Below are 57,671 nucleotides of genomic sequence, written 5' to 3' on the forward strand. Positions count from 1 at the left end.
CGTCGGGTGGGGGTGTGCATCATGCCGCGACGATGCTGGCCGACCCCGGCATGGGTGGTCCCGGTGCGCCGCAGCCCCCCGGTCCTCCCGGTCCGCCCGGAATACCGCAGGGCGGCGGCCCCGTACCACCGAATCCGCACGGCCCGCCGCCCCCGGCGTACGGCTATCCGCAGGCGCCGAGCGGTCAGCCGACCGTCGGCCCCGGCTATCAGGCCGTGCTGCGCTACCGCGCGCCCGACGGCAGCGAGCAGCAGCTGATCCGCCGCTCGGCGCCCGGCACCCCGCATCCCGAGTGGCAGATGCTGCACGAGCTGCGGGCCATGAACGTGCCGCCGCAGCAGGTCATCGAGCTGCACACCGAGCTGGAGTCGTGCGAGCTTCCCGGTGGCTACTGCGCGCGGATGATCCGTGAGACCTGGCCGCAGGTGCGGATCACCAGCGTCGCCCCGTACGGCACCGATCACGCCAGCCGCCAGCAGGGCATGCAGCATCTGCTCACGCATCAGGGCGAGCTGCACCAGGTGGCGGACGGGCCGGCGCGCCCGGCGCCGGTGCGTGCGCCGCTGCCGCAGATGCCGGCCGCGCCGCAGGTGCCGCCGGAGGTCGTCGCGCAGGAACTGCTGCAGAGCTTCGGCCCGCAGGGCATCCTCCGCTTCGACCAGCGTGCGGTGTCCCGTCAGGGCGTGCCCGAGACCGTGGCGCGGAGCCTGGTGTGGGCGGGGCTGCCCGCCGACTTCGGGCCGTTCTTCTGGGCGCAGCCGGGGCAGCCGGTGGTGCCGACGCTGGCCGAGCTCGCCGCGCAGCGGCAGGTGCAGGCCGCCCCGGACGCCGGGTCGTACCTCGTCATGGGGACCGATTTCGGTCGGGCGATCTGTGTTCAGTACGGCACGGCGAACATCGTGGCCGTGCCGGTCGAGGCGGGTTCCCCCGCGGGCGGGCACGGCCAGTCGGCCGCGCCGCAGTTCGTGAACACCGGACTGCCGGAGTTCCAGCGCTCGATGGCGCTGCTCGGCCGGATGTGGCGGCTGCGCTTCGGGCTCAACCCGGAGCAGGCGGGTCGCTGGACGGTCGACTTCCAGGCCCAGCTGGTGGCGCTGGACGCGGCGGCGCTGGCGTCGCCGGAGAGCTGGTGGTCCGTACTCCTCGAGCAGATGTGGGACGGGCTGATCTGACCCGGCAGCCGTGCGGGGGCGGCCCGGATCCCGACCAGGGTCGGGGCACCCCCGCTCGGTCTGTGATGCCTGTCGCTTCCGTCCGGAACGCGGCTGATCGATTCCGACTTCTGTGCCAATTACCGCATCCTTGACGTATTGCTGATCGGAGAGTCGGAAAGAGGCTTCAAGGATGAGTTCTGCACCGGTGTCCCCGCACGGCTTCGTCGTGGTGCGAGGGCGCGGCTACCGCCCGGAGCAGGTGGACAACAAGGCCGCCGATCTGTCGGCGGAGCGGGACGAGGCGCGGGAGCAGGTGTCCCGGCTGACCGCGCTGGTCGACGAGCTGTCGGCCGAGTCGGCGCGGCTGGGCGAGGTCGTCGCCGCGCTCGCCCCGCAGAACTACGCATCGCTCGGTGAGCGCGCCCAGCGGATCCTGGGGCTCGCCGAGAGCGAGGCCGAGGACGTCCGGGGCGCCGCCCGTGAGGATGCGCAGGCGTTGCGGGACGCGGCACAGGAGGCGGGCCGCGGGCTCCGCGCGTCGGCGGGCGCGGACGCCGAGGCGATGCGGACGGCGGCCGGGAAGTACGCCGAGGAGACGCTGGCCACGGCCCGGGGCACCGCCGAGGAGAGCGTTGCCGAGGCCCGACGGGAGGCCGCGGAGGTGCGGGAGCAGGCGGATTCGGCGATGGCCGAGACGCGTCGTCGTACCGCGAGTGTTCTGGCGCACCAGGAGCAGGAGCACACCGAGCGGTGGAAGACGGCCGAAGGCGAGCTGGCCGAGGCCGAGGCCGCGCAGGCGGCCCGACACGACGAGCAGATCGAGCGGGCGGAGGCCGGTCTGGCCGAGGTGCGGCGGGCGCTGGCGGAGACCGAGGAGGCCGCACGGCACCGCCAGGAGGACGCCGACGCGCGGGGTGCGGAACTGTTCGCCGCGGCCCGGGTCCGCGAGGAGCGGGTGGTCCGGGAGACGGAGCGGATCCTGCGGGAGCACGAGGAGGGCCGCGAGGAGGCGCAGGCGCACATGACGCACGTGCGGAACTCGCTCGCGGCGCTCACCGGGCGGGTGGCCCCGGATCCGGCGGAGGACTGAGGAGCCGCGGGTACGCACCGGGGCCTTGTGGCCCGGGGTGGTTCAGGGCAGGGGTGCCGGTGGCACCCCTGCCAGGATGCGGGGCTCCTCCCTGTCGTAGCGGCGGCGGGCCTCGGCCGCCGTGTAGCGGGGGAGGACGGTTCCCAGCCAGCCCGCCAGGAATCCGGCCGGGATGGAGACGAGCCCGGTCGTGGTGAACGGGAACCAGTTGAAGTCGTGGTCGGGGAAGACCGAAGAGGGGGAGCCCGAGACCAGATTGGTGCCGGTGATCAGCACCATGACGGTGACGGTGCCGACGATCAGGGTGCAGAGCAGTCCGGTACGGGTGAAGCGTCGCCAGAACATGCTGTAGACGAGCGCCGGGGCGAGCGCCGACGCTCCGACGCAGAAGGAGAGGGTCGCCAGCGCCTGCACGTTCCAGTGCCTGGCCACGACGGCGAGCGTGATGGCGAGCAGCCCGACCGCGACCGCCGAGACCTGTGCCGTACGCATCTCGGACAGGCCGGCCACCGGCTGCCTGTTCCGGCGACGCACCCCGTGCAGTCCGTGGGCGAAGAGGTCGTGGGCGAGGGCGTTGGCGCAGGCCAGGATCATTCCGGCGACCGAGGCGAGCAGTGTCAGGAAGATTGCCGTCGTCATCGTCGTGACGATCAGCGCGCCCATCTGGCCGCCGCCCGCGACGGCTCCGCTGACCTGCAGGATCGAGCTGTTCCCGGATGCCCCGGCGGCGGTGATGCCGTCATGCCCGACGAGCGCGCCGGCACCGAAGCCGATCACGACGAGCAGCAGACAGATCCCGGCGACCACGGAGACCGCCCAGGACAGGGAGCGGCGGACGGCCTGGGTGGACGGGGCGTTCGTCATGCGCAGGGTGACGTGCGGCAGGCAGGCGGCGCCGAGCACCACGGTCAGTTCGGAGCTGACCATGTCGAGCCCGCTGCCCTCGAACTGGAGTCCCGAGCGCAGATAGGCGCTCCCCGCCCCGCTGCCCTGCTGGGCGGCCGAGAGCAGGGCGCCGGTGTCCCAGCCGAACCGGTTCATGATCAGTACGGCGATGGTGAGGGCGGCGACGAAGAGGACCACGGTCTTCACGACCTGGATCAGCGAGGTGCCCTTCATGCCGCCGATCGCCGCGTAGCCGATCATCAGCATGCCGAGGCCGATGATGGCGCCGGTGCGGAATCCCGAGCTGTCGAACCCCAGGATGAAGGCGAGGAGATCGCCGCTGCTCGCGAGCTGGACGACCATCATCGGCACGAGCGCGGCGAGCGCGGCCGCGCAGGCGGCGATGCGGACCGCGCGGCCGGAGGCGCGGCGTTCGAGCACGTCGCCCATGGTGAACCCGCCCGCGTTGCGCAGCGGTTCGGCCAGCAGGAACATCAGCAGCACGAGCGAGAGGGTGATGCTCAGGGCGAGGATCATCCCGTCGTAGCCGGTGAGGGCGATGATTCCGGTGGTGCCGAGGACCGTGGCGGCGGAGAGGTAGTCGCCCGCCAGGGCGAGGCCGCTGCGCAGGGGGGAGCGCGAGCGGGAGCCGGTGTAGAACTCGTCGAGGTCGTCGCGGTCCGGACCGGTCATCACGCAGAGCAGCAGCGCCACGGTGGCCACGGCGAGAAAGGCCACCAGAGACATGGTCTGCGCGGAGTTGTCGAATCCGTTCACCGGGCCGCTCCCGCCCTTCGGATCCGGGCGGCGAGGGGATCGACGGTCTGCCGGGCGGTCCGCTCGTACAGGACGACGGCGAGCAGCGTCACCGGGAGCTGGCAGAGGCCGAGCGCCAGGCCGAGGTCGAGACCGCCGAACAGGGGCCGGTCCATCAGGTCCTTGGCGAAGCCGGAGAGCAGCAGGAAGACGATGAAGTAGCCGAGTGCGGTCAGCGTCGTGATGCGCCGCAGCGCCCGGTACGCGGTGCGCAGTCGGCGCAGATCGCCATGACGAGCGGAGGACGCGGGTGCGGCGGGCGCGTCCGGCCCCTCCGCGGTCGGCGAGGGCTGCGAACTCTGCCAGGGGAGCAGGTAGTCGGGGTGGTACGGAGGCGGGGGCTGATTCCGCTGGGACGGCTTCGGCAGCCGTTCGGGCCGGGCGGGATACGGGGGCGGGGGCGGGTTTCCGTACGACATCTGGGTGCTGCTCCTTGCAAGGCTCGGGTCCTGGTCCGGACGGCAAGGCAGGAGTGCGGGTGTGCTGTAGGAAGCGCGAACATTACTCGTGGGTATGGCAGTTGAGGAGAGTATGGCTGGAACTACCCACGGTAATGGCTCAGTTGCGTGAACTTTCGACGAAATGGAGCTCCCCGAACTACGGCGCGGAGGTGTCGCCGCCGGGTTCCTCCGCGAGGACCGGGAAGCGGCGCGGGGCCAGCAGGACCAGCACCAGCAGGGCGAGCGCCGCGGCCGCGGCGGCACCCAGGTAGACATGGTCGACGGCGGCGTCGACGGCCCGCCGCAACTGGTCCGTCGCGGCGGCCGAGAGGCTGCCCGGGTCGTCCAGGGCGTGCGAGACCGCGTCCAGGTCGCCCGGCAGTCCGGGTACCGGGGCGGCGGCCAGCCGGGAGGTGAGGACCCCGTTGGCGACGGCGCCGAAGAGCGCGGCACCGACGCTCTGGCCGACCTGCCGGCAGAAGAGCACCGACGCGGTCGTCGTCCCCCGCTCGGCCCAGCCGACCGTCGACTGCACCCCGACGATCAGCGGCAACTGGAACAGCCCCAGCGCCGCGCCGAGCAGCAGCATGATCAGGGCGGGCTGCCAGGGCTCGCCCGGATACGGCAGCAGCGGGAAGGCGAGCAGTATCAGCAGCGCGCAGCCCATGCCGATGATCGCGGTGAGGCGGAAGCCGATGCGGTTGTAGACGCGGTTGGAGAATGCCGCGGAGACCGGCCAGCTCAGAGTCATCACGGACAGCACGAAACCGGCGGCGACGGGGCCGAGGCCGAGTACCGACTGGGCGTACGTCGGCAGGAAGACGGTGGGGGCGACCATCAGCAGTCCCATCGCGCCCAGCGCGAGATTGACCGAGGCGATGGTCCGTCGCCGCCAGACCCAGCCGGGAATGATCGGCTCGGCGGCCCTCCGTTCGATGACGACCGTCAGCGCGCCGAGCACGACGCTGCCGGCCAGCAGCCCGAGGGACGGGGCGGAGAGCCAGGGCCAGGCGACCCCGCCCTGGACGAGCGCCGTCAGCAGCAGGGTGCCGGTGGCGAAGACGGCGAGGGCGCCCGCCCAGTCGATGCGGGGGCGCGGCGCGCCGGCTGCCCGGCGGATGCGGGACGGCTCGTGCAGGTGGCGTACGACGAGCCAGAGCGCGACGGCCCCGACCGGCAGATTGATCAGAAAGATCCAGCGCCAGTCCGCGTACACCGCGATGAGTCCGCCGATCACCGGCCCCGCGACCGCTGATGTGGCCCATACGGTCGACAGCTTGGCCTGGATCTTCGGGCGTTCCCTGAGGGGGTAGAGGTCGGCGGCGATGGTCTGCACGGTGCCCTGGAGGGCGCCGCCGCCCAGGCCCTGGACGACCCGGAAGGCGATCAGCGCGGCCATGTTCCAGGCGGCGGCGCAGAGCACCGAACCGAACAGGAACAGGACGATGCCGGCGATCAGGACCGGCTTGCGGCCGAAGGTGTCGGAGAGCTTCCCGTACACCGGCAGAGTGACCGTCACGGCCAGCAGGTAGCCGGAGAACAGCCACGAGAAGACGGAGAAGCCGCCGAGATCGCCGACGATCTGCGGGACGGCGGTCGAGACGATGGTGCCGTCGATGGCCGCCAGGGCCATGCCGAGCATCAGGGCGGCGACCACCGGACCGCGTCCGCGCGGTGGTGCGGGGGACGGGGCCGGGTCCACCCCGGACCCGGACATCGCTTCGGTACTGCCGCCCGCGCCGCTCACCAAGATTCCTTCCCCCTGCACGTATTTTCTCGTGACACTGTCTCACCCGCGGCTCCCGGCGGGGAGGGTGCCGCCGGTCCGCCGGGGTCCGCAGGGCCCGGCGGACCCCGGCGCGTGCACCCATGGGTCCAGCCCCTGAGGACCGTCTCCACCCGGGGGCCGATACCCCTAAGGGGCGCTCCCCACTTTTGCCCAGGGGAGCTTCCTCCCGGCGGAGGACGTGACCGCACGGTTCCGCTCCTTACCGTGTTCCTACACCGTGAAAAACGGCTGATCACCGCCGCGAATGCGGCTGGCCACAGGGGGCGTGGTGGGGGAAACCCCACCCGAAGACTGCGCTGCGCACCAGAGCGCCGACCCCTCTCGGAACACCAGACTTCATCCATACACCGCGACATCCTGAACACTGACGGACATAGGAGAAAAACCGTGACAACGGCTGTAACCATTCCCAGGCACGGGGGCACTGGAGGGCGTACGGCCGTGGCTGCGCGGGCGCGGCAGGTCGTCAAGGCGTACGGCGCGGGGGAGACCCGTGTCGTCGCGCTCGACCATGTCGATGTGGACATCGCCCGCGGGCAGTTCACGGCGATCATGGGTCCGTCCGGCTCCGGCAAGTCGACGCTGATGCACTGCCTGGCCGGACTGGACACCGTGACCTCCGGTCAGATCTTCCTGGACGAGACCGAGATCACCGGGCTCAAGGACAAGAAGCTCACCCAGCTGCGCCGGGACCGGATCGGCTTCATCTTCCAGGCGTTCAACCTGCTGCCCACGCTCGACGCGCTGGAGAACATCACGCTGCCGATGGACATCGCGGGCCGCAGGCCCGACGCGGCCTGGCTGCGGCAGGTCGTGGAGACCGTCGGCCTCGCCGAGCGGCTGAAGCACCGCCCCACCGAGCTCTCCGGCGGCCAGCAGCAGCGCGTCGCGGTGGCCAGGGCGCTCGCCGCCCGGCCGGAGATCATCTTCGGTGACGAGCCCACCGGGAACCTGGACTCGCGGGCCGGCGCCGAGGTGCTGAGCTTCCTGCGCAGGTCGGTCGACGAGCTGGGCCAGACCATCGTCATGGTCACCCACGACCCGGTCGCCGCCTCCTACGCGGACCGGGTGCTCTACCTCGCCGACGGGCGCATCGTCGACGAGATGCACAACCCGACGGCCGACCAGGTCCTCGACCGCATGAAGGACTTCGACTCCCGCGGGCGGACCTCATGACCGTCTGGAAGACATCGAGGCGCAACTTCTTCGCGCACAAGGGACGCATGGCGCTCTCCGCCGTCGCGGTCCTGCTGTCGGTGGCGTTCGTGTGCGGCACGCTCGTCTTCACCGACACCATGAACACCACGTTCGACAAGCTCTTCGCCGCGACGGCGGCCGACGTCACCGTCCGGCCCAAGGGCCCCGACGAGAACGACCGGCTGCCGGAGAACGGCAAGCCCGTCACGGTGCCCGCCGCCACCGTCGAGAAGGTCGCCGCGGCCACCGGGGTGAAGGACGCGGAGGGCGCGGCCGTCAGCACGTCCGTCACCGTCGTCGACAGCCACGACAAGAACATCGGCCCGACGTCGGGCGGCCCGACGATCGCGCGCAACTGGACGAAGAACGACCTGCGTTCGATGGAGATCACCTCCGGTCGCCTGCCGCGCGGTCCGACCGAGGCGATGCTCGACGCCGACACCGCCGACAAGCACCACCTGGGGATCGGCGACTCGCTGCGCACCATCACCCCCAACGGCGACATCGACGCGAAGATCACCGGCATCGTCACGTTCAAGGTCACCAACCCCGGTGCGGCCGTCGTCTACTTCGACACCGCCACCGCGCAGACGAAGCTGCTCGGCGCGCGGGACGTGTTCAGCGTCGTCTTCGTGTCCGCCGAATCCGGTGTCTCCCACACCCAGTTGAAGAAGAACGTCGCCACCACGCTCGGCGACACCTCCGGGTACGAGCTCCAGACCCAGAAGGAGGCCGCGGACGCCAGCAAGGACTCGATGGGCTCCTTCCTCGACGTCATGAAGTACGCGATGCTCGGCTTCGCCGGGATCGCCTTCCTCGTCGGTATCTTCCTGATCGTCAACACCTTCTCGATGCTGGTCGCCCAGCGCACCCGCGAGATCGGCCTGATGCGGGCCATCGGCTCCAGTCGCAAGCAGGTCAACCGGTCCGTACTGATCGAGGCGCTGTTCCTCGGCATCGTCGGCTCCGTCCTCGGGGTCGGCGCCGGGATCGGCCTCGCCGTCGGCCTGATGAAGCTCATGGGCGCCATGGGCATGGAACTGTCCACCAAGGACCTCACGATCGCCTGGACGACCCCGGTCGTCGGCCTCGCGCTCGGCATCCTCGTCACCGTCGTCGCCGCGTACATCCCGGCCCGCCGCGCCGGGAAGATCTCCCCGATGGCCGCCCTGCGCGACGCCGGAACGCCGGCGGACGGCCGCGCGGGCCGGGTCCGGGCCGCGATCGGCCTGGTCCTCACCCTCGCGGGTGGCGCCGCGCTGCTCGCCGCGACGCGCGCCGACAAGTCGAGCGAGGGCTCGCTCCTCCTCGGTGTGGGCGTGGTCCTCACCCTGATCGGCTTCATCGTGATCGGCCCGCTGCTGGCCGGCTTCGTGGTCCGGGTGCTGAGCGCGGTCATGCTGCGGATGTTCGGCCCCGTCGGACGGCTCGCGGAGCGCAACGCCCTGCGCAACCCACGTCGCACCGGAGCGACCGGCGCCGCACTGATGATCGGCCTCGCCCTGGTGGCGTGCCTCTCGGTCGTCGGCTCCTCCATGGTCGCCTCGGCCACCGAGGAACTCGACAAGTCGGTCGGCGCGGACTTCATCGTCCAGCCGTCCGGCGGCAACCCGACGCTCCTCGTGGACCAGGCGGTGAAATCCCTGGAGTCCGTGCCGGACATCGAGCATTTCACCGGCTACAAGGTCGTCGGCGCCGCTCTCACGGCTCCCGACGGCACCACCGAGAACAAGGTCCTGGCCGCCGTCGATCCCACGTACCAGGAGGACGTCCGCCGCGAGACGGTCGCCGGGAAGCTGGCCGACGCGTACGGCAAGGACGCCATGTCCGTCGGAGAGACGTACGCCACCAAGCACCACCTCAAGGTCGGCGACCGGCTCACCGTCGCGTTCAGGGGCGGCGAGACCGCGAAGCTGAGGCTTGCCGCGATCACCTCGGACGACGTGAACATCGACAAGGGCGCGATGTACACGAACGTCACGACCGCCGCGCGGTACGTCCCCGCCGACAGCCTGCCGAAGAACATGATGATGTTCGCGAAGGCCGAGGACGGCAAGGAGAAGGAGGCGTACGCCGCCCTCAAGGACGCCCTCGCCAAGTACCCGCAGTACGAGGTGAAGAACCAGGCCGACTTCAAGGAGCAGCTGAAGAAGCAGATCGGCCAGCTGCTGAACATCGTCTACGGCCTGCTGGCCCTCGCGATCATCGTCGCGGTGCTCGGAGTGGTGAACACCCTGGCGCTGTCGGTGGTCGAGCGGACCCGCGAGATCGGACTGATGCGCGCCATCGGCCTCTCCCGCCGCCAGCTGCGCCGGATGATCCGTCTGGAGTCGGTGGTCATCGCGGTCTTCGGCGCCCTGCTCGGCCTGGGCCTGGGCATGGGCTGGGGCACGGCGGCCCAGAAGCTGCTGGCCCTGGAAGGGCTCGACGTCCTGGAGATCCCGTGGCCGACGATCCTCACGGTCTTCGTCGCCTCGGCCTTCGTCGGCCTGTTCGCGGCCCTGGTCCCGGCGTTCCGGGCGGGCAGGATGAACGTGCTGAACGCGATCGCCACGGACTAGCCGCGGCGACGGCCCACGTAGGATGACTGATCCGGCCCCGGGGTGTTCCTCCAAACCCTCCGGGGCCGGACGCGTGCGGCCCCGGTCCGAGGCGTTCCCGGGGGCCTCCCGCGCCCTGGGCCGCTTGCACGAAGCTGCCGTGGTCCGTGCAGCAAGCTGACACGTCCGGGCGCGCCCGTGCGCCCTCCTCGCTGGCATCGTCGTCCTGCCGGGAACCCCCGGCAGGACGCAACAGCCGAAGGGGAATCGTGTTCAGCTCTTCGCTCTCGCGCCGGCCGGCCGGCGCCGCACGTACTGCCGCCGTCACCGGTCTCGCCCTGGTCTCGCTCGCGCTCTCCGCCGGTGCCGCCTCCGCCGCGGGGACGGCCTCCTTCGGTCCCCCGGCCGGGCAACACGGCCCCGCACAGGCGGATCAGGCGGCCTGTACGCACCTGGAGACGGTACTGGACCGGCTCCTCCTGCCCGCCGCACCCGTTCAGGTGTGCAAGCTGGTCAACGGCTGGGACTAGGCCGTGCCCGACAGATCCCGCCCGGCGCGCGACGCCCGGCACGGACCCCCGTCGGGTCGTCGGATGCATCCGGGCAGGCCCGGTACGGGGGCGGCCCTCGGCCCCGTGGCGGCACGCACCGGACGCCGCGCGCCCCGCCCCCCGGGCGGACGGCGCTGTCCGTCGGACGCGGACTGACCGCCGTGATGCGGTTTCAGCTGCTAGGGCCGCTGACCCTCACGGACGGTCCCGAGGCCGTCGTGCTCCAGCCGTCGAAGCCGACGATCCTGCTGGCCGCGCTTCTCCTGCACGCCAACGCCGTGGTGTCCGCCGACTACCTCCAGCGGGCCGTGTGGGGGGAGGTACAGCCGGCCACCGCCAAGGCCGCCCTCCAGACCTGCGTACTGCGGCTGCGCCGGCTCTTCACCAAGCACGGGGTGACGGAGACCTCCATCGAGGCGGTGCCCGGCGGCTACCGGATCACCGCCGAGCCGCACTCGCTGGACCTGCTCGGCTTCCGGGACCAGGTGCGCCGTGCGGTGGCCATGTCCGAGGACCCGGAGGCCGAACTCTGCACGCTCAAGGACGCGCTGTCCCTCTGGCAGGGCTCACTGCTGGCCAATGTGCGCTCCGACGTGCTGCACCGGGACGAGGTGCCGCGGCTCGCGGAGGAGCGGCTGCGCAGTGTGGAACGGGTCTGCGACCTGCTGCTGGGCCTCGGGCGCTACGGGGAGGCCCTCGTCGAACTGTGGACGGCTACGCGCGTATACCCGGGCCATGAGCGGCTCCACGAGCAGTTGATCGAGGCGCTCTACCGGACCGGACGGCAGACCCAGGCCCTCGCGGAGTACCGGAGGGTCAAGGGGTTCCTGCTGGACGAACTGGGTGTCGACCCCTCTCCCGCACTCCAGCAGCTGGAACTCGCGATTCTGCGCGGCGAGGACCCGGCGGCCGAGGACAGCCGGCCCCTGCGGCCGCCCGGTGCCCTCGCGAGGGTCGTCGAGGGCGAGGTGGTCGTGGCCGACGGCTCCGCCCCGGCGTCGACGGGGCGGGCGACGGTGCCCTGGGCCCCGCCCGCGGCCGTGCCGGGGGCGGGCGCGCCACTCGTGGCGCCGGAGGTTCCCGCGGTTCCGAACTTCACCGGGCGGGACGCCGAGACCGCTGCCATGGTGGCCCGTCTCACCGCCCCCGCCGCAGCCGGCGAGGACGACCGGCACCCGCTCACCGTGCTGGTGTCGGGGGCACCGGGCATCGGCAAATCGGCACTCGCCCATCACGTCGCGCACCTGGTCCGGGACGGCTTCCCGGGCGGCCGGCTGCTCATCCGTACGACCCGGCCGGACGGCGAACCCCGCGGCACCGCCGAGGTCGCGGCGGAGGTCTCGGCGGCCCTGCGCCCCGGACAGGCGGACGGGCGGACCCTGTTCGTGCTCGACGACGTGCGCGACGCCGACCAGGTGCGCCCGCTGCTGCCCCTCGTCGCACAGGCGCGGGGAGCCGTGGTCGTCACCAGCCGGATGGGGCTCGCCGGGCTCGTCGCCACGCACGGCGGGTGGGTGCACCGGCTCTCCGCGTTCACCGGGGCGGAGTCGTACGCGCTGCTGCTGTCCGTGCTCGGCGCCGAACGGGTCGAGGCCGAGCCGGAGGCCGCGCACCGGCTCACGGCGCTGTGCGGCCACTTCCCGCTCGCGCTGCGCATCCTGACGGCCCGCCTGCTGACCCGCCCCGCACTGCGGCTCGGTGACGCCGTCGGCTGGCTGGGCCAGGACCCGCTCGCCCGGCTCACCCTCACCGACTCCCCGGGCCTGTCCGTGACGGCCCTCCTGGACGGCGCGCTGAACCGGCTCGACCCGCGGCTGTCCGAGGCGTTCCTGCGGGTCGGGGCAGCACCCGGGGCCTCCTTCACGGCCGAGGACGTCCCGGCCGTCACCGAGGCGGCCCTGGAACGGCTGGCCGACGCCGGACTGCTGGAGGACGGCCCGCCGGGCCCGTACCGCATCCACGAACTGCTCCGCGCCTACGTACGAAGAACCGACCAGGAACGCATCCGCCGCACAGAGAAGGTGTGACCCCATGGCCGAGAGTGCCGAGACTGCCGAGAGTGCCGAAACCGCAGTGACCGGGACGTTCGACGCGCTCGCCGCGACCCGGCCGCGCATCCGCCGGGACGTGCTGTTCACCGAGACCCCCGGCGGGGTGCTCTTCCACAACGCCGACGGCGGGTTCCACCTGGCCGGACGCACCGCCTACCGCTTCGCCTCCCTCGTCGTCCCGCACCTGGCCGGCCACCACCGGCTCGCCGACGTCTGCGCGGGCTTCGGGCCGGGACAGCGGGCGATGGCGGCAGAGCTGGTCAGGACGCTGTACGAGCGGGGGTTCGCCCGCGACGTGCCCGAGCCCGGCACCGGGGCCGGGCCGGTACCGGAGGAGGTGGCGCAGCGGTTCGCGGCCCAGATCGCCTATGTCGACCACTACGTCGACGGTGCGCCGGAACGCTTCGCCCGCTTCCGCGCCACCCGCGTCGCGGTGCTCGGCGACGACGAGATCGCCCGGTGGTGCGCGCTGAGCCTGCTGCGGAACGGGTGCGTGCGGATCGGCACGACCACGGAGTTCGGCGAGGTCACGGCCGAGGCGGCCGGGGGCGCCGCACGGGCGGACCGGATCGCCGCCGGTCCGCGGGCCGACTGGGCGGCCCTCGACGGCTACGACGTCGTCGTGGTGACCGGGGCCGGGGCCGGGGCGCGCACCCACCGGCTGCTCGCCGCCGGCGTGCCCGAGGGCCGGACCCTCATCCCCGCCTGGCTGTTCGGCGAGCGGCTCGTCGTCGGCCCGCTCTCCACCGCGACCGCCACCGGCTGCTGGTCCTGCGCCCTGCTGAGGCTGGGCGGCAATGTGTCGGCCGGGGAGGCCGCCGCGCTCTGGGGCGAGGCCGCGGGTGCCACCCCGGTGTCCCGGGACGAACTGTCCGGCCCGGTCGCCGCGATGGTGGGCAACCTCCTCGGCTACGAGATCTTCCGCCTCACCACCGGTGCGCTGCCCGCCGAGACCGCCGGCCAGGTCCTGGTCCAGGACCTGGCCTCGCTGGACGTGATGTCCGAGCCGGTGCGGCCGCACCCCCGCTGCGGTCGCTGCGCAGCCCTGGACGTCCGCGAACCGGCGCCCGCGCTGCCGGACGGCCTGGCACTGCCCGTCACCCCGACCGTGGAGACCGCCCGCGACGCGGAGGCCATGGTCGAGGAGCTGAACCGGATCAGCGGGGCGCTGGTGCGCCCGCACACCGGGATCTTCACCCGCTACGACGACGAGGGGCTGACGCAGACCCCGCTGAAGCTCAGCCGGGTCGAGGTGGCGCTCGGCACCGGGCCGCGGCGCAGGATCGCCGCCTTCGACGTGCACCATCTGGCGGGCGCGCGGATGCGGGCGCTGTACGCGGCGGCTGCGGCGTACGTGGAGCACGTGGTGCCCCTGGCCCCGGCCGCGGCGGAGCCGGCCGACCGGATCCTGGGCCCCGACGTGCTGACCACCGGCGGCGGGACCGGCGCGCTGCCGGACGCCTGGACCGTCGCGACCTCGCTGATCGGGAAGGAACCGGTCCGGGTGCCGGCCGCGGCCGTGCGCACCTTCGGGGCGGACAACCGGGACCGGCTCCATCTGGCCACGGCGGCGGGTGCGGGCGCGGGTGCGGACGCACGGGAGGCCGCGGGGGTCGGCCTGTTGTCGGCGCTGGCGCACGACGCACTGCTGCGGGCGGTCCGGGGTGCGGCGGTGGTGAGCCCGGTCTCCGCCGACGGCGACGACCCGGAACTGGTGTTCCTGCTGAAGTCCGCGGCCAACCTGGATCTCGCCGTGGAGCTGCTGGACCTGGGGGAGGAGGAGCGCACCTCGGCCCAGGTGGTACTGGCCCGGGAACCCGACGGGGAGCGGACGCCGGGGCGTTGGGCGGTCGGCGCGGGACTGTCGCGCCGGGCCGCGGCCTGCGCCGCGCTGCGGGATCTGCTCGGCCGGGCACAACTCGCCGCCGAGGACCCGGACGCGGAGGTCGACCTCGGCGACCCGCTGGTGAGCGACCTCGCCGCCGGGAGCATCGCGGTCACCGGCGCCCCCGTCACGGCGGCCGGGCCCACGGCCACGTTCACCGGAGTGCTCGACCGGCTCCGGCTCGCCGGACGCGACGCGCTGTACGTGCCCACCACCCCGGCCGATCTCGCCACCGGCGGCATCAGTACCGCCCGGGTGCTGCTCACGGTGGACGGCGAGGGCGGGCCCGATGCCCGTTGAGACCCCCGTCCGCGGCGATCGTCCCGTGGCGGCGGAGTCCGCGCGCACGCTCGCGGAGCTCCTGCACGAGGCGCTGGCCCTGACCCACCACGGCACCCCGCCGCCGCTGGACGTGGCGCCGCTCGGCGTGCGCGACGCCTTCGCGGGCGCGGCGGCGGTCACCGGCGCCCCGGTGGCGGAAGCAGCCGTGCCCGTCCGGTTCTACGGTTCGCACGTCGTCGTCGGCCCGTTCGCGCCGCCCGGACGCGCCGGCCGGCGGATCTGCGCCCACTGCCTCGAACGGCGCTGGCAGTCGGTCCGTTCCGTCGCGCTGCGCGAGGCGCTGGAGCTCGGCTCGGGCACCCGGGCGGCCGGGGAGTCCCCGTACCTCACACCGTTCGCCGCGCACGCGCTCGCGGGGGTCGTCGCCGCCCGGCTCGGCGGCACCGGACCGGAGACCGGCGCCCTGCCCGCCGTGCACTTGGTGGACCTGCGGACGCTGACGGTCCGCCACTACCCGCTCGTCCCCGACCCCGAGTGCCCGCGCTGCGGGGTGCGGGAGCCGGACACCGCCGGGGCGGCCACGCTCACCCTGCGCCCGGCGCCCAAGCACCGTCCGGGCGGCTTCCGGGTCCGGGACATCGAGGAGTACGCACTGCCCGTCGAGCCGTACGCCAACCCGGTGTGCGGTTCGCTCGGCCCGTCCGTCGTCCAGGACGTCTCCTCCACCTCCACCTCCGCCACCATCGGCTGCTTCTCGATGCGCTCGGGGGAGTATCTGCGCGAGACCTTCTGGGGCGGCCACGCCGACACCTTCGCCGAGAGCATGCGGATCGGTGTGCTCGAAGGACTCGAGCGGTACGCGGGCATGCGCTCCCGGTCCAGGGCGGTGCGGACCCGGGACTCCCTGAACGCCCTGCGCGCCCGTGGCGAGCACGCGCTCGACCCGCGGGTGTGCGGGCTGTACTCCGACGCCTTCCACCGGGCCAACCCGCGCGTGACCCCGTTCACCCCGGACCGCGCGATCCCCTGGGTCCACGGCTGGTCCCTGCGCGACCGGCGCACGGTCCTGGTGCCCGAGGTCCTCACGTACTACCACGCCCCCGGCCTGGAGAACCGCTTCGTCCAGGAGAGCTCCAACGGCTGTGCCTCGGGAGGCTGCCTCGAAGAGGCCGTCTACTTCGGGCTGATGGAGGTCGTCGAGCGCGACGCGTTCCTGCTCGCCTGGTACGGGAAGGCGTCCCTCCCGGAGATCGACCCGCGCACCAGCCGCCGCCCGGCCACCCGCCAGATGGTCGACCGGCTGGAGATGTACGGCTACGAGGCCCGCTTCTTCGACACCCGGATCTCCTTCCCGGTCCCGGTCGTCACGGGGGTCGCCGTGCGGCGGGACGGCGGCCCCGGTCTGATGTGCTTCGGCGCGGGCGCCGGGCTGGACCCGGAGGCAGCCCTGGCCGGAGCGCTCTGCGAGATCGCCACGGACGCGGTGAACCTCCGCCGGCGCACCGAACGCGACCAGGAACGGCTGCGCGCCATGGCGGAGGACTTCCACCGGGTCGAGGCACTGCACGACCACCCCCTGCTCTACGGCATCCCGGAGATGGGCCGCCACGCGCACTTCCTGATCGGCGAACCGGGAGCGCCGCGCCCGCCCCTGCGGTCCTTCGACCAGCTGTACGGGGACGGCTCGGCGCTGCCCGTCTCCGACGATGTGCGCACCGACCTGACCCGGTGCGTGGACGCCGTCACCGCCGCCGGATTCGATGTGGTCGTCGTCGACCAGACCATGCCGGAACAGCGTGAGCTGGGTCTGACCACGGTCGGCGTGATCGTGCCCGGACTGCTGCCGATCGACTTCGGCTGGACCCGGCAGCGCGCCCTCGGCATGGACCGGCTGCGTACCGCCCTGCGCGAGGCCGGGCTGCGCGGGAGCGATCTCACCGACGCCGACCTCAACCCCGCCCCGCACCCCTTCCCGTGACCGAGGAGCCCGCCATGGGGTACGCCCATGAATACGCCGCCGCGATCCTTCAGCGCGGCCGGGTCCCGATGGACCCCGCCGATTTCGTGCCGAACTGGTCGGACGGCCCGCGCAAGGCCAAGTTCTACCCCGGCGTCGACAGCCTTCCGCTGCCCGACTGCGACTACCCGGCCGACGCCGCGCTCGACCGGGGGATCGCCCAGGAGGCATGCGGGGAAGGGAAGTTCGATCTCACGCTGCTCGCCGGGATGCTCCGCGACTCCTACGGGCTGACGGGCCGCCGCCTGGGCATCCAGACCAACACCGACCTCGGTGCGCTGCCGCACTACCCGCTCGCCAACTGGTCGCGGGGCTCGGCGTCCGGCGGCGGGCTCTACCCGGTCAGCGTCTACTGGGTGTCCGGGCCGAGCGGTCCCGTACCGCCGGGGGTGCACTACTACTCCACGCGGCACCACGCGATGCAGCGGCTGCTGACCGGGGACGTCTCCGGCGAGGTGCGGGCCGCGCTCGGGGACGGGGCTCCGGGGCCGGACACCGATCAGTACCTGGTCCTCGGCATCAAGTACTGGCAGAACGCCTTCAAGTACAACAACTTCTCCTTCCACGCCGTGTCCATGGACCTCGGCGCGTGTGTGCAGACCTGGCGGATGTGGGCCGGCGCGCGGGGACTGTCCGTACAGCCCGCGCTCTGGTTCGACGAGGAACGGCTCGGCCGGCTGCTCGGTGTCGACACGGCGGCGGAGGGCGTCTTCGCCGTCGTACCGCTCGACTGGGCCGGGGCCGCCGCCCGTACCCCCCTGGCCGCCCCGGTCTCCGTGCGCCACCGGGACCGTGAGCGTTCGCGCACCGTCCTCACCTTCGACGCGCTCCGGCGGATGCAGGCCGTCACCGCCGCCGGCGCCACCGACCGCCCCGACCCGGCGGTGCTCGCCCCCGCGGCCGCGCACCCCGCCGATCCGGCCCGCCCGGAGGTGGCGCTGCCGCCGCCCCCGCCGCTCGGCACGGACGTACGCACCGCCCTGCGCGCCCGCCGCAGCAGCTTCGGCCGCTTCGACGCCCAGCGCCCGATCGGAGCCGAGCAGCTGGCCGGCTGCCTGGCGGCCTCCGTGGCCGGTTCGCGGATCGGCGGGGACACCGGAGGGCAGCGGCTGGCGAAGCTCTACGCGTTCGTCGGCCATGTCGAGGGGATCGAGCCCGGTGCGTACGAGTACGACCCCGACGCGCACGTTCTGCGGCTGGTGAAGGCGGGCAGGCCGGGGGAGTTCCTGCAGAAGAACTACTTCCTGTCGAACTACAACCTGGAGCAGGCGGGCGCGGTCCTGGTGCCCACCGTGCGCACCGAAGCCGTCCTGGACGCCGTCGGGGACCGTGGATACCGCCTGGTGAACGCCACTGTCGGGGCGATCGCGCAGACCGCCTACACCGCCGCGTCCGCCGTGGGCGTCGGCTGCGGGGTGGCGCTCGGCTTCGACAACATCTCGTACATCGAGGAACTCTCCCTCGCCGGGACGGGGGAGGCGCCGTTGCTGATCATGATGATCGGCAACGAGCGGCCCGCCCCGGCCGACTTCCGGTACGAGATCGCCTGAGCGCGGCCACCTTGGACGACCACCGGAACGAGAAGGGGAGACCACCCGCCATGACGCCGGACCACCCATCCACCGCCACCGTCACCCGCCCCCGCTTCATGCTGCGGGTCGCCGGGCTGCCGGTCGAGAGCGTAAAGGCGCTGCGCTGCCCGCAGAGCCGCCGTTGGGCCGACGAGGTCCTGGACGCCACCGAGCGGTCGCGCGCCGACGGCGAGCGGCTCGGCGACCTGCTCCACGGCCTCATCGGCGGCAGCGAGGACGAGGCGCTGCGCCGCACGTTGCTGCGCCTGCGCCGCGACGTCTTCAACAACCGGCTGCCGGGGACCGAGGCCGCCGACCGCGCGTCGGCGCTGGTGGGGGGACTCGACGCGGCCACCGGCACGGCGCTGGCGGCCTGGCTGACCGACCGGCGACGGCTGGACGAGCACCGGGCGGCGGGCCGCGCCCTGCTCGCCGACGAGACCGGGCGCGCCCGCGAGGCACTGCGCCGGCTGGCGGGGGAGGAGCGGCTGCGCAAGGGGCTGCCGCTGGCCTCCCCCGCGCTGGACGCACAGCTCGACGCGTACACGAGGAGCGACGCCGGGACGGTGCCGGACAAGAAGCGGCGCAAGATCGAGCGCTCACTGCTCTCGTACCTCTACCGGACGGCCTGCAAGACCAGCCCGTTCTCCACGTTCACCGGGGTCGCCCTCGGTACCTTCGACGACTCCGCCGAGGACCGGGGGCTCACGGTCCGGATCGACGAGGAATGGGCCGGGCTGCTGCGGCTCAATGTCGTCGCCGTCGGCAGGCTCGCCCAGGCCGTGATCGCCGACCCGGTGCGCCGCGCCGATCTGCCGGTCGCCCCGGCCTCCGGCTGGGGCCGCGACGACGACCGGGTCCGCTATGTGCGGCGCTGGACCACGCAGGGCGACGAGGACACCGCCGTCACCTTCGACGCGGTGAAGGACCGGCTGTTCTTCCTCCGCCGCAGCGGCACCCTGGAGCGCCTCCTCGGCCTGTTCGAGGAGCGCGGCACCCTTCGATACGGGGAACTGGCCGACTGGCTGGCCGAGGACCAGGACGCCGGGGAGGCCGAGTGCGCGCACTACCTCCAGGCGCTCCTCGACCTGGGGATGGTGCAGGTCCCCTGCCTGCGGACCGAGGTCCACGACACCGATCCGCTGCGCGCCTTCCAGAACTCGCTGCGCGGACTGGACCGCCCCTGGGCGGACCGGCTGGCCGCCCGGCTCGACGCCCCCGCCTCCCGTGTCGAACGGTTCGCGGACGCGGGCCCGGCCGAACGGCGTGCCCTGATGGCCGAGTTGCGCGTCGAGCTGAGCGCCGTCCAGGTGACGGAGCTCGGCATGGACCGGGCGAGGATCCCGCAGACCCTGCTGTACGAGGACGTGGCGGCCGGACGGCGCACCGAACTCTCCGCGGCCGCCTGGGAGGGGCTGGCGGCCGGGCCGCTCGGCGCGGTGGAGCGGGTGCTGCCCGCCTTCGACCTGACCCTGCCGCAGCGCGTCACGTTCAAGGGGTTCTTCCTCGCCCGGTACGGGCAGGGCGGACGCTGCGACGACCTGCTGAAGCTGGTGCACGACTTCCACGAGGACTTCTTCGACCAGTACATGTCGTTCACCGCGAAGCGCACCGCGTTCGACGCGGACGGGAACTACGTACCCGAGGAGAACTGGCTCTCCCTGCCGCAGCTCAAGGCCCTCGACACGGCCCGGCAGGCCTTCGTGGAACGGATGTGTGCCCTGTGGTCGGCCTGGGAGAAGACCGGCGACGGCGGCGAGATCCATGTCGACGCGGACGTCCTCGACGAGGTGGCCGGTGAACTGGCTTCCTTGGAGACGGAGTTCAGCCCGCTCGCGCACCATGTGCAGATCGTCGACCGGCCCGCCGACCCGCTGGTCGTCCTCAACCGTTCGTACGGGGGCGTCTCCTTCCCGTTCAGCAGGTTCACGCATCTCTTCGACGGCCTCGACGAACAACTGCTCTCCGCCACCGCCGGTCTCGTGCCCGAGGGCGCCGTCCTGGCCGAGGTCACCGGCGGGCCCGTCACCAGCAATCTCAATCTGCACGGCAGGCTCACCGAGTACGAGATCGTCTGCCCCGGCGAGCGCGGCACCCTGCCCGCGCCCAACCGCATCCACCTGGACGACCTGTACCTCGTCCACGACCGGGCCGCGGACCGGCTCGTCCTGCGCTCCACCCGGCTGGGCAAGGAGGTGGTGCCCGTCTATCTCGGCTACCTCGTCCCGCTGGCGCTGCCCGAACTGCCCCGCACCCTGCTCCTCCTCTCGCCCACCTCCATGTCCCCGCTCAACGTGTGGGGCGGCGTCCCCGAGGGTGCCCCGGACGGCGGAGTCACCCGCAGGCCGAGGGTCCGGCACGGCAGTGTGGTGCTCAGCCGGCGCAGCTGGAGCGCGCCCGCGACCGTGCTGCCGCTGCGCGGGCCGGGGGCCGGGGAGGACGCCTGGTTCCTGGGCTGGCACGCGTTCCGCCGCGCCCACGGCCTGCCGGACCGGGTCTTCGCCACCGTCGCCGACAGCGGCGCGCGCGGGGCGACCGGCGGCAAGCCGAGCTACGTCGACTTCGACAGCCCGCTCTCCCTGTCCGCGTTCGAGGCACTGATCAGGAGCGACGGGGCCCGGGTCGTGTTCCGGGAGATGCTGCCCGACGAGGACGGGCTGCACACCTTCTCCGGCCGGGGCCGCCATGTCGCCGAGCTCGCGGTGGAGACCGTCACCCCCGTCCGAAGGAGGGACCACTCATGAGTCCAGCCCCGCCCACCCCGGCCGCCACGCGGACCCGCCGGGCCGGAGCCTGGCAGGCCACCCACATCTTCTACGCCGCCAACCCCCGGCCCATGCTCACCCATTGCATCCGTCCGCTGGTGGCGGAGCTGGAGGCGGACGGTCTGCTCGCCGGCTACTTCTTCATCAACTACTGGTTGGAGGGGCCTCATGTGAGGCTGCGGATCCGTCCCTCGTCCCCGGACGCCGAGGCCGAGGTGCGACGCCGTACCGAGGCGGCCGTGGACGTGTTCCTGGCGGAACGGCCCGCGCTGTACGAGGTGGACTCCGGGTTCCTCAACGACTTCTACAACACCCTGTTCGACATCGAGTTCCCGGGTGCTGAACGCGGCCACTACATGGACGACCAGGGCCGGATGAACCTGCGCCCCAACAACTCGCGCAGCGAGGAGCGTTACGAGCCCGAGTACGGCAAGTACGGCGGTCCGGCCGGGATCGAGCTCGCCGAATGGCATTTCAGGCGCTCCAGCGACCTGGTCATCGACGCCTTTCGGACGAAGAACCTCCATCTGCGGACCGTGCTGCTCGGCACCTCCGCCCAGCTGATGATGGTGATGTCCGCGGCCTTTCTGCCGGACCGAGGGGAACTCGCCGACTACCTCGACAGCTACTACGAGTTCTGGCACCGGGCCTTCCCCGGCACGGGGTTCATCGGCAGCGACGAGTACGACCGCAACTACGCCTCGATGGCGGCCGGGCTGGCCGCCCGCTTCGCCGCGGTCCGGGCCGCCGTGGCGGACGAGGACGGTGCGGCGCGGCTGCCCGGATTCCTCGCCGGCTGGGCCGAGCACTGCGTCGAACTCCGTGACAGAGCCGTCGCACTGACCCTCGACGGCGATCTGACGTTCCGCTCCTGGGACGGCGAGCGCGACGAACAGGTCACCGATCCGGCGGCCTCCCTGCCGCTGCTCCTCTCCCCGTACATGCATATGACCAACAACCGGCTGCACGTGACGATCAGGGACGAGGCGTACCTCTCGCACGTGCTCGGCCGGGCCCTGCGGGAGCCGGGATGAGCGCCGCCGCCGACGCCCTCGCCGAGTACCGGCCCGCGCTGCGGCCCCGGGTCCTGCTCAGCGACGCTCTGCTGGACGGCGCCGCGACGGTGCACCTGATCAAGGACACCGACAGCGGAAGCTCCTTCCGGGTCGGTCCCAAGGAGCACTTCCTCATCGCCCGGATGGACGGCGAGCGGAGTCTGCGGGAGATCGGCGAGGAGTACGCCCGTGCGTACGGGCGCCGTCTGGACGGGGCCCGCTGGCAGCAGATCCTGCGGATGCTCGGGGCCCGTGGACTGCTGGCCGGGGCCGACGCCCGCACCCCTGCCGGACCCGCCGCACCCGAGGGGTCCGTCGCATCCGAGAGGTCCGTCGCCGCCACCGGGCCCGCCGAGCCCGCGCGCGGGGTGCTGCGCGGCAGTGTCCGGCTGGTCGCCGACGCCGACGCGGTCACCGCCCGGCTGCACCGGGCGGTCGGCTTCCTGCTGGCTCCGGGGTGGCTGCTGCCCCTGCTCGCGCTGGTGGTGGCGATGGAGGTGGTGGTCGCCCTGCGTATGGGTGAACTCCTCTTCTCCACAAGGGAGTTGTTCACCAATCCCGTGCTGCTGACGGGCGCCGCCACGTTGCTCTGGTTCAGCACCGCCCTGCATGAACTCGCCCACGGGGTCGTCGCCCGGCACCACGGAGGCACGGTGGCCGAAATCGGTCTGCGCTGGCGGCTGCCCGTGGTCATCATGTACTGCACGGTCGGCAACTACCTCTATCTGGGATCCCGTCGGCAACGCATCCACACCGCGCTGGCGGGTGCGGTGATGAACCTGCTGTTCCTGCTCCCGTTCTGCGCCCTGTGGATGTTCGCCCCGCTCGACACGGCCACGCATGACGCGCTCGGCGCCCTGCTGCTCCTCGGCAGCGCGCAGGCGATCGCCATGCTGGTCCCGTTCCCGCCGCTCGACGGCTACCGGATCGTGAGCCAGTTGTGCGGGGCCACCGGACTCGCCGCGTCGACCGGCACGTATCTGCGCCTGGTCGCCCGCCGCGACCCGGCGGCGGCCGACTACCCGCGCCGCGCCCGGACCGCGTACCTCGGCTACGGGCTGGGTTCGGTGCTCGTGCTCGCACTGATCCTCGCCGCCGTCGTGGCGGCCGCCCACCATCTGCTCACCGTCTGACCACCCACCGCGTGCCGATCCGCCGCCCCGAAGGTCCGAGCCGCCCCCGGCGGCGGACAAGGAGAAGTCCATGAGCCCCACCGCCCCGTCCACCTCCCCGGGCAACCAGGCCGGCCCGGACGACGGTCCCCTCCCGGCAGCCGTCGTCCTCGACGACGTGCACAAGCGGTACGGCGATACGCGGGCCGTCGACGGGGTGTCCCTCACCGTGCCGCGTGGCGAGTTCTTCGGGCTGCTCGGCCCGAACGGGGCGGGCAAGACCACCCTCGTGGAGATCATGGAGGGGCAGCGCAGGGCCGACTCCGGGACCGTGACCGTCCTCGGCACGGCCCCCTGGCCGCGCGACACGGCCCTGCTGCCCAGGCTCGGCGTACAGACCCAGACCTCGGCGTTCTTCGTCCGTCTCACCGCCCGCGAACATCTGCGCACCATGGCCGCGCTCTACCGGGTGGGCCGTGCGGCGGCCGAACGGGCACTGGCCTCCGTCGGCCTCACCGAGCAGGGAGACACCCGCGTGGACGACCTCTCCGGCGGCCAGCGCCAGCGGCTCGCCATCGCCTCCGCGCTCGTCCACGAACCCGAACTGATCTTCCTGGACGAGCCGACCGCGGCCCTCGACCCGCAGGCGCGGCGCGATCTGTGGCAGGTGCTGCGCGACCTCAAGGGCGCGGGCCGCACCATCATCTACACGACCCACCACCTCGACGAGGCCGAGGCGCTCTGCGACCGCGTCGCCATCATGGTCGACGGCTCCGTCGCCGCCCTCGACAGCCCCGCCCGTCTGATCGCGGCGGCCGGCCCCACCACCCGGCTGCTGGTCCCCGCGGGCCGCATGACCCTCGACCAGGCGCGGGCCATCGAAGGCGTCGACAGCGTCACCGAGGAGCCGGACGCGCTCGTCCTGGAGACCCTCGAATCGGGCAGGGTCCTGGCCGCGATCGACGCCCTGGCCGGTCTCCAGGGCGTCCGGACGCGCACCGCGAGTCTCGAAGACGTGTATCTGACGCTCACCGGAGCCCCCCGGTCGTGACGGGCCGGACCGCCGGCCGCCCCCAGGCCCCCACCACCCTCGCACCCAGCGATACGGAGACACCCCGATGAGCGCATACGCGGCGCTGAGCCAGGCCGGATACCGGGCCTACACACGCGACAGGACCACCCTGTTCTTCACCTTCGCCTTCCCGCTCATCTTCCTGGTGGTCTTCGGACTGATCTTCCACGGGCAGACGGTCGAGGAGAGCGGCAAGCCGTACATCAACTACATCGCCCCCGGCGTCCTGTCCTGGGGTGTCGGCAACGCGGCCGTGTTCGGCGTCGGCTTCGTCCTCATGCAGTGGCGGCGCGACGACATCCTGCGCCTCATCCGGATGACCCCGACGCCGGTGTCCGCCGTCCTCGCCTCCCGGTACGTCCTGGCGCTGGGCATCGGCGCGGTGCAGGCCGTGCTCTTCGTCTCCGTCGCCCTGCTGCCCTCGTTCGGGCTCCGGCTGGACGGCCGCTGGCCGCTCGCCCTGCCGGTGCTGGTCATCGGCATCACCGCGTTCCTCGCGATGGGAGTCGTCGTCGGCAGTTACGCGAAGACCCCCGAAGCCGTCGCCGCCGTCGCCAACTGCCTGATGATCCCCATGGCGTTCCTGTCCGGTTCGTTCTTCCCGCTGGACGCCATGCCGTCCTGGATGCAGAACCTCTCCCGCGTACTGCCGCTGCGCTACCTCAACGACGGGATCTCCGGAGCCCTGACCGGCGACGGGACCGCCTCGGACATCGGTCTGTCCTGCGCGGTGCTCGCCGGCTTCGCCCTCGTCCTGAGCGCGATCGCGCTCAGGACCTTCCGCTGGAGCGACAAGTCATGACGACGCCCACCGCCGCACCCGGGCGCACCGGGAGCCCGCTGGAAGCGGCCCGGGCCGCGCTCCAGGGCGAACTGACCACGCGGTACGCGCGGCTGCCCGCCCCGTCGGCGCTGCCGGCCCCCCTCGTCGTCCCGCTGGGCGCGGCCGACACCCTCGGCTTCGGCCGCCCCGACCCGTACGCGGACGCCCGTCCCGCCGCCGGTGTCCAGCTCACCTCACGCGCCGTGCTGATCGGGCCCTGGGGCGGCGAGCCGGGCACCACGGCCTGCGGACAGTGCCTGGCGATGCGCTGGCAGCGGCTGCGCAGCCGCTCGGAGCGCGAGGCGCTGGAGCTCGGCGGCGCACCGAACGGCGCCGTCCACTGGCCGGTCCTCACCGACTACGCGGTCGACGCCGTCTGGGCCGTCTACCGCGCCGTCCTGGGCGGCGGCCACGACATCCCCGACGCGACCCCCGCCGACCGCGCGCTGCCCCGGGTCACCCGGATCGATCTGGTGACCCTCGCCACCGCGACGTTCCCGCTCCTGCCCGAACCCCTCTGCCCCTCCTGCGTCCAGGAGGTCCCGGACACCGCCGCCTCGGCGCGCATGGTCCTGCGCCCCGCCCGCAAACCCGACCCGGACGGCTACCGGCTGCGCTCCCTCGCCTCCTACCCCCTGCCGACCGCGGCGCTCGCCAACCCGGTGTGCGGCACCCTCGGCTCCGACATCTGGATCAACCCGACGTCCACCACCACGGCACCGGTCGCGGGCACCCATTTCGTGCGCGGCTACGCCGGCCTCAACGACGTCACCTGGAGCGGCCAGGCCAACAGCTACGACACCAGCCGCACCCTCGCCCACCTGGAGGGCCTGGAACGGTACGCGGGCACCACACGCAGACGCGGCACCTCTCCCGTGGTCGACTCCTACAACCGGCTGTCCGACCGGGCCCTCGACCCCGCCGCCTGCGGCCTCTACGCCCCGGAGACCTACGCGAACGACCCCATGGTCTCCCCGTTCGACCCCGACCGGCCCATCCCCTGGGTGTGGGGGCACTCCCTGCGCGACGACCGCCCCGTCCTCGTCCCCGCCCGGCTCGCCCACTACAGCGCCGGGGTCGAGGCCGACAATTTCGTCTTCGAATGCTCCAACGGCTGTGCCACCGGCGGGAGTCTGGAGGAGGCGATCCTCTTCGGGCTCCTTGAGATCATCGAGCGGGACGCCTTCCTCCTGGCCTGGTACGGCCGGGCCCCCCTCACCGCGATCGACCTCGGTTCGTGCCGCTCCCCGGCCGTCCGCACGATGGCCGACCGCGCCGCGCTGCACGGCTACGAGGTCCATGCCTTCGACACCCGGATGGACCTGCCCGTCCCCGTCGTCACGGCTCTCGCGGTGCGCGGGGACGGCGGGTACGGGACGCTGTCGTTCGCCGCCGCCGCCGGATTCGATCCGGAGAGCACCATCGAGTCGGCCCTGTCCGAAGTCCTCACCTACATTCCGCACCTGCCCTACCAGGTCGCCGAGCGCCACGGCGAACTCACCGCCATGGCCCAGGACTTCACCCGTGTTCGGCAGCTGAAGGACCACGCCCAGCTCTACGGGCTGCCCGCGATGGCCGAGCACGCGAAGGAGTACCTGGACCCCGTCTCCGTACGCCCGTCGGCCGACGTCTTCGGCGACTGGGAGCCGCTGCGGCCGCGCACCGGGGACCTGCTGGACGATCTGAACCTGCTGCGCGACCGGATCGCCGCCGTCGGGCACGACGTCATCGTGGTCGACCAGACCACGCCCGAGCAGCGTCGGATGGGCCTGCACACCGTCGCCACCCTCGTGCCCGGCTTCCTGCCGCTGGACTTCGGCTGGACACGGCAGCGCGCCCTGCTGATGCCCAGGCTGCGGACCGCGCCGCGGGTGGCGGGACGGAGAGCCGACGACCTCCCGGAGTCCGCGGTCAAGCGCGTTCCGCACCCCTTCCCGTGACCGGGGCCGAGACGGCCGGCGCGGAGGTGACCGGTACTCGGACGACCGGCGGGAACGTGACCCGTGCGGACCTGACCGGCGCGGGCACGACGTCCGCGAGCCCCCTTCGCGTGTGCTCCGCGAAGAGGGCTTGTGGACGTGCGTGCCGTGCGACCGGGTCAGGCGCAGCAGGAGGTGGTGCTGGTGGTGCTGGAGCAGGTCGACGTCGAGGAGCAGGACGTCGAGCCGGCGAGCACGACCTCCGCGGCGTCCGAGTAGTCCGAGATCTCGAAGGTCTCCGACTCCAGCTCCAGGATCTCGTCGGCGAGGGTGGCGAGCTCGGTCTTCGGGGCCATGGTGTTCTCCCTTGGGTCACGGGGACCGGCCGGCGGGTCCGGCGCTGTTCCCCTGAGCTGATGCCATTGCAGCGGGGGCCGCTGTCAGATCGGCCGCGCTTTCGCTGTCAGATCGCTGGCACCCCATGACAGCGGAACGCCGAATTCCTGAAGCCGGGGCGGCGCAGGCTCACGGACGAGGACCCCACCCGCCCAGCGGAACGAGGTGAGATGACATGAAGGAGAACTCCGCCCCAGCCGAACCCCCGCCCCCGCATCCGGTCCCGTCCTCGGCCTCACCGCCGCCCTCGCCGCCGGTCGTGCCGCGGGAGGTGCTGCGCCCCGCGATCGAGCTCTGTCTCGACGTCCACGCCCATCCGGAGCTCTCCGGGGCGGAGCGGGGCACCGCCGACCGGCTCGCCGCGCGCCTGGAGGCGAGCGGCTGCGCGGTCACCCGGAAGATCGGCGGCGGCCACGGAATCGTGGGCGTCCTGCGCAACGGGCCCGGACCGACCGTCATGCTCCGCACCGAACTGGACGCCCTCCCGGTCACCGAGCGCACCGGCCTCGCCTACGCCAGCACCGTGCCCGGAGTGATGCACGCCTGCGGACACGACCTCCATCTCGCCGCGGTGGCCGGAGCGGTGGCCGAACTCTCCCGGACGCGCTCCGAATGGAGCGGCACCGTCCTGGTGGTGGGCCAGCCCGCCGAGGAGACCCTGACCGGGGCGCGCGAGATGCTCGCGGACGGGCTGTACGAACGGTTCGGCACCCCGGACGTGGTCCTCGCCCAGCACACCTCGCCCGCCCCCGCCGGCACCCTCGCGCACGCCGCGGACTTCCGGACCCCGCTGACGGCGGCCAGCGCGGCGGTGGACGTCACCCTGTACGGACGCGGCGGCCACGCCGGTACCCCGCACCTCACCATCGACCCGGTCCTCGCGGCGGCCGCCGTCGTCCTGCGGCTCCAGTCCGTCGTCTCGCGGGAGACCGCACCGGCCGAGCAGGCGGTCCTGAGCGTCGGCATGCTGCGGGCCGGGGAGCGGGGCAATGTCATCCCGGATACGGCCGAACTCGCGCTGTGCTTCCGGGCGTTGTCCGATCCGGTGCTCGACCGGATGATGGCTGCCGCGCGTCGGATCATCGCTGCCGAATGTGCGGCCTCCGGCTGCTGGAAGGAGCCGGACTTCACCGTCACCGCGCGTTCGCCCGCCCTGCTGACGGACGCCGCCGCCACCGCGTCCGTACGCGGCGTGCACGAGGCGCTGTTCGGGGCGTGGAGGGTGGCGGACTGCGGCCCCCTCACGGCCACCGAGGACTTCTCGTGGTTCGGCGCCCCCGGGGTGGCCACGGTGTACTGGCTGCTCGGCGTGACCGGGGTACGGCAGTGGCGCGCCGCCAGGGACGGCGGACCGCGCGTACCGCCCAACCATGCGCCGGAGTTCGCGCCGGACGTCCGCGCCGCCCTGCCGGCCGGGATCGTGGCGATGGCGTCGGCCGCCCGACATGTGCTGGCCACGGAAGGAGGCACGCCATGACCGGCGTCGACAGGGGAGTCGTCCACGCCCCGGGTCATGTGGACATGGTCACCGTCCGCCGGGACGCCGCTGCCCCGACCGGTGAGACCACCGTCGTACGTCTGCTGAGCCTGCTCCCCGCCCACTGGAGCTGCACGCCGAGGTCCGTGGGCCCGGACCGGATAGCCCTGCGCATCGCCCTGGCCCCCACCGTTGACCGGCAGACGGTTCGACGCGCCCTCTCCAGTGCCCTCGCCGACCGGGCACTGGAGGGCTGGTCGGAGGAGCGATGAGGGCACGGCGGCGCGGCCGCGGACACCTCACCCGGCTTCGGACCCGCGCGCGAGGCCCGGGACCGGCCCGGGACCCGCACCTTTCAGATCCAGCCGCGCTCCCGTGCCAGCAGCGCCGCCTGGGCGCGGCTCGCCGCGCCGAGCTTCTGCATCAGATCGGCGACATACCGCCGGTAGGTCCGCACCGAGACGCCGACCTCCCGGGCGCCCGCCTCGTCCTTGCCCACGGTGCACATCGACACCAGCACCCGCCGCTCGGTCTCCGACAGATCGGTGCCCGGCGCCCCGGCGTCCTCGCCGAGCGCCTGCGAGAGATCGTCGGCCTGGTCCCAGATCTTCTCGAACAGGGCGATGATGTTGGAGACCAGGCCGCTGCGATGGGCGAGCAGCGCGCCGCGCGAGGTGTCGCGCGGATCCAGCGGGACGAGCGCGGCCCTGCGGTCGTACACCAGCAGCCGTTCCGCGGTGTGCGCCGTCACCCGGATCGCCGCCCCGTGATCGGCCAGCTCCCGCAGATAGGCGGCAGTGGCCGGATCGTGCAGCGCGGCCCGTGCGACGACATTTCTGATCCGCACGCCGCGCCGCAGACATCGCAGGTCCAGCGGGCGCGAGCGGGCGATGTTCTCGGGCGACAGCTTGGTGTACGGCTCGACGGAGAGGATCTCGTCCCGGGCGAAGAAGGCGAGGTCGTCGATCCGGTCGCGGATCTGGGCGAGCCCCTCCAACTGCTCGATGCCCGGAGGAGGGGGTCTTCGTGCCCCCTGCTCCGCGCGTAGACCGTCGATGACGTGCCGGGACCGGGTGACGCGCTGCAGCTCCTGGTGAAGCGTGTGCAGACGTAAGTCGATCAGCCGGGCCAGCGCGACCTCCGGATCCGTCGGGAAGATACGCAGGTCGGGGCCCTCGGGATGGAGCAGCCCGAGTTCCTGGAGCCGGTCGACGCACGAGCGGGCGGTCCGCGGGTCGGCACGCAGCAGAAGGTGCAGGTCGTCGGTGGCGGTGCCGGGATTGCGCAGGAAGTGCCGGTAGACCTCTTCCTCGGCCTCCGAGACGCCGAATATGGACATCTCGTTCTCGCCCACGTGTGCCCCCGCTGCCTGGTCCATGCGTGGCCGCGCACTTCCGGGGATCGCCCGTGAGTGCCGGTCGACGGCTGCCGTACTCACTGCCCGTGCAACTGTTTGTGAAAGCTTCGGCCAAAGCGTAGACGCTGCGATCATTTCTGTGAGGAGCCCGGACACAACTGTGCAGGATGCGGAGATGAACGGTGCGTGGCCCGCGACGAGCGGTGCCGGACGCGCGACGGACGGCATCGAGCGGAAGGGGACCGGCGACTGCCCGGCGTCGGATTCCGGCGCCTTCGCGGTGTCCGGTTCCCGCCACCTGCCCGGCTGCGCCACCCCGCTTCGCCACCCGCTGCGATCAGGCCGCACACCCCCCGCCCCGGGAGAATTGCGCACGCGGCTGTCACGGGGGAGTCGTAGGCTTGAGACACCCCGGCCCGTGAGACGTGTCGGGTCCTTCGCGTTGCCCCCTGGCAGCAGCCGGCTGCCGGACCTCGCCCTCGTTACCCGGACGGAAGCCCTTCATGAGCCTGCACGGTCTGCTGGATGTCGTCGTACGTGACCCGGCACTCTCCGAAGCGGTGAAGGCCGCCGGCGACGGCCACCGGATGCATGTCGACCTCGTCGGCCCGCCCGCCGCCCGGCCGTTCGCCGTGGCCGCGCTGGCCCGGGAGACCGGGCGCACCGTGCTCGCCGTCACCGCGACCGGCCGGGAGGCGGAGGACCTGGCGGCGGCCCTGCGCACCCTGCTGCCACCGGACACGATCGCCGAGTTCCCGTCGTGGGAGACCCTGCCGCACGAGCGCCTCTCGCCCCGCTCCGACACCGTGGGCCGCCGCCTCGCCGTGCTGCGGCGCCTGGCGCACCCGAGGGAGGACGACCCGGAGACCGGCCCGGTCGAGGTCGTGGTCGCGCCGGTCCGTTCCGTGCTCCAGCCGCAGGTCAAGGGGCTCGGCGACCTGGAGCCCGTGGCGCTGCGGATCGGGCAGAGCGCCGACCTCGGCAAGACGGTCGACGCCCTCGCGGCAGCCGCGTACTCCCGGGTCGAACTGGTCGAGAAGCGCGGCGAATTCGCCGTGCGCGGCGGCATCCTGGACGTCTTCCCGCCGACCGAGGAGCACCCCCTTCGGGTGGAATTCTGGGGCGACGACGTCGAGGAGATCCGCTACTTCAAGATCGCCGACCAGCGGTCGCTGGAGATCGCCGAGCACGGGCTGTGGGCACCGCCCTGCCGTGAACTGCTGCTCACCGACGAGGTGCGCGAGCGGGCCGCCGCACTCGCCGAGGACCACCCGGAGCTGGGCGAACTGCTCGGCAAGATCGCCGAGGGGATCGCGGTGGAGGGCATGGAGTCCCTCGCCCCGGTCCTCGTCGACGACATGGAGCTGCTGCTCGACGTGCTGCCGAAGGGCTCGATGGCGGTGGTCTGCGACCCGGAGCGGGTCCGTACCAGGGCGGCCGACCTCGTCGCCACCAGCCAGGAGTTCCTCCAGGCGTCCTGGGCCGCGACCGCGGGCGGCGGCCAGGCGCCGATCGACGTCGGCGCGGCCTCCCTGTGGGGCATCGCGGACATCCGCGACCGGGCCCGCGAGCTGGGGATGATGTGGTGGTCGGTCTCCCCGTTCGCCGCGGACGACGCGCTCGACGAGGACACCCTCAAGCTGGCGATGCACGCCCCGGAGTCGTACCGCGGCGACACGGCCCGCGCGTTCGCCGACACCAAGGAGCGGCTCGCCGACGGGTGGCGCACGGTGTACGTCACCGAGGGCCAGGGGCTCGCCTCCCGCACGGTCGAGGTGCTCGGCGGCGAGGGCATCGCGGCCCGCCTGGACCCCGACCTGGCGGAGATCTCCCCGTCCCTGGTCCACGTCTCCTGCGGCGCGATCGACCAGGGCTTCGTCGACCCGGGGCTCAAGCTCGCCGTCCTGACCGAGACGGACCTCACGGGCCAGCGCACCGCCACCAAGGACCTGGGCCGGATGCCGGCCCGCCGGCGCAAGACGATCGACCCGCTGACGCTGGAGACCGGCGACTACATCGTCCATGAGCAGCACGGCGTGGGCCGCTACATCGAAATGGTGCAGCGCACGGTGCAGGGCGCCACCCGCGAGTACCTCCTCGTCGAGTACGCCCCCGCCAAGCGGGGCCAGCCCGGCGACCGCCTCTACATTCCGACCGACCAGCTGGAGCAGGTCACGAAGTACGTCGGCGGCGAGGCGCCCACCCTGCACCGGCTCGGCGGCGCCGACTGGACGAAGACGAAGGCGCGCGCCAAGAAGGCGGTCAAGGAGATCGCCGCCGACCTGATCAAGCTGTACTCGGCCCGGATGGCGGCGCCCGGCCATGTCTTCGGCCCCGACACGCCCTGGCAGCGCGAACTGGAGGACGCCTTCCCGTACGCGGAGACGCCCGACCAGCTCTCCACCATCGCCGAGGTCAAGGAGGACATGGAGAAGTCGGTCCCGATGGACCGGCTGATCTGCGGCGACGTCGGCTACGGCAAGACGGAGATCGCGGTACGGGCGGCGTTCAAGGCGGTCCAGGACGGCAAGCAGGTCGCCGTCCTCGTCCCCACGACCCTCCTGGTCCAGCAGCACTACGGCACGTTCACCGAGCGCTACTCCCAATTCCCGGTCAACGTGAGGGCGCTCAGCCGCTTCCAGTCGGAGTCGGAGTCCAAGTCGACCCTGGAGGGGCTCCGCGAGGGCTCCGTCGACCTGGTCATCGGCACCCACCGCCTCTTCTCCTCCGAGACGAGGTTCAAGGACCTGGGCCTGGTCATCGTCGACGAGGAACAGCGCTTCGGCGTCGAGCACAAGGAGCAGCTGAAGAAGCTCCGCGCCAATGTGGACGTCCTCACCATGTCCGCGACGCCGATCCCCCGTACGCTCGAAATGGCCGTGACGGGCATCCGTGAGATGTCGACGATCACCACGCCCCCCGAGGAGCGCCACCCGGTCCTCACCTTCGTCGGCCCGTACGAGGAGAAGCAGATCGGCGCGGCCATCCGTCGCGAACTGCTCCGCGAGGGCCAGGCGTTCTACATCCACAACCGCGTCGAGTCCATCGACCGGGCCGCCGCGCGGCTGCGCGAGATCGTCCCCGAGGCGAGGATCGCGACCGCCCACGGCCAGATGTCCGAACAGGCTCTGGAACAGGTGGTGGTGGACTTCTGGGAGAAGAAGTTCGACGTCCTGGTCTCCACCACGATCGTCGAGTCCGGCATCGACATCTCCAACGCCAACACCCTGATCGTGGAGCGCGGCGACAACTTCGGCCTCTCCCAGCTCCACCAGCTGCGCGGCCGGGTGGGCCGTGGCCGCGAGCGCGGTTACGCGTACTTCCTCTACCCCCCGGAGAAGCCGCTCACCGAGACGGCCCACGAGCGCCTGGCCACGATCGCCCAGCACACCGAGATGGGCGCGGGCATGTACGTGGCGATGAAGGACCTCGAAATCCGCGGCGCAGGAAACCTCCTGGGCGGCGAGCAGTCCGGGCACATCGCGGGCGTCGGCTTCGACCTGTACGTCCGCATGGTCGGCGAGGCGGTGGCCGACTACCGGGCCTCCCTCGAAGGCGGTGTGGAGGAGGAGCCGCCGCTGGAGGTCAAGATCGAGCTCCCGGTCGACGCGCACGTCCCGCACGACTACGCCCCGGGCGAGCGGCTGCGCCTCCAGGCGTACCGCGCCATCGCCTCCGCCAACACGGAGGACGACATCAGGGCGGTCCGCGAGGAACTCACCGACCGCTACGGCAAGCTGCCCGAGCCGGTCGAGAACCTGCTCCTGGTGGCGGGCCTGCGCATGCTGGCCCGCGCCTGCGGTGTCGGCGAGATCGTGCTCCAGGGGTCGAACATCCGGTTCGCCCCGGTCGAGCTGCGCGAATCGCAGGAGCTGCGTCTGAAGCGCCTCTACCCGAAGACGGTCATCAAGCCCGCCGCCCACCAGATCCTGGTCCCGCGCCCCACCACCGGCAGGATCGGCGGCAAGCCGGTCGTGGGCCGCGAACTGCTGGCCTGGACGGGGGAGTTCCTCACGACGATTCTGGGGTCGTGAGCAGGGCCGACGCGGGCGCGGTCTTGAACACCAGCCATACGGTTTTGCCGACGACGTGATCGTGGACCCCGAAGTCGTCGGCAAGCTCGCTCACGATGCGTAACCCGCGCCCTGAGCAGGCGTCGTCGTCGGGGTGCTGGACCATGGGCTGACCGGACCCGCTGTCACGGACCTCCAGCCGCACCAGCTGTTGGCTCCGGTGGAGGCCGACGCAGAACTCGCGACCGGGCGGTACGCCGTGCAGCAAGGCATTGGTGGCCAGTTCCGAGACGCACAGTTCTATGTCCGCGATCAGAGGGTGGAGCTCCCACTCGATGAGGACGCCGGTGACGAAGTCGCGTGAGGCACCAACAGAGGTGCGCCTGCGGGGAAAGCGTCGTTGCTGCGACAGGGACACGGTGGTTCACCGCCTTGCTCGCGGGCCGTAATGTGGCGATGACTGTACTGCTATTCGCGAAAAGCAGCAAGGTTTACTCTGTGGGGGTGCGCCCAGTCGCCTACCGTGTGGTGCGGCAGGCTGATACGGGGGTTGGCTGCGGAGGGAGTATCGACATGGGCGGCAGTGAATGGGTCAGCACCTCGGTGCCGTATCTCGCGGCATCTTCCGGAACCCGAGGTGACGTGTGGGCCGCGGAGGCCGCCGCAGAGGGGCACCGGGGCAGTCAGCGCATTGTGGCGGCGGGCGAAGTGGAGGCGCCGGGGCCGGTCGCGGAGCTGCTGGGCGCGCCCGCCGGGCAGAGCGTCGTTGCCAGGCGCAGGATCATGTATCTCGACGGCGAACCGTGCGAGTTGACGGACACGTACTACCCCACGGACATCGCGGGCGGCACCCGTCTTGCCGGCACGGCCAGGATTCCGGGCGGAGCGATCAGGCTTCTGGCGGACCTGGGCCATGTCGGCGTCCGCGTGTGCGAGGAGGTGACGGCGCGGCCGGCGACCGAGCACGAGCGGGAGCAATTGCGGCTGACGACAGGGGAACCCGTACTGCAACTGACCCGGCTCACGCTGGACGGCGCGGACCGACCCATTCAGGTCGACATCATGGCCATGCCGCCGCGGCGCCAGAAGTTGCGGTACGAGATCAGGATCGGATGACTGTGCCCAGACTCGAAGCGGATGCCGTCGACCGCCGCTCACTGCACGAGCGGATCGCGGCCGACCTCAGGGACCAGATCATGGGCGGGGACCTTGCGCCCGGCGCCCGTCTGCCCTCCACCGTGCATCTCAAAGAACGGTTCAACGCCTCCAACGCGACCGTGCAGAAGGCGCTGCAACTGCTCAAGGACGAGCAACTGGTGATCGGCAGGGCAGGTGCCGCGGTGACGGTCCGTGAACACCGGCAGCAAACCGTCCGCCCGGCCTCGTACATGGCGCCTGCGGGTTCGGGGGAACCGTACCGCTGGCTGACCGAGACCGCGAAGAACGGCTCCCGCGCACACAGCACACTCCTTGAGGTCATGGTGAGCGAGCCGCCCGCCGATGTCGCCGAGGCGCTCGGGCTCCCGGAGCGGGGCACCGCACTTCTGCGACGGCAACTCCTCATGGTCGACGAAGAACCCGCCGAGCTCGTCGCGTCGTACTACCCGCTGGAGATCGTCCGTGGCACGGCGATGACGGAACGCCGAAAGATCCCCGGCGGCACGCCGACCCTGCTCGCGGAACTGGGCTACCCGCCGCGGCTGAGCGTGGACCGGGTCTCCGCGCGAGTGCCTACGCAGGATCAGTACCAGGCGCTGAGGCTGCCCGGTGGGCTGCCGGTGCTTCGTACCCTGCGCGTCGTCTACAGCGACGACGAGCGGGCGATCGAGGCGACGGTCATGGTCAAGGCGGGCCATCTGTACGAGTTGCAGTACGAGTTCACGGCCGAGCGCGAGTGAGAGCGGTCACGGCTGGCGCATGTGCCCGAGGGGCCTGTGGGCCAAGAGGTGGCGTCGGAGTCGGCGCGTACCGCATCTCGGGGCCATGCACTTCAAAGTTGCATGTCGTCAGGTGAGGCGGCGGGTGGGCGCGATGCTCTCACCCCTCTTGCGTCCCTCGATGGCTGGTCCGGCGTGCAGGGCGGTCGGTCAGTTGCTGCCTGGCGGCGCCAGGCGGCCAGCAGATCCGCCGGGGTGAGTGTCAGGTCCGGGCGTACGCCGCCCTCGACCCCTGCCGGGCACACCGCCAGCAGGGGGGCCGCCGACGCGCCCGGTACGGCGAACCGGGCCTCGGCCAGGTGGGAGAGCTCACGGTCGCTGAAGCGCTTGGTCTCGCGCCACTTGACCGAGCCGAGGAGGGGCGCGCGCTTCCCCGAGGCGGCGGGGACGACGATGTCGTACTCCCGACTGTTGTCGCGGTTCCACCGGCTTCCCACCTGCCCGGCGTCCTCCAGCCCCCTGGACGAGTGGCTCGATGGCGCGGCCCCGCCGGCTCGACCAGCCCCGGTCGAAGGCGGCGCGGGCGATGCCCGAGGCGTCGGCGGAGAAGGCAGCCCCCGGCAGCGAACCTGCGGCGGCCCCGGCGGCCCCCGCGCGCAGTGTGATTCAGGCCGCATCCAGCCCGAACCGTAGCCATGTGCATGCCTCCCGTGGGGTGACCTCCTAGGATTCCCGAGATCAGCTTTCTCCCCGTCAGGACGGCTTCGAGTGATACCTCCCCGCGCGTACCGAGTGATGCTGCCCGCCCTCAGTGTGGCGGCGGTGCTGACCCTGTCCGGCTGCGACCCCGAGCAGTCGGCCTCCGGGACCGGGCAGGAGGGGGGCGGTTCACGGGGTGGCGGGCAGGCCGCCACCGGATTCGGGGCCAGCCCGCTCGACAACGCCGACGGTACGAAGCCGGGGCTCGCACCACTCACGTCCGAGGCGGACAGGGCGGCCGGGCGGAAGGTCATCGAGAAGGTGGCGACGAAGGGCCGGGGCCCGAAGACCGGGTACGCGCGCGACAGGTTCGGTTACGCCTGGAAGGACTCGATCGACGGGATACCGCTGGCCAGGAACGGCTGCGACACCCGTAACGACCTCCTCGCCAGGGACGGCAAGGACGTGAAGTTCCGGTCCGGTTCGGACTGTGTGGTCGTGTCGATGACCCTCAAGGACCCGTACACCGGCTCGACCATCGAGTGGCGCAAGCAGCAGGCCACCAAGGTCCAGATCGACCACGTCATGCCGCTCTCGTACGACTGGCAGATGGGCGCCGCGCACTGGAACGACACCAAGCGGCAGCAGATCGCCAACGACCCGCTCAACCTCATTCCGGTGGACGGCCCGGCCAACAACGCCAAGCGCGACTCGGGTCCGGCGTCCTGGCTGCCGCCCTACAAGCCGATCCGCTGCTCGTACGCGGTCCGGTTCGCGCAGGTCTCGCTGAAGTACGGGCTTCCCGTCACCACCGCGGACAAGCAGGCGATGCTGGAGCAGTGCGGGGGATGACGGTCGGTCGCCCCGCTCCGAGCTCTCCGTGTCGAAAGTCCGTGACGTGCGGAAAACGGTTTGGCACCGGGAACGCCGGTGCCTAGCGTGGGGCGCATGAACCTGACCGTCACCACCGTCGCCGCCCGCCCCGAACTCGCCGCGGCGGCGGGGCGGATGCCGGACAGCTGGCCGGGATTCGTCCTGGAGGACCTGGTGGGCTGGGCGAACTACCCCAGGATCGCCGTCGAGTTCCCGGAGTACGTGCTCGTCGCGACGGACGAGGACGGCGCCGTGGTCGCGCGGGCGTACAGCGTGCCGTTCGCGCTGCACGTCCCGGGGCGGGAGGAACTGCCCGAGGGCGGCTGGGACCAGGTACTGCTGTGGGCGTTCTCGGACCTGCGGCACGGACGTGCACCGGACACCGTCAGCGCGATCGAGATCGCGGTCGCCGACGGGCGTCAGGGCGAGGGCATTTCGGCACGGATGGTCGCCGCGATGCGGGAGAACGCCGGCAGGCTCGGGTTCGCCGACCTTGTCGCCCCGGTGCGGCCGAGCGCCAAACACCTGGACGCCTCGGCCCCGATGGAGGAGTACGCCCGCCGGACCCGGGCGGAAGACGGACTTCCGTACGATCCGTGGCTGCGCGTCCATGTGCGGGCCGGTGGGGTGATCGAGGCGGTGGCGCCGGTGTCGATGACGGTGTCCGGCTCCCTCGCGCGGTGGCGGTCCTGGACCGGCCTGCCGTTCGACGAGGACGGCCCGGTGGAGGTGCCGGGCGCTCTGGTACCGGTGCAGTGTTCGGTGGCTCACGGGTACGCGGTGTACGTGGAGCCCAACGTATGGGTGCGGCACCGCGTGTAGACACCCGTCGTGGCCCCGGGCACGGGCACCGGGAGGCAGCCGCCCGAGAGGCCGCGGCCCCCGGGCGTCCGGGCGTGCGTGTGGGGGTCAGCCGGCCATCTTGTCCGGGTCGACGATGTCCTTGGCGGCCGGCTCCTTCACCACGACGGGCTCGTCGAAGTCGGAGAGCCTCATCGTCATCGGCTCCTTGCCGCCCTTCGAGTCGACCTTGAGCACGTACGGGGCGCCTTCGGTGGCCACCAGCATCGTGTAGGTGCCCTCGCTGTCCTTCTCGGTGAGGCGCAGCGCCCGCCGGCCGTCGATGGTGGTCTCCCCGCTCTTGCGGGCCGCGTTGTCGTTCGTCTCGAAGTCCTTCAGCAGCGCGCCCAGGTCGCAGAATTCCAGCATGTCCTTGTTGTCGGCGTCCGAGGCCTTCGACTTCATCCAGTGGCCGGCGAGCAGGTCGACCGCGGCGTCGACGTCCGCGGCGGGCTCGCCCTTGGACTGCTCGCGCAGCATCGCCTCGTCGAACTTCGTGTAGAGCGTGTCTCCGGTCTTGCGGATCTCCATGCTGCCCGCCGGGCCCATGGACATCGTTCCGGTGCAGGCGCCGGAGGTGCTCATGGCGAAGTGGGCGGAGATCGGTCCGTCGGCCGTCTTCATGTCGACGGCGATCTTCATGGACTTCGCCTTCTTCGTGGTCTTGAGCGCCTTGTTGGCGACTTCGGGGCCCGACATGTCCGCGAAGGGGCCGGTCGCCTCGGCGGGCGAGGCATCGGTGCCGCAGGCGGCCAGGCCGAGGAGGGTGAGGGCGCAGAGGGTGTTGACGGTGGTACGGGCGAGAAGGCGCATGGCGGAGGTCTCCGTGAGGTGAGGAGGGTGGGGGAGGGGGACGGGCGGGGAAAGCGGTGGGCGGGCTTCGCGGGCGTGTCAGCGGAGGGCCGGCCGCGGATCGGCGGAGAGGTGCGGGGCGGTGGTGGGCGCCGGCGTGGTGTCGGCGGCGGCTTTGGTCACGAGCACCGCACCGATGCCCGAGAGCGCCAGCGCGATCACGCCGAGCACGGCTCCGAACGTGGTCGTCCCACGATGGGTGGCCTCGCCCCGGCTGGTGCGGCACCGGCCGGTCAGGCCGAGGGCGAGAGCGAGGAGACCGAGCGCCGCCGCGAGCCAGAAGAGCGCCCACACCAGGCCCACGACGCTGCTGGTGATGCCGAGGACGAGCGCCGTGGTGCCCAGCCCGTTGCGTGCCGGATGCTCGCCCGGTGCGCGAGTGGGCACGTACGCCCGCTGCCGCGGCGGCGGTTCGGGGTACCCGGACATGGCTGGGCCCTTCGGTGAATTTCGACAAGGGGGCGTGAACGGTCGCCTGAATCCCTGTGGGATGTGGCGACACGTCAATAACAACAGAGCTTGTGAACCGAGTCAACATGATTCACGCGTGATGTTCTTTGTCGTGCTGTGAACCGATGCGATCGGTCGGAGGTCGCTATGCTCACCCACACAGCGCCGACGGATCAGGGAGACAGTCAGTGCCGGAGAACTCGACCGAGGTGACCGCGGCCGGCATCGCCCGGCTCGCGGGCGTGGGACGCGCCGCCGTCAGCAACTGGCGCCGCCGGCACGCCGACTTCCCCAAACCCGTCGGCGGCACCGAGACGAGCCCGTCCTTCGCGCTGCGCGAGGTCGAGCAGTGGCTGCGCGACCAGGGCAAACTCGCGGAGATCCCGCTCCGTGAACGGGTCTGGCAGCAGCTCGCGGGCCACCCGGCCGGCCCGGTCCCCGCCCTGGTCCACACGGGCTGCGCCCTGCTGCTCCTGCGGGACAGCCCCACCGCCTGGCGGGAGATCGTCGCCGTGTCGGACGAGGCGATGGCCGGTGTGCTGTCCCTCGCCCTCGACGATCTGCTCGCCGCCCGCTTCGGACCGGCCGCCGAACCCGGACGGGCTGTTCACGCTCCCGGCCGCGCCGAGCTGCTCCCGTCCGTGCCGCTGCTCCGGGGCGCCGCGGAGCTCGCCGCGCACAACGGTGTCCGGGAGACCTTCGAGTTCCTGCTCGGCCGCCAACTGGACGCCAACCCGCGCCAGTACACACTCACCCCGCCCGGACTCGCCGCACTCATGGCCGCCCTGGCGGAGACCGGGAAGCAGCCGGCCCGCACGGTCCTCGATCCCGCGGCGGGCACCGGCGCCCTGCTGTGCGCCGTCGGCCGCCCGACCGCCCTGTACGCGCAGGAGACCGACCCCGACCTCGCCGCACTCACCGCGCTGCGGCTCGCCCTGCACACCGATTCCGCCAACGGCTGCGCCCTCGCGGTACGGACCGGTGACACCCTGCGCGCCGACGCCTTCCCGCAGCTCGCCGCCGACGCCGTGCTCTGCCACCCGCCGTTCAACGAACGCAACTGGGGCCACGACGAACTCGCCTACGACCCCCGCTGGGAGTACGGCTTCCCGGCCCGCACGGAGTCCGAACTGGCCTGGGTCCAGCACGCGCTGGCCCGTCTGCGCGAGGGCGGCACCGCTGTACTGCTGATGCCCCCGGCCGCCGCCTCACGCCGTTCCGGCCGCCGGATCCGCGCCGATCTGCTGCGCCGCGGGGCCCTGCGCGCCGTCGTCGCGCTCCCGGCCGGCGCCGCACCCCCGTACGGCATCCCGCTCCACCTCTGGGTGCTGCGCAAGCCGGTCGGCGGCCTGCGTCCCTCGCCCGAACTGCTGCTCGTGGACACGGCCGAACCCGCCGAATCCCCGGCTGCGGGCCCCGGCGTCACCGCCCCGTCCGGCGGACGCGACCGGCTCGACTGGCAGGCGGTGCACAGCGCCGTGCTCGCCGCCTGGCAGTCGTTCGAGGGCGAGGCCGAAAGCGAGGGCGAGAGCGCAGGCGCGGGAACGGGCGAGGACAGGTCCGGACGGGCGGCCGGGACCCGCCCGGGGGCCGGCCGCGCCGTCCCGGTCATCGAACTCCTCGACGACGACGTGGACCTGGCCCCCGCCCGCCATCTGCCACCCCCGGCCGCCGCGGGCGGGCCGGCCGAACTGATCCGGGTACGGGAACGGCTGACCGAGACCCTCGGCCTCACCGGCACCCTCACCCCGCCGGCCGTGACCCCTTCCGACCCGGCCCACTGGCCGCTCACCACCGTTGGCGAACTCGCCCGCGCCGGTGCACTCCAGCTCCGCACCGGCGGCTCCGGCACCGGTCCGGTCCCCGTCCTCACCGAACACGATGTCCTCGGCTCCACCGCCCCTTCGGGAAGCCTGCCCGCCGACGGGCCCCCCGAGGAGCCGGTCCTCGTCGAGACGGGCGATGTCGTCCTCCCCGTGCTCGGCGGCGGCGCCGTCGCCCGCGTCGTCGACGACGCCACCGCGGGGGCCGCGCTGGGCCGCAACCTCCAGCTGCTGCGTCCCGACCCGGCCGCCCTCGACCCCTGGTTCCTCGCCGGCTTCCTGCGCGGCACCGCCAACAACCGCCGGGCCAGCAGCTACGCCTCCACCGCCACCCGGTTGGACGCCCGCCGTCTCCAACTGCCCCGGCTGCCCCTCGCGGAACAGCGGAGATACGGGGAACGGTTCCGCGACCTGGCCGCGTTCGAGGACGCGCTCCGGCTGGCCGGCCGGCTCGGCGGACAACTGGTGCAGGGGATGTACGACGGGCTGGCGGACGGCACGGTCCCGCCGAAGTGACCTGGGCCGCACCGGTTCGGTACACCCCGGGGCCCGTTGCCGGTGTCGCCCTCTACGCTCGGAGATGTGTGCACGGAGCGTGTGCGCGGACGTTGCCCGACGAGGTCCCAAGGAGCAGCCATGTACGCCCCCGGTCATGCGCCGACGCCGCGCCGGGTTCCCGGCCGGGCCTGGATCGTCTCGATGCGCGTGCTGTTCGTCCTGCTCCCGGTGTGCTCCTTCGGCATGCTGTTGTGGAGCCCGCTGCTCCGTCTCGCGATCGTGCGCCGCCGGACGTCCGACTGGTGGCTGACCGGGGCCGGTTTCGTGTTCGTCCTCGTGTCCCTGATGATCCTCGGCAGGGACGGCAGCGACGAGCCCGTCGGCATCGACAACGTACTCATACCGCTGCTGTTGCTGGTGACGGTGGCCGCTGTGGCGTACTACCTGGTCGGGGACGTCCGGCACCACGAACAGCCGGCGGAGCGAGACCTCATGGGCGGGTACGCGCCCCCGGCACCGGGATACGCGTACGCGAGCACGACGCCGATGCGCACACCCGCGCCCGGACCATTCCCCACGCCCGCGCCCGCCCCCGGACCATTCCCCACGGACGCGCCCGCGCCTGCGCCTGCTCCCGTGCCCGCGCCCGCCCCCGCCCCCGGACCATTCCCCACGGACGCGCCCGCCCCCGCGCCCGCGCCTGCTCCCGTGCCCGCGCCTGCGCCTGCTCCCGCGCCCGCCGCCACTCCCACGGACACGCCCGCGCAGCGGTTCCCGACCTCGGACCGGGCGCCGCACCGGCACGAGCGGATCGACCAGGTCCGGGCCGAGCTGGACGAGTTGAGCGACTACCTCCGCAAGGAGGAGGGCCGGTGAGCGGACGCCTCATCGGCGGGCGGTACCAGCTGGCGACCGTTCTCGGTCAGGGCGGCATGGGCCAGGTCTGGACGGCCTACGACCAGCGACTGGACCGCCGGGTCGCGGTGAAGCTGCTCCGCCCCGACCGCGTCACGGGCCCCATCGGCAGCGAGGCCGCGGGCGAGCTGCGCCGCCGCTTCGTCCGCGAGTGCCGGGTCACCGCCCAGGTCGACCACCCGGGCCTGGTCACGGTCCACGACGCGGGCAGCGAGGGCGACGAGCTGTTCCTCGTCATGCAGTACGTCGAGGGTGCCGACCTCGCCGACCACCTCGCCGAGCACGACCCGTACCCCTGGCAGTGGTCCGTCGCGGTCGCGGCCCAGCTCTGTGCCGTCCTCTGCGCGGTGCACGCGGTGCCGATCGTCCACCGCGACCTCAAGCCCCGCAATGTGATGGTCCGTCCCGACGGCACCGTCACCGTTCTGGACCTGGGCGTCGCCTCGGTCCTGGACACCGACACCACGCGTCTCACCCACACGGGTTCACCGATCGGTTCCCCGGCCTACATGGCGCCCGAGCAGGCGATGGGCGGCGCCGTCGGTCCGTACACCGATCTGTACGCCCTCGGTGTGCTCCTCCACGAACTCCTCAGCGGGGACGTTCCGTTCGCGGGATCGACCGCTCTCGGTGTGCTGCACCGCCACCTCCACGAGCCGCCGCTCCCGGTCCGCCGGGTCAGACCCGACATCCCCGAACCCCTCGAAGCCCTGGTGCTCCGGCTGTTGGCCAAGGACCCGCAGCACCGCCCGGCCGACGCCCAGGAGGTGTACGAACACCTCGCCCCGCTGCTCCCCTCGCCGGGCGCCGGGGTCCCCACGGGCCCGCTCGACCCGACACGTCCCTTCCTGCGCCCGCACGCCCCGTGGCCCGACCGGGCCACCGCCCCGGCCCGGCCCTCGGCCCCGCCCGCCCCGGCGGTGGAGCGACGCGATGTCGCCGCCGCCGTGGACGACGTCAAGAAGCTGCTCGGCGAGGGCCGGATCACCCAGGCCGTGGACATCCTCGGCTCCATCCTCCCGGTCGCGGCCGAACAGCACGGTGCGGACTCCGCCGTCGTCCGCATCCTGCGCAAGCAGTACGCGGCGACGCTGATGGACGACGGCCAGTACCGCCGCGCGCTGCCCGAACTGCGCCGCCTCGCCGAGGACCGTGCGGCGGAGGCGGGCCCGGCCGACGCCCAGACACTCCAGTTCCGCCACGACGCCGCCCAGTGCCTGGAACAGCTCGGCGAACCGGCCGCCGCGCTCGCGGAGTACCGCGCGGTCCTCCCGTACTACGAGAACCATCACGCCACGGGCGGCGACCCGGCCCGCTCCTTCGAGATCCGCAGCCGCGTCGCACACCTGCTGCTCGCGGTCGGCGACCAGGTGGCGGCGCGCGTGCAGTTGCAGGGGCTGCTGTACGACACGGAGCGGGCCTACGGACCGCACCACCCGCTGCCGGTGGAGCTGCGCCGCCGGCTCGACCGGCAGGCCGAGATGCGGGGCGGCTGACGGGCGGCGGAGCCCGGACGGTCACGATCAGGCGGTCAAACAGGCAATGGACACGCCAAGTTTCTGCAATGGATTGTCACGGAGATCGCTGCCGGGGCCGAAGGCCGGCCGCGGCGTGAGACCGTGATCTGCCGCCGGGGCGGCTGACGACCCCGCCTGCCCCGTCGGCCTCACACTTCTTTCGAGCACTGCCGAGGTCTCTGTGCCTTCTCACCGCATGTCCAGGAAGCGCCGCCGCATCTCCCTGGCCGTGGCAGGCGTCGCCGTTCTCGCCGGTGGCGCGTTCGCCGCCGAGGCCGCCACCGCCACCACGGCCTCCAGGCCCGCGCCGAAGATCTACACCGGGCACGTCTTCGACACCTGCACCGCACCGTCGCTGACCACCATGAAGGGCTGGTACAGCTCCTCCGTCTACCACGGAGCCGCCGTGTACGTCGGCGGGAAGAACCGCGGCTGCGCGCAGCCCAACCTCACCGCATCCTGGGTGAAGTCCGTCAGCGCCACCGGGTGGAAGCTGGTCCCGCTGTACGTCGGCGCGCAGCCGCCGTGCCAGACGAGCGCCAACCCGGAGAAGATGACAGCCGCCAACGCCACCTCGCTCGGCGTCACCGACGCCGCCGACGCGGTGGCGAAGGAGGCCGCGCTCGGCATGAAGCCGGGCAGCCCGGTCTACCTCGACATGGAGTACTTCGACCCGAAGAACACGTCCTGCGTGAACACGGTGCTCTCCTACATCCGGTCGTTCGACAAGACGGTCAAGGCCAAGGGGTACTGGTCCGGCTTCTACGGCTTCAGCAACTCCAGCGCCGCCGTCGTGGCCGACGCCACGAACCGTACGGACCTGCCGGAGATCCTCTGGTACGCCCGGTACGACGACGTGTACTCCACCACCAAGGGCTTCCCGTACGCCTCGACGCTGTACACCGGGCACCGTCGCGGCCATCAGTACGCCGTCAACAAGAAGGTGACGCACACCGGAGGCACGCTCACGATCGACCGGAACGCCTGGGACGCCCCGGTGGCGATCGTGGGGTAGGGCCTTTCGCGGGGATCACGCGGGCGTGAAGGATGTGGACCCTTCCGCTCGCGGCACCGGTGACCTGAGCCGGAGATTCCTCGGCAGTCACGCCCGTGACGGGCCGTCCGGGGGCAGAATCGACTGGTCCGCCGGGACCGGCGGCCGGTAGCCTCCGCCTGTGATCGAGAACGCGGCAGAGACTGTGGCCGGGCGTGCCGGGGAGGAACCGGAGGACGGGGAGGCGAGGGCGCCCCGGGAGGTCTGCTGGCGCGGCAGGGACATCGCGCTCGCGCCGCTCGACGTCGACGACGCGGAGCTGGTCCACGTCTGGCGCGCCGACCCCGTGGCCGCCCATGAGGTCGGCATGTGGCCGCGTTCCCTCTCCGCCGTGCGTGAGCGCATCGAGCGCGACCGCGACGAGCACGACCGCGACGACTTCCTCGTCCTGCTCCCCGACGGCACGCCGATCGGCCACATCGCTCTGACGGACCAGGACATGGTCGACGGCACCGCCGAGATCACGCTGGTACTGGGCCCCGATCACCGGGGCCGGGGCCATGGCGTGGACGCCGTGGACGCGCTGATCGACCTCGCCTTCGGCGAACTGCCCATGCACCGCGTCCAGGCCGTCACCCATACCACCAACACCGCGGCCCTCGGCGTCCTGGCCGGGGCCGGGTTCGTCCAGGAGGGAGTGCGCCGCTCCGCCTGCCTGCACCGGGGTCGCCGGTACGACGTCGCGGTGCTGGCCCTGCTCCGGGACGAATGGCAGGCGCTCACCCGACCTCGGTCCTGGGACATGCCGGTCACCGGCCGGTGACGTGAGTCGGGGATTCCTCGGCGGTTCGCTCCCCGGGCAAAGTGACCTTCGCCGTTCCGCCCTTTGACTCGACGGCCCGGGACCCACAGGACGGATCTCTGATCCGAACGAGGGACAGCCCTTGTCCCACCCCCCATGTGCCGGTCGGTCTCAGCTCCCGGCGACCGGAGCCCGCCTTCGCCGCCACGCCCCCCAGACCCCGGTCACCGCCAGGGCGAGTGCCGCGCCCGCGCCGATCGTCGCGCCCGCCCGCAGGCCGGGGGGCCGGAACGTGCAGTCGACGAAGGCGCCGCGGGCGGGGACCGGGGTGGCGACCAGACCCAGATAGCTGTCGGCGGGCCGCCCCTGGCAGCTCCAGCCGGCGATCCGGGGCGCGGCGATCAGAGCCGTTCCGGCGCTGCCTGGCGGCAGTTCGGCCCGGACGCCGTGGTCGGTGACGTGGACGGTGGTCGCGCCGGTGCGCTTCAGTCCGGCGACCGCCGAGGCCAGCCGGGACCGGTCCAGACAGCCGATCGCCCGGTGCGGCACGGTCCCGGTGCGCACCGGGGTCAGCGTGACCCGCACGCCCCCGCCCCCGCCGACCGTGCCCAGATGCTGCATCACGGCACGCCTGGCCGGCAGTTGCCCCTTGAATTCGACCTCCGGGCCGTCGCCGAGCCGTGCCCGGCCGAACATGTCGGGTGTCCACAGGTACGCCTCGGTGCCCGCCGGGCAGGCGGCGGTCAGCGTGTACGTGCCGCGCCCCACCCGGTAGTCGTACGCCCCCTTGTCGGCCACCGCACCGCCCCCCGCCGCGCGCAGCACCGTCCTCGGCACCGTGTACACCGTCGAGCCCAGCAGCGCCTCCTGGTTGCGGTACGGCGAACGGCCGTACCGCGCCGGGCCGCCCGGCGGCCGTACCGTCACCAGCGGCGGCGCCTGTTCACGGCTCACCGTCACCGGCCGGTCGTCCGGGGCGTTCGCCCCCTGGTGCGGATCGCGCGGCCCGCGCACCCGCGCGCCGACCGAGAAGACCGCGTCCGTGACCGGGTTGTCGAGGCTCTGCACGGCCCGGCCGTTCGACGTCCACCCGCCGCCGAGCGCACGCATCGTGCGGGTCAGCACGGCGGGCGTGTGGCTGCTGTAGTACGCGCCGCCCTGCCCGCCCACCAGCAGCGGATCGTTCGCGGTGGTCTGCTCCCGGCCGGGGTCCGTGCGACGGCCCGGCCAGTCGTCGGCGCCCGCGACCACGGCCGCCTGGATCCGCTGCCGTTCGCCCCAAGGGGCGTAGTCGTCGAGCCGGTTGAGTCGTTGCCGGTCGAAGTACGCGGTGGCCGCGGCGGCCTGTCCGGCCTGTGCGCCGATCAGCAGCACGGCGGCGAGCGCCGTGAGCCTTCGGCCCCGCCCGACCAGCACCAGGGCGCAGGCCGCGGCCACCAGACCGACCGCGAACAGCGGATACGTCCACCCGCTGACCAGGTCGCTGAAGCCGGCCCCGGCCGCGAGCAGCAGCAGGACCGCGGCCCCGCCGAGCAGCGCCCGCCGCCCCGGCCAACCGTACGAGACCGAGACCCAGGCGGCGATCACCACCAGCCCGGCCAGCACGAACGTCTGCCGGTACGGGCTGCCGTTGGGCGTGGCGAAGGCATGCCAGAGCAGATGGGTGGGGCCCCACTGCAGGGACAGCGCGACCCCGGCCACCAGCCCCGCCCACGCCCACCGCTCGCGCCCCGGCACGGAGCGCTGGAAGGCCAGTGCGCAGGCCAGCAGCAGGGTGCCCGTGCCGAGGAAGAGGGCCGGGGTGAAGAAGCTGTACGTGGCGGGCAGCAGGCGAGCGAGCACATCGGGCCAGGCGGCGGGCGCGAACGCACGGTCCCAGCCCGGGTAGGCGTGTTTGGTGCCCAGGTAGACGGGGAGCAGGACGGGCGCCGAGAGCCCGACGCCCACCCCGACCGTGCAGACGGCCCGCACCAGCCCCCGGACCACCGTCCGTCGGTCGTCCCGCTCCGTGAGGAGCCGGACGGCCAGCACCAGGGCGGCACCGAGCGTCGCCATGTACGCCGTGTAGAAGTTGGCCGCCCACACCACCGCGACGAGCAGCGGCCCGGCGATCCGGTGCCGTCCCGTACGGGCCCACTCGGCGACCAGGCAGAGCAGCGGCAGGGCGACCAGTCCGTCCAGCCACATCGGGTTGTACGAGGCCTCGGCGACCGACCAGCCGCACAGCGCGTACGAGGCGCCGAGTGCCCCGGCCGCCCACCAGCGTCCGCCGCGCAGTGTCAGCAGGAACAGGGCCATCAGCGCCGCCGCCGACGCCATCTTCAGGACCGTGACCACATAGACCGCGAGATCGATCCGGTCGCGCGGGAAGACCCCGACGAGCAGGGCGAACGGACTGGTCAGATAGGTGCCGAGATCCGGCAGGAAGCTCGTCCCGTACCCGGAGGACCAGTTGAGCAGCAGCCCGCCGTCGGCGTTCCCGTGCAGCAGGTCCCACAGACGGGCGTGGAACGGCACGAACTGATTGCCCAGGTCGTTGACGCTGCGCGTGTGCGGCCCGAACGGGAAGACGCGCGCGACGGCGTCACCCGCGCCGACCGCGGCGACGGTGAGCAGCGCGGCGAGCGAGCCCGCGCACAGGCGGGGACGGGAAGTCGGCATACGCAGGAATATGCCAGCCTCGAACGCACAAACCGGCTGTGGAACAGGGCAGTTCATTTGATGGACGCTCCTCGGTCATATGGAGCGCCGGATTCCGACATGTGCGCGGGTTGGTGTACATCAGTGCTGATCTCGCTGGTGGTGCCTTGTTTCAACGAGGAAGAGATCCTCGAACGCTTTCATGAACGTGTCACGGAAGAAATGACGCGGCTGGGACATGAATTCCAACTGGTCTACGTCGACGACGGCAGCAAGGACCGGACCCTGGTGATCCTCCAGGAGTTAGCCGCCGCCGATCCGCGGGCCCGCTACGTCTCCTTCAGCCGCAACTTCGGCAAGGAGGCCGCCATGCTGGCCGGTCTCCAGCACGCCGAGGGCGACGCGGTCGTCATCATGGACGCCGATCTGCAGCATCCGCCGGAGCTCGTGGGCCGGATGCTCCAGGAGCACGCGGACGGCTACGACCAGGTGATCGCGCGCCGCACCCGCAAGGGCGACCGCGTCACCCGCACGGTCAGCGCCCGTGTCTACTACTGGCTGATCAACCGGCTGGTCGACGTGGAACTGGTCGACGGCGTCGGCGACTTCAGACTGTTGTCCCGCCGTACGGTCGACGCCGTACTGGAACTCACCGAGTACAACCGGTTCTCCAAGGGTCTTTTCTCCTGGGTGGGATTCCGCACCACGACCTTCAGTTACGAGAATGCCGTCCGTGAACAGGGCCGTTCCGCCTGGACCTTCGGAAAACTCCTCAATTACGGTCTCGACGGGCTTCTGTCCTTCAACAACAAACCGCTGCGTGCCGCGCTCTACCTGGGCATGCTGCTGCTGTCCGTCGCCCTCGCGTATGCCGTGTGGATCGTCGGCGTCGCGCTGGTGAGAGGGGTCGACACCCCCGGCTACGTCACCCTCCTCGTCGTGGTCACCGCTCTCGCCGGGGTCCAGATGGTGATGGTCGCGGTGGTCGGCGAGTACGTCGGCCGTATCTATTACGAGGTGAAGCGCCGCCCGCACTTCCTGGTGAAGGCCACGAACGTCGCGGCGACGACGAAGCCGACACGGGAACGCCAGGAGTTCGCACGCCGATGACGGTCAAGGCACAGATGGCCCGATTCGCCCTGGTGGGAGTCGTGAACACCGGCACGTACTACGGCTGTTACCTCGTCCTGCTGAACCGGCTGCCGTACATCGCCGCCCATGTGGCCGCGTTCGCGCTGAGCATGACCGGCTCCTTCTTCCTGAACTCGTACTTCACCTACCGGACCCGGCCCACCTGGCGGAAGTTCCTGCTCTTCCCGCTCACCAACGCCGCCAACTTCGTCATCACGACCGGCGGCGTCTATCTGCTGGTCGATCTCGCCGGGTTCAGCAGCCGGTACGCGCCGCTGGTCGCGGCCGCGGCGGCCATCCCGATCACCTTCGTCGTCTCGCGCACGATCATGCTGCGCCCGGAGCGAGAGGTCCCGGCGGCCGAACGCGTCTCCTGAGCGCCGCCCGCGGCCCTCCCGTGGCGCCCCGGAGAGTGCCCACATCCCCAACTCCTTCCGAATCGTTGGTCGAACCAGTGGCCCCAACCACATCCACTGCCTAACATCGATCAACGCAAGGTCTTGTGCACTGATGCACAAAGTCTCCCCGGGAGGTTCCTTTGCACCGCCGCCGTCGCACCGCGCTCGTCGTCTCCGCCGCCCTGCTCGCCGGCGCCCCACTCCTGACCGCCTGCGGCAGCCGGGCCCACCCGGGCGCCGCGGCCCTGGTCGGAGGGGACCGGATCGAGGTGTCCACGCTGCAGGGCCAGGTGGCGGCGGTACGCGAGGCCCAGCGTGATTCGAAGGACGCCTCCCAGCAGATCGACAAGTCCGGGCAGCTCAGCCGGGCCAAACTGCACGGCATGATCTTCGACCGGGTCCTCGACCGGGCCGCGCGGGACGCCGGGGTGACCGTCAGCCGCAACGAGATCCAGCAGATGCGCAGGGCGGCCGCCACCCAGTCCGGGGGAGAGGCACAGCTGCGGACGGCGATGCTCCAGCAGAGCTGGGTCGCCCCCGACCAGATCGACGCCGTCCTGCGCGAGCAGGTCCAGCTGACGAAGCTGGCCCAGGCGCTCGGCGCCGACCTGCAGCAGCCCGAGGGGCAGAAGGCCGTCGGCGACGCGCTCAGCAAGGCGTCGAAGGCGCTGAAGGTCGACGTGAATCCGCGGTACGGCGCCTGGGACGACAAGCAGACCCAGCTCGCCGACTACAAGGCACCCTGGATCACCCAGGTCACCAGGCCGGCCGATGCGGGCACCGGGGCCGGCGCCTGAGGGCGGCGACCGGAGCGACCGGGGTAAATTCGAACGGTGAACGCTGAAGCCCCCGGTCGTATCGTCCTGCTCACCGCCAGCCACCGTGTCGCGCCCGGTCTTCTGTCCTGGCCCGCCTGGCAGACGCTGCGCGCCGCCGACCGGGTGCTCTGCGCCGAGCGGGACAATCCGCAGCTGCCGTATCTGCGCGAGGCGGGCGTCACCGTCGAGCACGCGGCGCCCACCGCGCAGGAGCTCGTCGACGCCTGCGAGGGCGGCCGGAGCGTCGTCGTCCTCACGAGCGGCGAAGGCAGCCCGTCGCTGACCGACGGGCTCGCGCGGCTCGCGGGATCGGGCCGGGTACGGATGCCGGACCTGGAGCTGCTGCCCGGTTCGTACGATCTGCCGGGGGCCAGGTTCCTCGATCTGGTCCAGATCATGGACCGGATCCGGATCGAATGCCCCTGGACCTCGCAGAAGACCCACAAGGGCCTCGCCAAGTACGCCATCGAGGAGGCGTACGAACTCGTCGAGGCGATCGAGGACGGCGACCGCGACGAGCTGCGCGAGGAGCTCGGGGACGTGCTGCTCCAGGTCGTCTTCCACGCCCGGATCGCCGAGGAGGGCCGTCCCGAGGACGGGGCGGAGCCGTTCTCCGTCGACGACGTGGCCGCGACCCTCGTCGAGAAGCTGATCCACCGCCACCCGCACGTCTTCGGCGACGAGACCGCCGAGACCCCCCAGGACGTGCACGCGCACTGGCTGCGCACCAAGGCCGTCGAGAAGCAGCGTGACTCGGTCACCGACGGAGTGCCGCTCGGCCAGCCCGGCCTGGCGCTGGCGGCGAAACTGGCCGGCCGGGTCCGTACCGCGGGGCTCGACGTGGCGCTCCCCGCGGGCGACGGCATCGGGTACGAGCTCCTCGCGCTCGCCGTGCGCGCCGAACAGGACGGCATCGACCCCGAGGCCGCGCTGAGGGCCGCGGGCCGCGCCTACCGGGACGCCATCCGCGCGGCGGAGGGCAACGGATAACGTCGGGGGGTGAACCACAGCCCCGCCGACCGCCCCGCCGATCTGCCCGCCGACGACCCCGCCGGTGATGTCGGCGACCGCCCAGCCGACAGCCCGGCGGACCATTCAGGCTCCCGCCCTGCCGACGGCCCGGCCAAAGACCCCGGCGACCGACCCGCCGCCTGCCCCGTCGGTGCGCCCGAACTCTTCACCTGGGAGTTCGCCACCGATCCGTATCCGGCCTACGCCTGGCTGCGCGAGCACAGCCCGGTGCACCGCACCGCGCTTCCCAGCGGCGTCGAGGCGTGGCTCGTGACCCGGTACGCGGACGCGCGGCAGGCGCTGGCCGACGGCCGCCTCTCCAAGAACCCGGCGCACCACGCCGAGCCGGCGCACGCCAAGGGGAAGACCGGCATCCCGGGCGAGCGCAAGGCGGAGCTGATGACGCATCTGCTGAACATCGACCCGCCCGACCACACCCGGTTGCGTCGTCTCGTCTCCAAGGCGTTCACCCCGCGCCGGGTCGCCGCGTTCGCGCCGCGCGTGCAGGAACTGACGGACCGCCTCATCGACCGCTTCATCACGGAGGGGAAGGCGGACCTCATCCACGACTTCGCGTTCCCGCTCCCCATCTACGCGATCTGCGATCTGCTCGGGGTGCCGCGCGAGGACCAGGACGACTTCCGGGACTGGGCGGGCATGATGATCCGGCACGGCGGCGGACCGCGTGGCGGGGTGGCCAGATCGGTGAAGAAGATGCGCGGCTATCTCGCCGAGCTGATCCACCGCAAGCGGGAGAACCCGGGGGACGATCTGATCTCGGGGCTGATCAGGGCCAGCGACCACGGCGAGCACCTCACCGAGAACGAGGCCGCGGCCATGGCCTTCATCCTCCTCTTCGCCGGCTTCGAGACGACGGTCAATCTCATCGGCAACGGGGTGTACGCCCTGTTGCGCAACCCCGTGCAGCGCGAGCGGCTGCATCTCTCCCTCGACGCGGGGGAGACCGGGCTGCTGGAGACCGGCATCGAGGAACTGCTGCGGTACGACGGCCCTGTGGAGCTGGCGACCTGGCGGTTCGCCACCGAGCCACTGACACTCGGCGGGCAGGACATCGCGGCCGGTGACCCCGTGCTCGTCGTGCTCGCCGCCGCCGACCGCGACCCGGAGCGTTTCGAGAACCCCGACACGCTCGACCTCGCACGGCGTGACAATCAGCACCTCGGATACGGGCACGGCATCCACTACTGCCTGGGTGCGCCACTCGCCCGGCTGGAGGGACAGACCGCGCTCGCCACGCTCCTGAGGCGCCTTCCGGACCTGCGGCTTGCGGTGGAACCTACCGATTTGCGATGGCGTGGCGGGCTCATCATGCGCGGACTGCGCACGTTGCCGGTGGAGTTCGCGCCGGGGGTCCCCACGACGCGAGGTGACGCTCTGTCAACTCTGTGACTTTCACGTGATCCGTGCTGCATCGACTTGTGACACGCGTTCGAGTCCCGCTAGGTTCACCGTTCGACTCACCAGTCACTCGTCAGTCACACGGAAGGCAACCCCATGGGCTCCGCGAACGGCAGACACCGTCGCCCTCGTCAGGCACCCGCCATCGTCGTCGCCGCGGGCGTGACCGGCTCGGCCATCGCCATCCCGCTGCTCGGTGCGGCCGGTGCGCACGCGGCCGATGCCACGACCTGGGACCGGGTGGCCGAGTGCGAGAGCGGCGGCATGTGGAGCGCCGATCTCGGCAATGGCTTCTACGGCGGCCTGCAGTTCTCGCCGGAGACCTGGAAGGCGTACGGCGGCGAGTCGTACGCCCCGCGTGCCGACCTCGCCAGCCGTGCGCAGCAGATAGCCGTGGCCCAGAAGGTCCTGGCCGACAAGGGTCCGCAGGCGTGGCCCAGCTGTGCGGTCATCTCCGGTCTCGCGGCGGACGGGACGCTGCCGGGTGTCGACCCGGGGGTCGCGCCCTCCGGCAAGCCGACGAACGGCACTGAGTCGGCTGACGACGAGTCGGCCACCCCCTCCGAGACCGCCACGCCGTCGGACAGGGCCGACGGCCACTCGGGTGCCCACGGCAAGTCGGCGGCGAAGAAGGGGCACTCCGCGAAGCCTTCGGCCACCGGGTCGGTCGCCCCGTCCTCGGATCCGTCCCCCGAAGCGTCCGATTCTCCCCGTAAGTCCGACTCGTCCAATGGTGTGAGCGGCAAGCATCGCGGCGCCCCGGCGCCCGAGGGGAGCCGGGGCGCGAACGGCGGCGTCGACCGCGAGTCGGGTCGTCATGCCTCCCGCGGTGGCGGCGACGCCCGCCACGCGGGCGCGTCGGCGGCCGACGGCACGTACACCGTCCGCTCCGGCGACAACCTCTGGGCGATTGCTGATGCACAGAAGGTTCCCGGCGGCTGGCCCGCGCTCTATGAGGCCAACAAGGGGACGGTCGGCTCCGACCCGGACCTCATCCTCCCTGGCCAGAGCCTCCGTATCGATGTGAAGGCCGACTGAGAGCGGTCTGAAAATCGGCTAATGGAGCCTCAAAAACCGGGGTAGTTCAGGGACCTATGTCCGCTTATGCGTAAGTGAGACATGGGTCTCTTTACGTCAACTGGCGTGTCGCGTCCGGGTTGCGCTTCCGCATCGCCTCCGACCTGCGAAAACGACGGTTCCTCAGATGCAAGTAAGGGCTGATTGTCCGATGTGTCCATCTTTGAATGTGGGGGTTGCCTGTGTTTACGGTCGGAACCGCTCGCACCGCGGGCCCCGTCGACCGTCACGCCGAATCCTGCCGTCGGTCGAAGGGAACAGACGCGTAAAGCGCCGTAGGCAGGAGCGGGGGACCCAGGTAGGCGCCGGCCTGATCGTCGAAAAGCGGATCAGGGACGGCTTGGGGTGAAGTCGCGCGCTAGGACGTGCGACCGGGCAACTCACTTGGCCCGAACCCGACAGCTCACCTCGTAGGCGTCGGTGAGGAGAAGTTCCATGCTGTTTTCCAGCAAGGGCAAGCACCGCCGCCCGTCCAAGGCCGTCCGTGTCGCCACGCTCGCCGGTGTCGCCGGTACCGCCGTCGCCGTCCCGCTGATGGGTGCGACCGGTGCCTCCGCAGCCTCCGTCGCCACCTGGGACGCCGTCGCGCAGTGCGAGTCCGGTGGCAACTGGTCCATCAACACCGGCAACGGCTACTACGGCGGTCTGCAGTTCTCGCAGTCCAGCTGGGCCGCCGCCGGCGGTACGCAGTACGCCCCCCGCGCCGACCTGGCCACCAAGGCCCAGCAGATCGCCGCCGCCGAGAAGCTCCTCGCCATGCAGGGCCCGAGCGCCTGGGGCTGCGCCGGCGCCGGCAACCTGCGCAACGACGGTGTGGACCCGGGTGTCGACACCGGCTCCTCCTCGAAGACCGCCTCCGGTGCCACGCGGCAGAGCACCCCGGCCGCGCCCGAGCGGCAGTCGCAGCCGAAGAAGGCCGAGCGCGCCGAGGCCCCCGCCACCAACCGCTCGGACCGCTCCGCCGCCCCGCAGGCCGAGTCGAAGAAGACCGTCACCACCCCGACCGGTCAGAAGGTCGCGAAGGGCGACGGCGAGTACAAGGTCGTCTCCGGCGACTCCCTGAGCAGGATCGCCGCCGACCACAAGGTCAAGGGCGGCTGGCAGCACCTGTTCGAGCTGAACAAGGACATCGTCAAGGACGCCGACCTGATCTACCCGGGTCAGCAGCTGCACCTGACGAAGTAGTCCGGGACCTCTCCTCCCTGAGCACCCCGGCCCGGCGCGCGTTCCCCCGTACGCGCCGGGCCGGGGTTTCCGTGTGGCCCCCTGCTTCCGCGGGCGCGTCACCTCTGTATGCGCGGCAGCTCCGTCCCGGCGGGGCGCGTCGTCTCGGTGTCGCGTCATAACGGGAGGGGCGGGCCCGCGCGAGGCAGGTCTCCGGGCAGGCCCCGGGACGTGCATGATCGTTCAACTTTTGTAGTTACCGGCCAGTAAAATTCTGGCTGTTTGCCCTGTAATGCTCGCTCTTGGGTCCTTTTTCGTCCCAGGGGACGGGCGGTCGTCCGACTGAGCGGGCCGGGCCGGTTAGGCTCTTGTCGCAAGGCCAAAGTGACCCTGCACAACCAGTGTCATATCCCAGAAGGAGATGCCTCGTGCCGTCCATCGACGTCGTCGTAGCCCGGGAAATCCTCGACTCCCGGGGGAACCCCACGGTCGAGGTCGAGGTTGGCCTCGACGACGGCAGCACGGGCCGTGCTGCCGTGCCGTCCGGCGCCTCCACCGGTGCGTTCGAGGCCATTGAGCTTCGCGACGGTGACCCCAACCGCTACCAGGGCAAGGGCGTGGAGAAGGCCGTCCTCGCCGTGATCGAGCAGATCGGCCCGGAGCTCGTGGGTTACGACGCGACCGAGCAGCGGCTGATCGACCAGGCGATGTTCGACCTGGACGCCACGGAGAACAAGGGCTCGCTCGGCGCGAACGCCATCCTCGGTGTCTCCCTGGCCGTCGCCCACGCCGCCTCCGAGGCCTCGGACCTGCCGCTGTTCCGCTACCTCGGCGGCCCGAACGCGCACCTGCTGCCCGTTCCGATGATGAACATCCTCAACGGTGGGTCGCACGCCGACTCCAACGTGGACATCCAGGAGTTCATGATCGCCCCGATCGGCGCGGAGTCCTTCTCCGAGGCACTGCGCTGGGGTGCCGAGGTCTACCACACGCTGAAGAAGGTCCTGAAGACCAAGGGTCTTTCGACCGGTCTCGGCGACGAGGGCGGCTTCGCGCCGAACCTGGAGTCGAACCGCGCCGCCCTGGACCTCATCGTCGAGGCCATCAAGGAAGCCGGCTACGTCCCGGGCAAGGACATCGCGCTCGCGCTCGACGTCGCCGCCTCGGAGTTCTACAAGGACGGCAAGTACGAGTTCGAGGGCAAGTCCCGCTCCGCCGCCGAGATGACCGAGTACTACGAGGAGCTCGTCTCCGCGTACCCGCTGGTCTCCATCGAGGACCCGCTGTACGAGGACGACTGGGCCGGCTGGAAGGTCATCACCGACAAGCTCGGCACCAAGGTGCAGATCGTCGGTGACGACCTGTTCGTCACCAACCCGGAGCGTCTGGCCCGCGGCATCGAGGAGGGCTCCGCCAACGCCCTGCTCGTCAAGGTCAACCAGATCGGTTCGCTGACCGAGACGCTGGACGCCGTCGAGCTGGCCCAGCGCAACGGCTTCAAGTGCATGATGTCCCACCGCTCCGGCGAGACCGAGGACGTCACCATCGCCGACCTCGCCGTCGCGGTGAACTGCGGCCAGATCAAGACCGGCGCCCCGGCCCGCTCGGACCGCGTC

Annotated in this window: 45 protein-coding genes and 1 riboswitch (1 of these 46 cut by a window edge); of the genes, 35 read left to right on the plus strand and 10 right to left on the minus strand. The window is 72.0% G+C overall.

Features of this window, described 5'->3' with window-relative positions:
- Both ACIRP2_RS24125 and ACIRP2_RS24130 read left to right on the plus strand, forming a co-directional pair.
- Positions 1 to 1,172: SUKH-4 family immunity protein (locus ACIRP2_RS24125; RefSeq protein WP_404253504.1), on the plus strand; the 1,172-nt coding region annotated here is incomplete at its 5' end.
- 172 nt (positions 1,173 to 1,344) lie between these two features.
- Positions 1,345 to 2,244, plus strand: a complete 900-nt coding sequence (locus ACIRP2_RS24130; RefSeq protein WP_404253506.1) for a cellulose-binding protein — start codon at positions 1,345 to 1,347, stop codon at positions 2,242 to 2,244.
- 42 nt (positions 2,245 to 2,286) lie between these two features.
- Here the strand turns inward: ACIRP2_RS24130 and ACIRP2_RS24135 are convergent, their stop codons facing one another.
- The 3 genes from ACIRP2_RS24135 to ACIRP2_RS24145 form a co-directional block, all read right to left on the minus strand.
- Positions 2,287 to 3,876, minus strand: coding sequence for a cation acetate symporter (locus tag ACIRP2_RS24135; protein ID WP_404253753.1), 1,590 nt, complete (start codon positions 3,874 to 3,876; stop codon positions 2,287 to 2,289).
- A gap of 26 nt (positions 3,877 to 3,902) precedes the next feature.
- On the minus strand, positions 3,903 to 4,364 hold the full coding sequence (locus tag ACIRP2_RS24140) for a DUF485 domain-containing protein (RefSeq protein WP_404253508.1): 462 nt from the start codon (positions 4,362 to 4,364) through the stop codon (positions 3,903 to 3,905).
- Between the two features lie 178 nt (positions 4,365 to 4,542).
- On the minus strand, positions 4,543 to 6,102 hold the full coding sequence (locus tag ACIRP2_RS24145; RefSeq protein WP_404253755.1) for an MFS transporter: 1,560 nt from the start codon (positions 6,100 to 6,102) through the stop codon (positions 4,543 to 4,545).
- Between the two features lie 459 nt (positions 6,103 to 6,561).
- Here ACIRP2_RS24145 and ACIRP2_RS24150 point away from each other — a divergent pair, with 459 nt between their 5' ends.
- The 13 genes from ACIRP2_RS24150 (at position 6,562) to ACIRP2_RS24210 (ending at position 27,035) form a co-directional block, all read left to right on the plus strand.
- Positions 6,562 to 7,350: an ABC transporter ATP-binding protein gene (locus tag ACIRP2_RS24150; protein ID WP_404253510.1), complete on the plus strand. Its 789-nt coding sequence runs from the start codon at positions 6,562 to 6,564 to the stop codon at positions 7,348 to 7,350.
- The gene (locus ACIRP2_RS24155) at positions 7,347 to 9,932 is read left to right on the plus strand and encodes an ABC transporter permease (RefSeq protein WP_404253512.1); all 2,586 of its coding nucleotides are present in this window, start codon (positions 7,347 to 7,349) and stop codon (positions 9,930 to 9,932) included. Before ACIRP2_RS24150 ends, ACIRP2_RS24155 begins: the two co-directional genes overlap by 4 nt.
- 248 nt (positions 9,933 to 10,180) lie before the next feature.
- Entirely contained in the window at positions 10,181 to 10,441 is a 261-nt protein-coding gene (locus ACIRP2_RS24160; protein ID WP_404253514.1) for a hypothetical protein, read from the plus strand.
- 185 nt (positions 10,442 to 10,626) lie between these two features.
- A complete protein-coding gene (locus ACIRP2_RS24165) occupies positions 10,627 to 12,489 on the plus strand; it encodes a BTAD domain-containing putative transcriptional regulator (protein WP_404253757.1) in 1,863 nt (620 codons plus the stop codon).
- A 4-nt stretch (positions 12,490 to 12,493) separates the two neighbouring features.
- Positions 12,494 to 14,698, plus strand: a complete 2,205-nt coding sequence (locus ACIRP2_RS24170; protein ID WP_404253516.1) for a TOMM precursor leader peptide-binding protein — start codon at positions 12,494 to 12,496, stop codon at positions 14,696 to 14,698.
- A complete protein-coding gene (locus ACIRP2_RS24175) occupies positions 14,688 to 16,658 on the plus strand; it encodes a TOMM precursor leader peptide-binding protein (protein WP_404253518.1) in 1,971 nt (656 codons plus the stop codon). The genes ACIRP2_RS24170 and ACIRP2_RS24175 overlap by 11 nt, the downstream gene beginning before the upstream one ends.
- A gap of 14 nt (positions 16,659 to 16,672) precedes the next feature.
- The gene (locus tag ACIRP2_RS24180; protein WP_404253520.1) at positions 16,673 to 18,247 is read left to right on the plus strand and encodes a nitroreductase family protein; all 1,575 of its coding nucleotides are present in this window, start codon (positions 16,673 to 16,675) and stop codon (positions 18,245 to 18,247) included.
- A 50-nt stretch (positions 18,248 to 18,297) separates the two neighbouring features.
- Positions 18,298 to 21,012 carry a lantibiotic dehydratase gene (locus ACIRP2_RS24185; RefSeq protein ID WP_404253522.1) on the plus strand — a complete coding sequence of 905 codons (2,715 nt, stop codon included), beginning with the start codon at positions 18,298 to 18,300 and terminating at the stop codon, positions 21,010 to 21,012.
- The gene (locus ACIRP2_RS24190; RefSeq protein WP_404253524.1) at positions 21,009 to 22,067 is read left to right on the plus strand and encodes a lantibiotic dehydratase C-terminal domain-containing protein; all 1,059 of its coding nucleotides are present in this window, start codon (positions 21,009 to 21,011) and stop codon (positions 22,065 to 22,067) included. Before ACIRP2_RS24185 ends, ACIRP2_RS24190 begins: the two co-directional genes overlap by 4 nt.
- Positions 22,064 to 23,221, plus strand: coding sequence for a M50 family metallopeptidase (locus ACIRP2_RS24195; protein WP_404253526.1), 1,158 nt, complete (start codon positions 22,064 to 22,066; stop codon positions 23,219 to 23,221). The genes ACIRP2_RS24190 and ACIRP2_RS24195 overlap by 4 nt, the downstream gene beginning before the upstream one ends.
- A 70-nt stretch (positions 23,222 to 23,291) precedes the next feature.
- Positions 23,292 to 24,251, plus strand: a complete 960-nt coding sequence (locus tag ACIRP2_RS24200) for an ABC transporter ATP-binding protein (RefSeq protein WP_404253528.1) — start codon at positions 23,292 to 23,294, stop codon at positions 24,249 to 24,251.
- Positions 24,252 to 24,318: 67 nt separating this feature from the next.
- Complete coding sequence (locus ACIRP2_RS24205; protein WP_404253530.1) at positions 24,319 to 25,074, plus strand: ABC transporter permease; 756 nt, start codon at positions 24,319 to 24,321, stop codon at positions 25,072 to 25,074.
- The gene (locus ACIRP2_RS24210) at positions 25,071 to 27,035 is read left to right on the plus strand and encodes a TOMM precursor leader peptide-binding protein (RefSeq protein WP_404253532.1); all 1,965 of its coding nucleotides are present in this window, start codon (positions 25,071 to 25,073) and stop codon (positions 27,033 to 27,035) included. Before ACIRP2_RS24205 ends, ACIRP2_RS24210 begins: the two co-directional genes overlap by 4 nt.
- Positions 27,036 to 27,193: 158 nt before the next feature.
- Here the strand turns inward: ACIRP2_RS24210 and ACIRP2_RS24215 are convergent, their stop codons facing one another.
- Positions 27,194 to 27,370, minus strand: coding sequence for a thiazolylpeptide-type bacteriocin (locus tag ACIRP2_RS24215; protein WP_073790073.1), 177 nt, complete (start codon positions 27,368 to 27,370; stop codon positions 27,194 to 27,196).
- Between the two features lie 215 nt (positions 27,371 to 27,585).
- On the opposite strand from ACIRP2_RS24215, the gene ACIRP2_RS24220 reads away from it, so the two are divergent.
- Both ACIRP2_RS24220 and ACIRP2_RS24225 read left to right on the plus strand, forming a co-directional pair.
- Positions 27,586 to 28,887 (plus strand): amidohydrolase, encoded by a 1,302-nt coding sequence (locus tag ACIRP2_RS24220; RefSeq protein WP_404253535.1) that lies wholly within the window; start codon positions 27,586 to 27,588, stop codon positions 28,885 to 28,887.
- Positions 28,884 to 29,159, plus strand: coding sequence for a hypothetical protein (locus tag ACIRP2_RS24225; RefSeq protein ID WP_404253537.1), 276 nt, complete (start codon positions 28,884 to 28,886; stop codon positions 29,157 to 29,159). Before ACIRP2_RS24220 ends, ACIRP2_RS24225 begins: the two co-directional genes overlap by 4 nt.
- An 83-nt stretch (positions 29,160 to 29,242) precedes the next feature.
- On the opposite strand, the gene ACIRP2_RS24230 is transcribed toward ACIRP2_RS24225, so the two are convergent.
- The gene (locus ACIRP2_RS24230; protein WP_404253759.1) at positions 29,243 to 30,241 is read right to left on the minus strand and encodes a LuxR C-terminal-related transcriptional regulator; all 999 of its coding nucleotides are present in this window, start codon (positions 30,239 to 30,241) and stop codon (positions 29,243 to 29,245) included.
- Between the two features lie 506 nt (positions 30,242 to 30,747).
- Here ACIRP2_RS24230 and mfd point away from each other — a divergent pair.
- A complete protein-coding gene (mfd, locus tag ACIRP2_RS24235) occupies positions 30,748 to 34,278 on the plus strand; it encodes a transcription-repair coupling factor (protein WP_404253539.1) in 3,531 nt (1,176 codons plus the stop codon).
- Here the strand turns inward: mfd and ACIRP2_RS24240 are convergent.
- Positions 34,256 to 34,675 carry an ATP-binding protein gene (locus tag ACIRP2_RS24240; RefSeq protein WP_404253541.1) on the minus strand — a complete coding sequence of 140 codons (420 nt, stop codon included), beginning with the start codon at positions 34,673 to 34,675 and terminating at the stop codon, positions 34,256 to 34,258. The genes mfd and ACIRP2_RS24240 overlap by 23 nt on opposite strands.
- A gap of 155 nt (positions 34,676 to 34,830) precedes the next feature.
- On the opposite strand from ACIRP2_RS24240, the gene ACIRP2_RS24245 reads away from it, so the two are divergent.
- Both ACIRP2_RS24245 and ACIRP2_RS24250 read left to right on the plus strand, forming a co-directional pair.
- Entirely contained in the window at positions 34,831 to 35,373 is a 543-nt protein-coding gene (locus tag ACIRP2_RS24245) for a GntR family transcriptional regulator (protein WP_404253543.1), read from the plus strand.
- Entirely contained in the window at positions 35,370 to 36,155 is a 786-nt protein-coding gene (locus tag ACIRP2_RS24250; RefSeq protein WP_404253545.1) for a GntR family transcriptional regulator, read from the plus strand. Before ACIRP2_RS24245 ends, ACIRP2_RS24250 begins: the two co-directional genes overlap by 4 nt.
- A gap of 92 nt (positions 36,156 to 36,247) precedes the next feature.
- Here ACIRP2_RS24250 and ACIRP2_RS24255 read toward each other — a convergent pair whose 3' ends face one another.
- Entirely contained in the window at positions 36,248 to 36,631 is a 384-nt protein-coding gene (locus tag ACIRP2_RS24255; protein ID WP_404253547.1) for a hypothetical protein, read from the minus strand.
- A gap of 271 nt (positions 36,632 to 36,902) precedes the next feature.
- On the opposite strand from ACIRP2_RS24255, the gene ACIRP2_RS24260 reads away from it, so the two are divergent.
- Both ACIRP2_RS24260 and ACIRP2_RS24265 read left to right on the plus strand, forming a co-directional pair.
- The gene (locus ACIRP2_RS24260; protein ID WP_404253549.1) at positions 36,903 to 37,685 is read left to right on the plus strand and encodes an HNH endonuclease family protein; all 783 of its coding nucleotides are present in this window, start codon (positions 36,903 to 36,905) and stop codon (positions 37,683 to 37,685) included.
- A gap of 96 nt (positions 37,686 to 37,781) precedes the next feature.
- Positions 37,782 to 38,528, plus strand: a complete 747-nt coding sequence (locus ACIRP2_RS24265; RefSeq protein ID WP_404253551.1) for an N-acetyltransferase — start codon at positions 37,782 to 37,784, stop codon at positions 38,526 to 38,528.
- A gap of 87 nt (positions 38,529 to 38,615) precedes the next feature.
- Here ACIRP2_RS24265 and ACIRP2_RS24270 read toward each other — a convergent pair whose 3' ends face one another.
- Together ACIRP2_RS24270 and ACIRP2_RS24275 are read right to left on the minus strand one after the other, a co-directional pair.
- Entirely contained in the window at positions 38,616 to 39,359 is a 744-nt protein-coding gene (locus ACIRP2_RS24270) for a hypothetical protein (protein WP_404253553.1), read from the minus strand.
- Positions 39,360 to 39,437: 78 nt separating this feature from the next.
- Positions 39,438 to 39,827: a hypothetical protein gene (locus tag ACIRP2_RS24275; RefSeq protein WP_404253555.1), complete on the minus strand. Its 390-nt coding sequence runs from the start codon at positions 39,825 to 39,827 to the stop codon at positions 39,438 to 39,440.
- 209 nt (positions 39,828 to 40,036) lie between these two features.
- Here ACIRP2_RS24275 and ACIRP2_RS24280 point away from each other — a divergent pair, with 209 nt between their 5' ends.
- From ACIRP2_RS24280 to ACIRP2_RS24300, 5 genes are all read left to right on the plus strand, one after another.
- Complete coding sequence (locus ACIRP2_RS24280) at positions 40,037 to 42,187, plus strand: N-6 DNA methylase (RefSeq protein ID WP_404253556.1); 2,151 nt, start codon at positions 40,037 to 40,039, stop codon at positions 42,185 to 42,187.
- A gap of 120 nt (positions 42,188 to 42,307) precedes the next feature.
- Complete coding sequence (locus ACIRP2_RS24285; RefSeq protein ID WP_404253558.1) at positions 42,308 to 43,045, plus strand: hypothetical protein; 738 nt, start codon at positions 42,308 to 42,310, stop codon at positions 43,043 to 43,045.
- Positions 43,042 to 44,580, plus strand: a complete 1,539-nt coding sequence (locus ACIRP2_RS24290; protein WP_404253560.1) for a protein kinase — start codon at positions 43,042 to 43,044, stop codon at positions 44,578 to 44,580. Before ACIRP2_RS24285 ends, ACIRP2_RS24290 begins: the two co-directional genes overlap by 4 nt.
- A 217-nt stretch (positions 44,581 to 44,797) precedes the next feature.
- Positions 44,798 to 45,616, plus strand: coding sequence for a glycoside hydrolase domain-containing protein (locus ACIRP2_RS24295; RefSeq protein WP_404253562.1), 819 nt, complete (start codon positions 44,798 to 44,800; stop codon positions 45,614 to 45,616).
- Between the two features lie 160 nt (positions 45,617 to 45,776).
- Entirely contained in the window at positions 45,777 to 46,418 is a 642-nt protein-coding gene (locus ACIRP2_RS24300) for a GNAT family N-acetyltransferase (RefSeq protein WP_404253564.1), read from the plus strand.
- Between the two features lie 150 nt (positions 46,419 to 46,568).
- Here the strand turns inward: ACIRP2_RS24300 and ACIRP2_RS24305 are convergent, their stop codons facing one another.
- Complete coding sequence (locus ACIRP2_RS24305) at positions 46,569 to 49,058, minus strand: YfhO family protein (RefSeq protein WP_404253566.1); 2,490 nt, start codon at positions 49,056 to 49,058, stop codon at positions 46,569 to 46,571.
- A gap of 123 nt (positions 49,059 to 49,181) precedes the next feature.
- Between ACIRP2_RS24305 and ACIRP2_RS24310 the strand changes: the two genes are divergently transcribed.
- The 8 genes from ACIRP2_RS24310 to eno form a co-directional block, all read left to right on the plus strand.
- Positions 49,182 to 50,147 carry a glycosyltransferase family 2 protein gene (locus ACIRP2_RS24310; protein ID WP_404253568.1) on the plus strand — a complete coding sequence of 322 codons (966 nt, stop codon included), beginning with the start codon at positions 49,182 to 49,184 and terminating at the stop codon, positions 50,145 to 50,147.
- Complete coding sequence (locus ACIRP2_RS24315; RefSeq protein WP_404253570.1) at positions 50,144 to 50,545, plus strand: GtrA family protein; 402 nt, start codon at positions 50,144 to 50,146, stop codon at positions 50,543 to 50,545. The genes ACIRP2_RS24310 and ACIRP2_RS24315 overlap by 4 nt, the downstream gene beginning before the upstream one ends.
- 161 nt (positions 50,546 to 50,706) lie before the next feature.
- The gene (locus ACIRP2_RS24320) at positions 50,707 to 51,363 is read left to right on the plus strand and encodes a SurA N-terminal domain-containing protein (RefSeq protein WP_404253572.1); all 657 of its coding nucleotides are present in this window, start codon (positions 50,707 to 50,709) and stop codon (positions 51,361 to 51,363) included.
- Positions 51,364 to 51,399: 36 nt separating this feature from the next.
- A complete protein-coding gene (locus tag ACIRP2_RS24325) occupies positions 51,400 to 52,374 on the plus strand; it encodes a nucleoside triphosphate pyrophosphohydrolase (protein ID WP_404253574.1) in 975 nt (324 codons plus the stop codon).
- A gap of 9 nt (positions 52,375 to 52,383) precedes the next feature.
- A complete protein-coding gene (locus ACIRP2_RS24330) occupies positions 52,384 to 53,805 on the plus strand; it encodes a cytochrome P450 (protein WP_404253576.1) in 1,422 nt (473 codons plus the stop codon).
- A gap of 105 nt (positions 53,806 to 53,910) precedes the next feature.
- Positions 53,911 to 54,852 carry a transglycosylase family protein gene (locus ACIRP2_RS24335; RefSeq protein WP_404253578.1) on the plus strand — a complete coding sequence of 314 codons (942 nt, stop codon included), beginning with the start codon at positions 53,911 to 53,913 and terminating at the stop codon, positions 54,850 to 54,852.
- A 300-nt stretch (positions 54,853 to 55,152) separates the two neighbouring features.
- Positions 55,153 to 55,323, plus strand: a riboswitch (cyclic di-AMP (ydaO/yuaA leader).
- Positions 55,324 to 55,326: 3 nt separating this feature from the next.
- Positions 55,327 to 56,076: a transglycosylase family protein gene (locus tag ACIRP2_RS24340; protein ID WP_404253580.1), complete on the plus strand. Its 750-nt coding sequence runs from the start codon at positions 55,327 to 55,329 to the stop codon at positions 56,074 to 56,076.
- Between the two features lie 407 nt (positions 56,077 to 56,483).
- On the plus strand, positions 56,484 to 57,671 hold the 5' portion of the coding sequence (eno, locus tag ACIRP2_RS24345) for a phosphopyruvate hydratase (protein ID WP_376215854.1). The gene runs 99 nt beyond the window's last position; 1,188 of the gene's 1,287 nt are visible here — the first part of the coding sequence; its start codon is at positions 56,484 to 56,486; the stop codon falls past the right edge of the window.

Origin of the sequence: Streptomyces sp. NPDC101194, assembly GCF_044767885.1 — a bacterium.
Lineage (GTDB): Bacteria > Actinomycetota > Actinomycetes > Streptomycetales > Streptomycetaceae > Streptomyces.

What these genes read in the sequence shown, in the direction of transcription:
- ACIRP2_RS24130 (WP_404253506.1), top strand. Translation starts at nt 1,345, where the DNA reads ATGAGTTCTGCACCGGTGTCCCCGCACGGCTTCGTCGTGGTGCGAGGG.
- ACIRP2_RS24135 (WP_404253753.1), bottom strand. Translation starts at nt 3,876, where the DNA reads ATGTCTCTGGTGGCCTTTCTCGCCGTGGCCACCGTGGCGCTGCTGCTC.
- ACIRP2_RS24140 (WP_404253508.1), bottom strand. Translation starts at nt 4,364, where the DNA reads ATGTCGTACGGAAACCCGCCCCCGCCCCCGTATCCCGCCCGGCCCGAA.
- ACIRP2_RS24145 (WP_404253755.1), bottom strand. Translation starts at nt 6,102, where the DNA reads ATGTCCGGGTCCGGGGTGGACCCGGCCCCGTCCCCCGCACCACCGCGC.
- ACIRP2_RS24155 (WP_404253512.1), top strand. Translation starts at nt 7,347, where the DNA reads ATGACCGTCTGGAAGACATCGAGGCGCAACTTCTTCGCGCACAAGGGA.
- ACIRP2_RS24165 (WP_404253757.1), top strand. Translation starts at nt 10,627, where the DNA reads ATGCGGTTTCAGCTGCTAGGGCCGCTGACCCTCACGGACGGTCCCGAG.
- ACIRP2_RS24170 (WP_404253516.1), top strand. Translation starts at nt 12,494, where the DNA reads ATGGCCGAGAGTGCCGAGACTGCCGAGAGTGCCGAAACCGCAGTGACC.
- ACIRP2_RS24175 (WP_404253518.1), top strand. Translation starts at nt 14,688, where the DNA reads ATGCCCGTTGAGACCCCCGTCCGCGGCGATCGTCCCGTGGCGGCGGAG.
- ACIRP2_RS24180 (WP_404253520.1), top strand. Translation starts at nt 16,673, where the DNA reads ATGGGGTACGCCCATGAATACGCCGCCGCGATCCTTCAGCGCGGCCGG.
- ACIRP2_RS24185 (WP_404253522.1), top strand. Translation starts at nt 18,298, where the DNA reads ATGACGCCGGACCACCCATCCACCGCCACCGTCACCCGCCCCCGCTTC.
- ACIRP2_RS24190 (WP_404253524.1), top strand. Translation starts at nt 21,009, where the DNA reads ATGAGTCCAGCCCCGCCCACCCCGGCCGCCACGCGGACCCGCCGGGCC.
- ACIRP2_RS24195 (WP_404253526.1), top strand. Translation starts at nt 22,064, where the DNA reads ATGAGCGCCGCCGCCGACGCCCTCGCCGAGTACCGGCCCGCGCTGCGG.
- ACIRP2_RS24200 (WP_404253528.1), top strand. Translation starts at nt 23,292, where the DNA reads ATGAGCCCCACCGCCCCGTCCACCTCCCCGGGCAACCAGGCCGGCCCG.
- ACIRP2_RS24205 (WP_404253530.1), top strand. Translation starts at nt 24,319, where the DNA reads ATGAGCGCATACGCGGCGCTGAGCCAGGCCGGATACCGGGCCTACACA.
- ACIRP2_RS24210 (WP_404253532.1), top strand. Translation starts at nt 25,071, where the DNA reads ATGACGACGCCCACCGCCGCACCCGGGCGCACCGGGAGCCCGCTGGAA.
- ACIRP2_RS24215 (WP_073790073.1), bottom strand. Translation starts at nt 27,370, where the DNA reads ATGGCCCCGAAGACCGAGCTCGCCACCCTCGCCGACGAGATCCTGGAG.
- ACIRP2_RS24220 (WP_404253535.1), top strand. Translation starts at nt 27,586, where the DNA reads ATGAAGGAGAACTCCGCCCCAGCCGAACCCCCGCCCCCGCATCCGGTC.
- ACIRP2_RS24225 (WP_404253537.1), top strand. Translation starts at nt 28,884, where the DNA reads ATGACCGGCGTCGACAGGGGAGTCGTCCACGCCCCGGGTCATGTGGAC.
- mfd (WP_404253539.1), top strand. Translation starts at nt 30,748, where the DNA reads ATGAGCCTGCACGGTCTGCTGGATGTCGTCGTACGTGACCCGGCACTC.
- ACIRP2_RS24245 (WP_404253543.1), top strand. Translation starts at nt 34,831, where the DNA reads ATGGGCGGCAGTGAATGGGTCAGCACCTCGGTGCCGTATCTCGCGGCA.
- ACIRP2_RS24250 (WP_404253545.1), top strand. Translation starts at nt 35,370, where the DNA reads ATGACTGTGCCCAGACTCGAAGCGGATGCCGTCGACCGCCGCTCACTG.
- ACIRP2_RS24265 (WP_404253551.1), top strand. Translation starts at nt 37,782, where the DNA reads ATGAACCTGACCGTCACCACCGTCGCCGCCCGCCCCGAACTCGCCGCG.
- ACIRP2_RS24270 (WP_404253553.1), bottom strand. Translation starts at nt 39,359, where the DNA reads ATGCGCCTTCTCGCCCGTACCACCGTCAACACCCTCTGCGCCCTCACC.
- ACIRP2_RS24275 (WP_404253555.1), bottom strand. Translation starts at nt 39,827, where the DNA reads ATGTCCGGGTACCCCGAACCGCCGCCGCGGCAGCGGGCGTACGTGCCC.
- ACIRP2_RS24285 (WP_404253558.1), top strand. Translation starts at nt 42,308, where the DNA reads ATGTACGCCCCCGGTCATGCGCCGACGCCGCGCCGGGTTCCCGGCCGG.
- ACIRP2_RS24295 (WP_404253562.1), top strand. Translation starts at nt 44,798, where the DNA reads ATGTCCAGGAAGCGCCGCCGCATCTCCCTGGCCGTGGCAGGCGTCGCC.
- ACIRP2_RS24305 (WP_404253566.1), bottom strand. Translation starts at nt 49,058, where the DNA reads ATGCCGACTTCCCGTCCCCGCCTGTGCGCGGGCTCGCTCGCCGCGCTG.
- ACIRP2_RS24315 (WP_404253570.1), top strand. Translation starts at nt 50,144, where the DNA reads ATGACGGTCAAGGCACAGATGGCCCGATTCGCCCTGGTGGGAGTCGTG.
- ACIRP2_RS24335 (WP_404253578.1), top strand. Translation starts at nt 53,911, where the DNA reads ATGGGCTCCGCGAACGGCAGACACCGTCGCCCTCGTCAGGCACCCGCC.
- ACIRP2_RS24340 (WP_404253580.1), top strand. Translation starts at nt 55,327, where the DNA reads ATGCTGTTTTCCAGCAAGGGCAAGCACCGCCGCCCGTCCAAGGCCGTC.